We start from the raw sequence: 57671 nt of genomic DNA, 5'->3' as shown, positions 1-57671 counted from the left end.
GCTTCTCTCCCACTGAAGGATCCGACATCTCCTGCTCCAGCTTCGTCATCTGCGCTTTGCAGACCAGCAGCTCTGCGCAGCCGGAAGCCAGCACGTCGTAGACGGCGCTTTCCTCCCACGCATCAGGAATTTGGGTCAAATAGCCGACCTTCATATCCTTTCGGATCGTCAACTGCCCTTCATCCGGTTTGGACAGCTTCGCAATGAGCGACATCAGCGTCGATTTGCCGCTTCCATTGCGGCCGACCAAACCGACCCGTTCCCCTTCTTGAATTTCAAACGTAACGTCCTCCAGCACAAGCTTTGCCCCGTAATACTTCTTTATATGTTGACCATTCACGATAATCATTGTGGAATCCTCCCCGTTGTTTCGGAAGACTCTCCTCCTAGCAAGCCCCGGAACGATACAAAAAAAAGAGCCGCAGGAAAATGCCCTGCGACTCTTCGGTCTTGGCCGATCGAGGTCTAAGGTAGGCGTCTTCGCATGAATAATGGTGCCGTATCGGCAATTTTGGACAGACTTCTCCCGTTCGCGTCCAAAACATGCACGATGCCAGCCATCGCAATCGGAAGCTGGCTAACACGGTTGTTCACCATTTCTGCATTCATCCTACCTCACACCTCCTTCATAATATTTCCCTAACCTTACCACAGAACTGCTCAGATCCGCAACCTGTTGCGATGAATTTATCCATCGTAAAATAGCTGATCGACGCCGGCGCCGATTTGCATAAGCAGGATCACAAGCTTGATAACCCGTTCCTGTACGCCGGTGCGGAAGGCTATTTAGACATCGTGAAGCTTACGCTGGCAGCAGGCGCCAATACGCGCATTACGGACCGGTATGGCGGCGTAGCGCTGATCCCGGCATCGGAGCACGGCTATGTCGACGTCGTGCGCGAGCTGCTCACGAACAGCGATATTAACGTCAATCACGTCAACAATCTCGGCTGGACCGCTCTTCTGGAAGCCATCATACTAGGGACCGGAAGCGCCAATCAACTTGAAGTCGTCCGCCTGCTGCTTGAGCATGGCGCCGATGTCCATCTGCCGGATAAAGAAGGCGTCACGCCTTTGGCGAACGCCAAGCGGAGACATTTTCACGACATTGCAAACCTACTGATTCAAGAGGGCGCACTCTATTAAAACTGTGCAAAAAATGCACATATCGCCCTTCGCCCCCCCATACATATAGCTATGAAGCACAATCGCATTACAAGGGGGAAGCGAAATTGCACCAGGACGAGATCAAAGCGTTAGAGCGTGCCATTGACGAGATTACCGAAATTGCACAAGGATTTGGCCTCGATTTCTACCCGATGCGGTATGAAATATGCCCGGCCGATATTATTTATACATTCGGCGCGTACGGCATGCCGACCCGGTTCAGCCACTGGAGCTTTGGCAAGACGTTTCATAAGATGAAGATGCAGTACGATTTTGGCCTGAGCAAAATTTATGAGCTTGTTATTAACTCCAACCCCTGCTATGCATTCCTGCTGGACGGCAACTCGCTCATACAGAACAAGCTGATTGTCGCGCACGTGCTGGCCCACTGCGACTTCTTCAAGAATAATGCGCGCTTTAGCGCCTCGAACCGGAACATGGTGGAGAGCATGTCCGCCACGGCCGAGCGCGTGCGCCAATACGAGATGGAATACGGCGCCGAGGCTGTTGAGAAGTTCATCGACGCGGTTCTTGCGATTCAAGAGCATGTCGACTCCACCATCATCCGGCCATACAAGCTGGATAAATCCCAATACATCGAGCTGCTCAACAAGGTGCATCAGTCGAATAAGCCGCAGAAGCAGCAAACCAAATACGACGATTTATGGACGCTCGATGCCGATGAACAAGCTGCGCAAAACGCCGCCAAGACGAGCGCGAACGACCAGAAGCGCTTCCCGCCGCAGCCGGAGAAGGACCTCATCTGGTTCATTGAGGAATATTCCCCGGACCTGCAGGATTGGCAGCGCGATATCATGTCGATGCTTCGCGACGAGATGCTCTACTTCTGGCCGCAGATCGAGACGAAAATCATGAACGAAGGCTGGGCTTCCTACTGGCATCAACGGATTATTCGCGAGATGAACCTGACGAGCGAGGAAACGATCGAATTCGCCAAGCTGAACTCCTCCGTCGTGCAGCCATCGCGGCATTCGCTGAACCCGTACTACCTCGGACTGAAAATCTTCGAGGATATCGAAAAGCGCTGGGACAATCCGAACAAGGAAGAGCAGGAGCGCTTCGGCCGGCAGCCGGGACGCGGCCGCGAGAAAATATTCGAGGTGCGGGAGTTCGACTCCGATATCTCCTTCCTGCGCAACTATTTGACGAAGAAGCTGGTCAACGACCTGGATCTCTACGTCTTCGAGAAGAAAGGCGCGGAATGGAAAATTACCGATAAAGCATGGGAAAACGTCCGTGATCAACTCGTATTTTCCCGCGTCAACGGGGGCTTCCCGAGCCTGGTCGTCACGGACGGCGACTTTAACCGAGTCGGCGAGCTATACCTCCTCCACAAATACGAAGGCGTGGAGCTGGATTTGAAGTACGTCGAGCGGACGCTGCCTCATGTCGTCCAGCTCTGGGGCAAATCCGTCCACCTCGAGACGATCGTGGAAGACAAACGGATCGTATTCAGCTGCGACGGCAAGAAGACGAGCCGGAAGTTCATTTGAAATTCACCTCGGGCAGACAGAAAAAATAAATCGCATAAACGTAAAAAGCGCGTCGGCTAATAACCAACGCGCTTTTTATTTAAGTGTCCCGATGAGCAGCCAAACCCGTAAGAATTTTATTTACAATAAATCGGTTATTATATTATAATTCATAGTATACTAATCGGATTTAAGGAGTTTGAGCATGGCACTTTTAGATAAATTAACCCAAGAGAAATGCCCTATTTGCAGCGAAACTCTTACCACTGATAAATCAAACTCGCTTTTATCCCATATCGTGAAATCATGCCCGAATGAACATTACGAAAAGGAATTTATCCCAGCGCTAGAGGGATATATCGAGCATTACATGGTTCCAAAAAAGTAAAAATCATTAGCCCTTGTGTGCTAATGATTTTTTTCGTTTTATACTCCATGAATACCTCTAATCTAAACGTATTAACGGCTTTTGACCAACAATTCAACCGCTTGTTTGACTAATTTGCTTGTATCTCCGCCAGCTTCTTTTTCCTCAAAAATACATTGTTCCAGATTTACAGCAACAATGTAGGCGATTGCTTTATCTGCTGCGCTTCTGACGGCGGATAATTGGGCTACGACATCTTTGCAAGGCTGTTCTTCCTCCATCATTTTCAGAACTCCGCGAATCTGCCCTTCAACACGCTTTAATCTTCTTTTTACATCATCATCGTATTGCACGAAATAACCTCCGATTTCTAATACGGGTATGGGTAGATTATTGCCGGATATTTAAATAAATAAATTTACTTTTGCATCCGTGGCATCGCCCAAATAGGCAGCAACCCCGGCGTATTCAATACCGTCCAACAGTTCTTCCTTTTGCAAACCGAGCAAGTCCATTGTCATCGTGCACCCCACTAATTTGACCCCTTGCTCTTGAGCCAATTCAATGAGCTCCGGTAGAGACAAAGCGTTATGCTTTTTCATGACATGCTTGATCATTTTAGGTCCCATTCCGCCAAAATTCATTTTGGACAGCCCGAGCCTATTAGCCCCTCGCGGCATCATTTTCGCGAACATGTTTTCCAGGAATCCTTTTTTGACAGCTGCTTGTTCATCTTTGCGGAGCGCGTTTAGTCCCCAAAAGGTAAAGAAAATGGTGACATCATGGTCATAAGCTGCCGCACCGTTAGCGATAATAAATGCCGCAATAGCCTTATCTAATTCTCCACTGAACAAAACAATCGTCGTTTTTTCTTTATTTTCAGTCAATGGTTTTTCATCCTTTCTACATTTTACATATACGAGTATGGGTATTCAATCTTTTCAAAAAAAAATCATCCGGCTACGCTTTTTTAATCCAAAACTTATATACGCCATTTTCTTCTGCCGTATTTAGCAATTCATGTCCTGTACGTGTCGCCCAAGCCGAAAGATCGTTTTTAGCACCTTTATCGGTCGCATGCACTTCTAATACTTGACCCGATTTAAGTTCATCAATTGACTTTTTTGTTCTTACAACGGGCAGCGGACAGGCCAAGCCTTTAGCATCCAGCATTTTATCGCTGTTCATTGTTTAACCTCCTTATTTATCGTGAACTGCGCAGCGGTTCGGTCCAATTTCCATTTCACGCTGTTCATGTTCGCTTGGATTCATTTTCCCCATATTGGTTTGGCGAATTTCTTGGTATGAATTCGGTTGAGGCGGCAAGTTCTCGGTTACTGTTTTGCGAAATTCTCGCTCATCATGAATATTCAGTCCCGGATTTTCGTTATACAGGGTGCCTAAGCGACCGGCTACCAGTCCTCCTACGCCAAGTTCAGTTACTTTTCCGAAATGGGCAGGAAGTACGACCAGCTCTTCGGATAGTTCTTTATAGCGGCTGTAAAGCGTATCGCGAAGGTCACCTACCCAATCTTCCGCCAGTCCTGCCAAATCGGGACGACCGACCGAATCGATGAAGAGAATATCTCCAGTTAGGAGGTACTTATTGTCGATCATGAAGGATGTCGATCCGATGGTGTGTCCCGGCGTATAAATAGGCTTCACCTTAATGGTTTCGTTACCAACGTAAATGTCGTTGCCCTCTTCCAGTTTTTCGTATTCAAACGTCACTTCCGTTGCATCTTTTGGCGGCAGATGATAAGCGGCACCGTATTTCTGAGCCACTGCTCTTCCCCCAGAGATGTGATCGGCATGGAGGTGCGTGTCGATCGCGTGTATTAGCTTCACGCCTTTTTCTTGCATAAATTGCTCGTATTGCTCAATCATGCGGCTTGTATCGATAATAGCGGCTTCACCATTAGAGAGCACTATATAAGACAGGCAACCTTTGCCGATGCGTACAAATTGGTAAAGCTCTCCTCCACCGGATAGATCCGATACTTTTACAGGCTCAAGGTATTCGCTCCAAGATTTCATACCTCCTTCAAGGTAAGAAATATTGCTCCTCCCCGCTTCAGCGATTTGTTCGGCGACAAATATGGACGAGCCTTCTTTAGCGCAAACCACCAAGACATTTTTACCGTCCGGTATTTTATCCAGAGCCGGGCTAATATCATCCAATAAATCAAAGTAAGGGATATTGATGGATTCCACGTTGTTACCTTCAATTTTCCAATCGTTAAAATCAGCTTCATTCCGTACATCCAGGATAACCAGTTCTTCGTTGTTAAGGATCATTTTCGTTACTTCTTTTGAGGTCATTTTTTGTATCCCCATGGTTGACATAAAACTCCTCCTATACTAGTCCTTTTCGATTTCTCCCGTCCATTCAGTCATGCCTTGAACTGCATTTTTCACATTTTTAAAGCCTTTCTCCGCTAATGTTTGACAAGCCATGTCACTTCGGTTTCCGCTGCGGCAAACCAAATAATACTCCTGGCCTGGATCTAGCTCATGCAGCCGTTTTTCAAGCTCTCCTAATGGAATCGATTTGGCTCCGGGAATCCGACCGAAAGCATATTCGGCTGGCTCACGTACATCAAGAAGGTTTACTATTTCGCCGGCGGAAAGTTTATTATGAATTTCTTCATTGGAGATCGCATGAGGAAATTTTCTTTCTTCCTTGGTTTCAGTTGGATCCGATTTACGGATGTAGTGCCGGAAGACACCATTCTCTTCCTTCAACCCGATGTATTGATGCCCGGTACGCTTCGCCCAACTTTGAAGATCCGCAACAGAACCTCTATCGGTTGCCCGCACTTCCAACACTTCACCGGTTCTCATCTCCTCCACCGCTTTTTTGGTGCGAACCACCGGCAGCGGACATGCTAGACCCTCGCATTCCAATGTTCGGTTGACTTGCATAGCATTCATTTATTAGACCTCCTCATGTTATTTACCGTACTTCATGTCTCCGGACCATTCCGACATGCCGCCAGGCATGTTAACGACGTTATAACCTAAACTTGATAAATATTCGCATGCTCTTCCGCTCCGCTTCCCGCTGCGGCATACGACAACTGTTTCTTGCTTTGGATCAAGTACATTCAGTGCTCTGTTGATTTGACCTAAAGGTATATGTGTCGCACCTGGAATATGACCGGATTCCCATTCATCATGCTCGCGAACGTCCAGAATGTTCACCATTTCTTTTCGTTCGATGCGGTCAAGAATTTCACTCGGGAGCTGTTCTTTGTAGGTTTTTGTGCTCATTCTGATCCTCCTAAAATAAGATTGAAATCCAAATTTTTAATACGGTTGCTGTGATTAATCCAGCCAAAATCCATTGAAGAATCCTTGTGTTGATTTTTTTGCTTATTTTCGCACCGATTGGCGAAGAAATGGTACTCGCAATAACCAGTACAATGGAAGGGATCAATAACATATGTCCACCCATTAATTTACCTGTTGTTGAACCAATCGACGAAATAAAGGTAATCGCTAATGAAGATGCAATAGCAATTCTTGTTGGAATTTTAAGTACCACTAGCATGACCGGTACAGTTATAAATGCACCTGCCGCACCTACAATTCCAGATACGGCACCGATCATTAATGCTAAAGTAACGGCTAAAGTTTTATTGAATGTCACTTTGCTTATATCTTGCGCGTCATTCCCCTTTTTCGGCAGAAACATCATAACGGCTGCAATCAGAGCCAAAATGGCATATACGATATTGATCACTGAACTAGGCAGCATATTTGAAACAAAGCTCCCCAAGAAGCTCCCAATGATAATGGATACGCCCATGTTGAGAACCAGGGTCTTATTAACAAGTCCTCCTTTTCGAAAAACAAGCATCCCCATTAAGCTTGCGAAGAAAACTTGAACTGCGCTGATTGCCGATACTTCCTGCGCGGTAAAAGCCGCAAATCCAAGTGCCGGCGGAATAAAAAGCAGCATCGGATAGTTAATAACCGAACCTCCGATTCCCACCATTCCGGAAATGAACGAGCCCAAGAAACCAAGCGCGAATATGGTCATGATCCATGCCAAATCCATAGGGCTCCTGCCTCCTAAATAAAATAAAGCTTTATTCATTCGAACCAATATACCCTATGGGGTATATTTTTGGTCAAAAAAAAACTGTTTCAATTTCAATCGATGATCTTAATAACTCTCCTTTCGATACTGATACCCGTATAGGTATAATGATACTATAATAAACTTCTGCTTCCTCGTCAACACCTATTTTGGTTTAGGGATTCGGCTTTCAACCGAGCAACAATATTTAAGAATGAGTCAGATTATTAGTATTCCCACCTTTTAAATAAAAAACAAACTCCTGCCGTTTACGGCAGGAGTAATACTCCTTGAATTGTATATGCAGCCTGCTCTGAAGTGTCCCAGCTTCGCGTTGCGCCCGCCGACGAGCTCGTTATACGATACCTATTCCAAATAGTCGCTTTAACTTATATAACAGGAAATACTCCTCCTCCTTCTCTTCCGCCTCAATTCCCCCGTCCCGGATCAAATGCTTCACCTTTGCCGCATTCGTCGCCGAGACCGTAGCGTAAATTGTGCTGCCGCCAGCCTCTTCCGTTTCAAAATAGACCGTCCGGTTTGTGGGGTCATACCTCTGTACATGTTCAAGATTGACGATCGCGTTCCGATCAAGCTGCTCGAATCCGTAGAGGTGAAACACGCCGTACAGCTGCTCCATCGTCAATGGAAACCGGTACACGCCGCTCCCGGTTACGAACTCCGGCCCCTTCTTGGTCTGATTGATGAACAGTATCTCGCGAACGCCGACCGTTTCCGGCAGCCCTTTCTCATTGAGCAGCAGCATCTTCATTCCATCACGTCCTATTCAAAAATAAGAACTCATGTTTCCATTTTATCATAAAACGAACCTGCAGCGGTGACGGCTGCAGGTTCCGAATATTACTATTTTATGCAATTGCAATTCCGGCATTTCGTTGGCGGAAAGCTATTCATTGTAGTATTGCGGACCGAAAGGTATAAATGGCTTCTACGTCATCGTCACTCACACGCTTTCCGGGCTGCTGTACATAAGTGGATTTAAAGGGCTGTCAATGAGATCACCCGGCTGAAGGCCAGGCATCCATTTGACCAAATCGGCTCTCCGCGCATTCGTCTCCGGCGTCAATACCTTCGTGCCGTCGGCGACATAAATGATCGTCATGACCTCGCGCGTCCGGCCGGTCGGATTGCCGGGCGCGCTATGCAGCGTCCACCCCGCATGGAACGTAGCGTCTCCCGCCGACATCGCGCCGTAGCTGAGCGTCGGCAGCTTCTCGGCCTCAATATACTGGGCTAACGTTTTATGCGATTGATCGGAAATCGCCAGCTTGCTGATGTATCCGCGCTTATGCGAGCCGGAAGCAAACGTCATCGATCCGACCTCTTCCGGAATATCGACTAAGGGCATCCAAAGCGTAATCGTATGCTCGGTGTCGACCGGCCAATAAATTTGATCCTGGTGCCAGGGCGTATGGCCGCCGCCCGGCTCTTTAAACAGCGCCTGATCATGGTACATCCGCACGCCGGACACTCCCATAAGCTCTGCGGCAATCCGGGCGAAGCGCCGGGCGAATACGAATCGGTAAATCTCTTCGTTCTTCTCCCACAGGTTCTGAATTTGCAGAAAAGCTTTCCCGTACGTATCCCGCTCCGACAATGGGCGGTTCTCCGTGTTCAGCCGGATTACCTCCTGCCGGATCAACGGACCGAAATGATCAATGACGGCACAGCTTGCAACATCCTTCAATAAAAGATGGCCGTTCTCCCGATACGATGCCAGCTGTTCGCTGCTAAGCGGGTAGTCTCGGCTCAGCTCCGCATGCATTTGCACATTTCCACTCATCTGTACCCTTCCCTTCAGCAGGCTGCAATCATCCCATTAACTTTGATAAATCGGCTATATAATGTAATGGTATCATAACGAAGGAAGCGTATTATTTACAGAAAAGAGGGAACTTTTTGGACATTTCCGACTATAGTTTCCGGGACGCGATGCGTCCTTCCGCGAGCTGTCTCCGAGCGTGCATTGGGCTCAGCAGCATGTGGCGGCAGCCGGCCGCGCGATTACCGGAAATTATCAAGCATTTATTAGCCCCAAAAGCAAAAAAAACCGGCGCCGCTCGGGCGCCGGTTCATCATTTGAACATTATCGGTTCAACAGACTTCCGACATATCGCAGCAGCTCGTTTGCACAGACCGGGCAGTATCCGTGCTCATCGATCAGCCGCTTCGTCACTTCGTTAATCCGCTTCAACTGCTTCTCGTCCGGTGTCTTGGTCGAGGTCGTAATTTTGACGATATCTTTCAGGTCGGTAAACAGCTTCTTCTCAATCGCCTCGCGCAGGCGTTCATGGCTGTAGTAGTCGAATTTCTTCCCTTTGCGCGAGTAGGACGAAATCCGAATCAAGATCTCTTCGCGGAACGCTTTCTTCGCATTCTCGGATACGCCGATTTGCTCCTCGATGGAGCGCATCAGCCGCTCATCCGGATCCATCTCCTCGCCTGTCAGCGGGTCTTTGATTTTCGACCAGTTGCAGTACGACTCGATGTTGTCGAGATAGTTCTCGAACAGCGTTCTAGCCGACTCTTCGAAGGAATAGACGAACGCCTTCTGTATTTCCTTCTTAGCAAGGCTGTCGTATTCTTTCCGCGCCGTAGAAATAAAGTTTAAGTAACGCTCTCGCTCATCCTTCGTGATCGAAGGATGCTGATCAAGCCCTTCCTTCAGCGCCCGCAGCACATCAAGGGCATTGATGCACTGCAAATCCTGCTTAATCAGCGCACTGGATATCCGGTTGATGACATAACGCGGGTCAATACCCGACATGCCTTCTTCGATGTATTCCGATTGCATTTCCTTCAAATCCGCTTCCTTGTAGCCTTCGACCTCCTCGCCGTCGTACATGCGCATTTTTTTGACGAGGTCCATCCCCTGCTTCTTCGTCTCCTTCAGACGGGTCAGGATGGAGAAGATCGCGGCCGAGCGAAGGGAATGCGGCGCAATGTGAATATGCTTCATGTCGCTCTGTCCGATGAGCTTCTTATAGATTTTCTCTTCTTCGGACACCTTCAGGTTATACGGGATCGGCATGACGATCATCCGGGATTGCAGCGCTTCGTTCTTCTTGTTGGCGATAAACGACTTATACTCCGTTTCGTTCGTATGCGCGACGATCAACTCATCCGCGGAAATGAGCGCGAATCGGCCGGCTTTGAAGTTGCCTTCTTGGGTTAGCGACAACAGGTTCCATAGAAACTTCTCGTCGCATTTGAGCATCTCCTGGAATTCCATCAGGCCGCGGTTCGCTTTGTTCAGCTCGCCGTCGAAGCGGTAGGCCCGCGGATCGGATTCGGAGCCGAACTCCGTAATCGTCGAGAAGTCGATGCTGCCGGTCAAATCCGCGATATCCTGCGATTTCGGATCGGAAGGGCTGAACGTACCGATACCGATGCGGCTCTCTTCAGAGATCAGGACGCGTTCGACCTGGACATTCTCGATATCGCCGTTATATTCGGTTCTAAGCCTCATTTGGCAGGATGGACACAGGTTCCCTTCAATTCGGACGCCGAGCTCCCGTTCCGCTTCGGGCCGCAGCTCATGCGGGATCAGGTGCAGAGGATCCTCATGCATCGGACAGCCTTTAATGGCATAGACGGCGCCCTTCTCGGTGCGGGAAAACTGTTCAAGACCGCGTTTCAGCATGGTCACAATCGTGGATTTACCGCCGCTGACAGGACCCATCAGGAGCAGAATCCGCTTCCTCACATCAAGCCGCCGGGCTGCTGAGTGGAAGTATTCCTCGACAAGCTTCTCCACGGCTCGGTCTAAGCCGAATATTTCTTGTTCGAAAAACTTGTATTTCTTTGCACTCCCGCCGTCATCCACTACGCCATAAGACTCAATCATTTCATAGACACGAGCATGTGCAGTCATGGCCGGAGTAGGATCTCGCTTCAGCAGGTCGATGTAGTCTTTAAAAGACCCGCTCCAAGCCAGCTTTTCACTTTCCGCCTTGTACGCCGATATCCGTTTTAAAATATCCATGCCGTAACCTCCTATAAGTTTTGCGGATGCAAAACTCACTTCGTATGCATTTGCTCCGTCTAGCTTAACGCCTTCAGCACTTTCCGATTGACTACTGCATGCGGGTAATATTCATCCAGCCATCTTAAGCTGCCCGGCTTTTTTTATTGAAGTATTACAATCCTATGCACTTTCGCAAGGGAAGTTGCCCTATTTTTTAAACAAGATTCCGCCAAAATCCGCGCTATTCTGCCCGTAATCCCCCATTTGTGCGGCATTTCTTATACGAGCCACTGGCCGTCCCCGAGCGGCGGAAAGCCAAGCGTGACGGGACTTGACTGCTTTCACCCCCGGATGATGGAGGCAAGTCGAAACATGGCGATGCCGACATTATTTCGGCCCCGCCGACAGGAATAAAGTTGTAACACCCGATGTAACTTCTAAAATTATGGCTTAAGGGGACGGGAGGAATGTGCTATAATCGGGAGCAGACTACCCTCCCATGGAATCGAGGCGATCCTGCACCATTGGCTGTCAAACACGAAACGGAGCTGTATCCGCCGATCAAGGCTTATTTCGAAAAGCAGGGTTTCGAGGTGAAGGGCGAAATCATGCACTGCGATCTCGTCGCCATTCACCCGGAAACGAATGAAACCATCCTGGTGGAAATGAAAAAAACATTCAATCTCGCGCTGCTGCTGCAGGGCATCGAAAGATTGCGCCTGAACGGCTCTGTCATCCTCGCAGTCGAACGCAACCGGAAAAAAGTCGGCGCGCACAACCAGCGCTTCGGCGATCTGACCGAGCTGTGCCGGATGCTAGGGCTCGGCCTAATGACCGTAACGTTCTTCAAAACCAAAGCACCCGTTCTGGAGATGCTGTGCCAGCCGGGCGATCCGCCGCAGAGAGGGCAGCGCCGCGTCCGACAGGCACGTCTGCTCACGGAGTTTCATGAGCGCAGCGGCGACTATAATACGGGCGGCAGCAACAAGAGCAAGCTCGTTACGGCTTACCGCGAAAAGGCGCTGCGTGTGGCTTGGGCGTTAAGCGAGCACGGCGAGTTATCGCCAAGCGCGATTGCGAAGCTGACCGATATCCCGCGGGCTGGCCATTTTCTGCAGAAGGATTACTACCGCTGGTTTGAACGAGTCAAACGGGGACAATATAGCCTTAAGCCGGAAGGGGCGTCAGCCTTACAGCAATACGCACATATAATAGAAGCTTGGCAGCGGCAAAGGCAGCATAAGGACAAGCAAGACGCAGCACTTATCCATAATCACGACTAATCAAAGGGGATATGAACCGAATGAGCGAAACGATTAACTACCGCGTTATTGGCAACGTCGAGGATTACACGGAATTTCCGGCCAACGTCAAACTGAATAACCAGCCGTACTATATTGTTGAAGCCCCGCGCAAGGACGACGAGGAACAGCGCTACAATCTGATTTCGGCGATCTGTCCGCATGCCGGCGGTATCGTCAGACCGCATCTGAACGAATTGATTTGCCCGCTGCACTATTGGTGCTTCGACAAAGCGACCGGCGAGTCCACCAACGTTCCCGGCGAGGAGCTGGATTGTTACCCGCTTGAAATTCAAGACGGCAAATTCATGGCACGGATGTTATAGCCGCTAGAAATACAAGAAGCCCGGAATCCTCTACCCTTGAGGACTCCGGGCTTCTCTATTCGAAACGCGCTAGCAGCGTGCCAGAAACTCATTCAGCGCTTCGGCAAAACGCGAAATGCCTGCAGCCATTCGCTCGCCGGTCGTATACGTAAAGTTCAGCCGCGCCGTATTGCGCTGCGGTTCAGCCGCGTAGAACGAAGCCCCCGGCACGAACGCCACGTTCTTCTTCACAGCCGCGCGCAGCAGCGCCTCCGCATCAAGCCCCTCCGGCAGCTCCAGCCAGAGGAACATGCCTCCTTTCGGCTGCTCCCATTTCACGTCGCTCCAGCCTTGCGAGGCGAGCAGCTGCTGCATTTGCTGCATGCGCTCGCCGTACGCCCTTCGGATCACCTTGATATGATCGTCCAATGAGAAGTGGCGCAGCAGCTGATCGAGCGTTTGCTGGTCCAACGTGCTGGAATGCAAATCCGCCGCTTGCTTCGCTTTCGCCATCATAGAGATGACCTTGCGGCTGCCAATGGCCCAGCCCGTACGAAGCGCCGGCGCGACGGTCTTGGAGAACGTGCTTGTATAAAGAACATGCCCGCCATTCGTTCGGTCGTCTAGCGAGAACAGCGTCGAGTAATTGGCCTGCTCGTCAAATTGAATATCGCCGTATGGATCATCCTCCAGAATCGGAACGCCGTGTCGATGACTGAGCTCAAGCAAGCCCTTGCGCCGCTCCATGCTCCATACGCGTCCCGTCGGATTGCCGAATGTAGGCACGACGTAAATAAGTCTCGGCTTATGCTGCTTGATCAGCCGTTCCGCCTCGGAAATGACCATGCCATCCTTGTCGCTTTCGACAGGGACGACCCGAAGCCCGCTTAGATTGAAAACCTGCAAGCTGGCCAAATAGGTCGGATTCTCTACAAGGACGATATCGCCCGGCTCCATGAGCACGCGCGTAATCAAATCGATTGCTTGCTGCGAGCCCGTCGTCATGATCATTTCGTCAGGCTCCGCACGCATCCCCTTACGGGCCATTCGCTGGCACAGTTGCTCGCGCAGCGGCAAGAAGCCTTCGGTAAGCCCGTATTGCAGCGAGTTCTTGCCGCCGGTACGGAATACCCGTTCCGTTGCCTCCTTCACCGCATCTAGCGGAAACAGCTCTTCAGCCGGCAAGCCGCCGGCAAACGAGATGATTTCCTTTCCTTGCGTCAGCTTTAAAATATCACGAACAGCAGAAGACTGCAGCCGCTCGACATTGCTTGAAAAACGATACTCCACGTTCCATTCCTCTCCTTCCTTTATCCCACATTTTACGCCCTTTTCAAGGCGGGAGCAACAAGAAGAGCATCGAAAGAACGCAGTCGAAGCGCGGGATTCATCACTATGTAACAGCGTTCTCCAATGTAGTTCATTTTATGACGGCATTCAATCAGCCGTAACAACATGTTCACAACTTTGTTCGTTTTCTTTTCGCGTGCCGTTGGGTATAATGAAAGGGAGTGTTTCATGAAGCTTATCATGAAGGTGCTGGCAGCCTAGGAGGGAATACGAATGACCATCAATTTTCTAATCGTCCTCACTGTCTCGGCTTTGTTCCTGATCGCCATGTGTACGGCGGCTTACAACGATGACAAAACTAAAGGATTGTAAAGCAATAGGACTAACGGATCAGCAAACAAAAAAAGAAGCTTTCAGCGCTTGAATCTCAAGCCGCCGGAAGCTTCTTTTTTTGCCGCTTAGAACTTGGTGGATCATGCTGGATAACCGGTTTATCCCCGGCGCAAGCCAGCCATTTCCGTCATGCAAGAGTTGCACAGGTAGCGTTCTTTGAATTCGCGAACGCCTTCAAGCGTTCCGCAGAACACGCAGCGAGGACGGTAGCGCTCCAAAATGATATGGTCACCCTGAACCAAAATCTCAACGGGATCTCCCTCGTTCATTTGGTATCTTTTACGCAGTGATTTGGGGAGAACGATACGTCCTAATTGATCTACTTTACGCACAACACCAGCCGGTTTCACCAAATACACATCTCCTGTAGTCGCATTTTGTAACGTTTCGATTAATTGCACCCTACTTAGGTTCTATAATGGCCGGTCATTTCCTGCAAATTTTTCGAATTTCTTAATATCATGTAAAAGCATAGGATTAGTGGCTAAACATTGACCTATTCAAGTCCCGCAAATCCGGTCTGGCGCAATGCCTCAAACACGACGATCGCCGCAGAATTCGACAAATTCAGCGACCTGACCTTGTCCGTCATCGGCACGCGGATGCATGTATCCGGATGCGCATCCAATACTTCCTGAGGAAGCCCCTTCGTCTCTTTCCCGAATACAAAAAAATCGCCGTCGCGATAGTTATGCTCCGTATAAACTTTCGAGCTTCTTGTGCTCGCGCAAAAGAAACGGCCTTCCGGATACATCTCTTTCAACTCCTGAAACGAATCGTGGTAGTGGATCTCGACCGCATACCAGTAATCCAGTCCTGCCCGCTTGAGCGTCTTGTCATCGGTATTGAAGCCAAGCGGCCGAACGAGGTGAAGAACCGTGCCTGTTGCCGCGCATGTACGCGCGATATTGCCGGTATTGGCCGGAATTTCCGGCTCGACGAGTACGATATGGAATGCCATTTGTTATCAAACACCCTTCATTTTTACATAGCTTTTACGCTTGCTTAATCTATTGTGAAAAGTTAACCCTCATAATGCAAGTATAAAGGTGCATGAAAGGGGAACAACCACGTTTTGAAGAAGAAAATATTAATCGTCGATGACGAGCCATCCATCTCCACGCTGCTTGAATTCAATTTGAAGCTTGCCGGCTACGAAGTGCGCTGTGCCTCGGACGGCGAAGCCGTCTTTGACTTCTTAAAGCCGTTTCGCCCCGATCTCATCGTCCTTGATCTGATGCTTCCAAAAATGGACGGCTTGCAAGTATGCCGCGAGCTGCGCAAGCAGAATAATGCCGTACCGATCATTATGCTGACCGCGCTTCATGATGTCAGCGATAAAATTGCCGGACTCGATCACGGCGCCGATGATTACATGACAAAACCGTTCTCGCCGCAGGAGCTGCTCTCGCGCATTCAAGCGATTTTGCGGCGTACGCAAGCGCTGCCTGGCGCACAGGAACCGGTCGTGCATGAAATCGGTCCGCTTTCCGTTTTCTCCGAACAACGGGAGGTTCAGCTCGAAGGGAAGCCAGTCGATCTGACTCCGAAGGAATTCGAGCTGCTCCTCTATCTGTGCCGCCACCGGGGCAAAGTGCTCAGCCGCCAGCAGCTGCTGCACGGCGTTTGGGACTATCACTTTCTCGGCGACACGCGCATTGTCGACGTGCACATCAGTCATCTCCGCGATAAAATCGAGAAAAATGCGCGGTCGCCGGAGTATATCATGACCGTACGCAATGTCGGCTACAAATTAGCGGGTCCCGGCAGCATAGCCGGCGCAGATTCGTCTCTGGCTTAATATGCTCATCTTCGATCGTACGATCACCAAGAAGACCGCCGTCCTTCCACGAATGGAAGAGCCGGCGGTCTTCTTGCTTGTGCTATGGTTGATCCAAGGCCGATTATTAGATCCTTAGCCGTTACGCTTCTGGAAATCGGCCATAAATTCCACAAGCGCCTTGCAGCTTTCATGCGGAACCGCATTGTAGGTCGATGCGCGCAGGCCGCCGACGCTGCGGTGACCCTTCAAACCGACGAAGCCCTGCTTCTCCGATTCCTTCACGAACTGCTTCTCCAGTTCTTCCGAACCAAGACGGAACGTAATGTTCATCAGCGACCGGCTGCCGGCGTCCGCGAAGCCGCGGTAGAAGCCGCCGCTCTGATCTATTGCGTCATAAATCAGCTTCGTTTTGTCGCGGTTAAACTGCTCCATCGCCGCGACTCCGCCTTTTTCCTTCACCCATTTCAGCATGAGACCTACTAAGTAGATGGAGAAGGATGGCGGCGTATTGTAAAGGGAATTGTTCTTCGCATGCGTGTCGTAACGAAGCATAGTCGGGATGCTCTTCGGGCTCTCTGCGACCAAATCCTCACGTACGATAACGATCGTCACGCCAGACGGACCCAGGTTCTTCTGCGCTCCGGCATAAATCATGCCAAATTTGCTGACATCGACAGGACGGCAAAGAATATCGCTGGACATATCGGCGATCAGCGTTACATCGCCTGTCTCAGGATAAGCAGCGTACTGCGTCCCTTCGATCGTTTCGTTCGACGTAATGTGCAGGTAGGCTGCATGTTCCGGAAGTTGAATTTCGCTTAGGCTCGGGATACGGTTGAACTTATCCGCTTCCGAGGAGGCGACAATTGTCGTTTCGCCGATCAGCTTCGCTTCCTTGATCGCTTTATCCGCCCAGCTGCCCGTATGCACGAAAGCGGCCGACTTGCCCGCCGACAGCAAATTCATTGGAATCATGGCGAATTGCGTACTCGCGCCGCCTTGAAGGAACAATACTTTATAATGGCTTGGAATTCCGAACAATTCGCGAAGAAGCGATTGTGCGCCGTCGTTGACCTGTTCAAAAATGCTGCTGCGGTGGGACATTTCCATAATGGACATGCCTGCGCCTGCATAATCAATAAATTCCTGCTGTGCTTGCTGCAATACTTCCAGCGGCAATGCCGCCGGACCGGCATTAAAGTTAAACGCGCGATTCGTCACTGTTGCTCACTCCACTCTTCAAATTTGCTTATGAGTATGATAGCAATTTTAAAGCTTGGCATCAAGTGCAAAAAGTCGAACAAAAACTAATAATTTATGAAGAATATTCGGATTTAGCTTAATGATGCCAAATAAAAAGCGAGCCCTCCGAAGAGGGCTCGCTGAACATGATTGATAAAAGTTCGGATTAGCAGTCGAAGTATAGGCTGTACTCGTGCGGATGAACACGGATTGCAACAGCTTTTGCTTCTGCGCGCTTGAATTGTACGTAGTTGTCGATGAAGTCTTTGGAGAATACGCCGCCTTCTGTCAAGAACTCGTAGTCCGCTTCCAGAGCGTCAAGCGCTTCGTCCAGCGTACCAGGTACGGAACGGATTTCTTTCTTCTCTTCGTCGGACAGATCGTAGATGTTTTTGTCGTATGGACCGTAGCCAAGAGCAACTGGATCCAGCTTGCGCTTGATGCCGTCCAGACCTGCAAGCAGCATTGCAGCGAACGAGATGTAAGGGTTAGCCGTGGAGTCCGGCGTACGGAACTCGATCCGGCAGCCTTTAGGCGTAACCGCAGCAACCGGGATACGGATCGCAGCGGAACGGTTACCTTTCGAGAATACGAGGTTAACCGGCGCTTCGTAACCAGGAACAAGACGTTTGAACGAGTTCGTCGACGGGTTCGTCAGCGCGATCAACGCTGGCGCGTGGTGCAGAATACCGCCGATGTAGTGCATGGCCATAGGGCTCAGGTTCGCGTAAGCACCTTTCTCGTAGAACAGCGGGGAATCGCCGTTGAAGATCGATTGGTGAACGTGCATACCGCTGCCGTTGTCGCCAAACAGCGGCTTCGGCATGAATGTTGCCACTTTGCCCCATTGACGAGCAACGTTGTTGATGATGTACTTATATTTCATAAGGTTGTCGGCTGTTTTAGTCAGCGTATCGAAACGGAAGTTGATTTCAGCTTGGCCAGCTGTAGCAACTTCGTGGTGATGACGCTCAACGCGCAGGCCGGATTCTTGCATGATGCGAACCATTTCGCTGCGGATGTCTTGTTGGGAGTCAACCGGAGCAACCGGAACGTAGCCGCCTTTAACCGGAATTTTGTAGCCAAGGTTGCCGCCTTCTTCTTTACGTCCTGTGTTCCAGCCGGCTTCAGCGGAATCAACGGAATAGAAGGAAGTGTTCATTTTGCTTTCGTAGCGAACGTCGTCGAAGATGAAGAATTCGGACTCAGGCGCGAAGAAAGCAGCTGTACCAACGCCGGACGTTTGCAGATATTCTTCCGCTTTTTGAGCGATGCTGCGCGGGTCGCGCTCGTAACGCTGGCCATCCGGTGTGTGGATGTTACACATGATATTCAAAGTCGGGTGATCGGTAAAAGGATCGATGAAGCTGGACTCTGTGTCCGGAATCATAACCATGTCGGACTCTTCGATGCCGCGGAAGCCTGGGATCGAGGAACCGTCGAATGCTACGCCGTTAACAAAAGTGTCGGCATCCACTTCCGTCGATGGAAGCGTGATGTGGTGCGCGTGGCCGGAAAGATCCACGAAGCGGAAATCGACAAACATGATGTTGTTCTCTTTAATTGTGCTCAATACGTTTTGAACTGACATTAGGAATTTCCTCCATTTCCGAACATTAACGATGTGTGGGACAACTATTGTTCAACTTCTGATCTGAAACTATGATTGTTATTATAGGATCAAGGGTTGAAACCGTCAATAGTCATGTAAGGTATTTTTTAAACCACTTGTCAGCTTTCTTCACATATTTGCCAAGATGTCACTTTTCCCTTTATTTACGCGGAAAACAAGAAGCTGCAGCCGTCGGAATCCGAACGGCTGCAGCTTCATTTACTCAATATTTATACACGGTGCTGAATATTATTTAATCCAAGTGTTAAAGTATTCGGCCGGCTCTTTCGGCGTTTCAAAACGCTTCCCGACCAGCTTGCCCAGCTGCTCCAATTCTTTCAAAAGGTTCGCGAATTGGTCAGGGAACAGCGATTGTACCCCGTCGCCGGTCATGGAGTTGTCCGGGTCGGTATGCATCTCGATAATAAGTCCGTTTGCGCCCGCAGCCACCGACGCCTTCGACATCGGCTCCACCAGCTCGCGGCGGCCTGTGCCATGGCTTGGATCGGATATGACAGGCAAATGGCTCAGCTGCTGCAGCACCGGAATGGCCGCCAAATCTAACGTGTTGCGCGTGTAAGATTCGAACGTACGAATACCGCGTTCGCAAAGCATAACGTTCGGATTTCCGCCCGCAAGTATATATTCGGCCGCGTTCAAAAATTCGTCATAAGTTGCGCTGAAGCCCCGCTTGAGCAGGACCGGCGTCTTCACCGTGCCGAGCTTGCGCAGCAAATCGAAGTTCTGCATGTTGCGCGTGCCAACCTGCAAAATGTCGGCGTACTCGCTGCAGATATCGACGTACTCCGGCGTCATAACCTCCGTAATTGTCAGCAAGCCGTGCTTGCGTCCCGCTTCCGCCATCATCTTCAAGCCTTCAACGCCGATTCCTTGGAAGCTGTAAGGACCCGTACGCGGTTTAAATGCACCGCCGCGGAGCACTTGGCCGCCTGCGGCTTTGACCAGCCTTGCGATCTCATCGATCTGCTCCGGCGTTTCCACCGCGCAAGGACCTCCCATAATGACAAGATGCTCGCCGCCGATCTTAACGCCATTAATTTCGATGATCGTGTCGTCCGGATGGAAATCCCGGCTCGCAAGCTTGTAGGATTTCGAAATCTTGATGACGTTCTCGACCCCCTTCATCTGGCGGAGATGCTCGGCGAGCGTCGGCTCTGCCTTGCCGATTATCCCGATTACCGTCCGGTCCGTTCCGCGGGAAACATGCGCCTGCACGCCGGCTTTCTCGATTTGATGGACAATTTCCGCAATCCGCTCTTCAGATACGCTATTCTTCGTTATGACGATCATAAGTTCGACTCCCTCTCCTATTACGCTTAGACGCGTGTTCGCTTCGAAGCTTCGACGCTTTTATGCTTTTGGGCTTTTATGCTTTTAATCACTAAAGCAACTATACAAGAAAAAGCCGATCTCGTCAAGAGACCGGCCTATTGCCGTTTGCGATTTATTCCGTCACCGGCTTCACATCGATCGCGACGCGGCGAAGCTTTCGCTTCTCCCTGCGCTTATCCGCTACATATTTCAAAGTCAACTTAACAGGGAAATAGAATAGCGCCCCAAGCACCATACCGTCGATAATGCCGCCTACGATCAGCTTCAAATTCACAAGCAGTATATGATCAAACCATTCCGGCGCAAGCGGCACCGAAATACGGATATGATTCGGAAGCACCCAGCCGCCTACCATACTATTGATGAATGCAACCGGGATAAAAATAATTTTTCCGAAAACAAAACCGATCAACGCTCCCGCTAGGCTGGCGTTCATCAAATAGATGAGCGGAAAAATCAAGAAAAAGGCAAGCCCATAGGTCGGCAGCGTGAACATCTCCACAAATATGCCGATCGCGAAACCCAGCGCCACGAACGAAGGACCGCCAGGAGCCCGCATGAGCTGCGTATATTTTAACTTAAGCCACCGTTTCATCGAGCGCGGTTTACTTGAGGTCTTCATCTGAAGTGCGCTCCTTTCACTTAAAGCGACGATTTCACGCGTACGGTAGGAAGCAGTTTATCCATATTCACGGTCCGCTTTACTTCCCATGTTGCAGGATCTTCGTCGTTGAACTGCTCCAAGTAACTGATAACTTCCTTTGTCAGCGGCGTCGGCGTCGATGCCCCAGAGGTAACAGCTACGCGTTTCTTGCCCATTAGCCAAGCCCGGTCAATCTCCGATACATCAGAAACGCGGTATGCCGGCACGCCTGCGATTTCTTCCGAAACCTGCGCAAGCCGGTTGGAGTTATTGCTTCTCGGGTCGCCGACCACGATGCACAATTCCGCTTCCTTCGCTTGCTCGGCCACCGCTTCCTGCCGAACCTGCGTCGCCAAGCAAATTTCATTATGAATTTCGGCTGTCGGGAACTTCTCAATCAGCTTGTTGATCAAATGCTTGATGTCCCATTGCGACATGGTCGTCTGGTTCGTAATGATAATGTTCTCGCTCGTAAGCTTAAGCGAGTCGATCTCGGTTTCCCGCTCGATTAAGTGAACATGCTCCGGCGCGATCCCGATTGCGCCCTCAGGCTCAGGATGCCCTTTTTTGCCAATATAAATGACTTCATAGCCATCGGCTGCCTTCTCCCGGATCAGATCATGCGTCTTCGTCACGTCCGGACAAGTCGCGTCCACGATGGTGAGGCCTCTCCCTTTGGCGCGTTTGCGAACCTCGGGCGACACGCCATGAGCGGTGAAAATAACCGTGCCGCTCGTAATTTGCTCCAAAATTTCCAAGCGATTCTCTCCGTCGAGCGTAATAATGCCCTCATTCTTGAACGCTTCCGTCACATGGCTATTATGAACGATCATGCCCAAAATATAAATCGGCCGCGGCAAGTCTAAATCTCTTGCCGTCTGCAAGGCCAGAACCATCGCATCGACAACGCCGTAACAATAGCCCCGCGGTGAAATTTTCACAATTTCCATTTGCTTGCACCTGCTTTCCTGCTCAACCATTCTTCACGAATCATGATCTACAAGACCCATTCTTCTTATTATACTTCATTCGACTTCTCGTGGAAAGCAATCGGAAGCCATACGATAAACGTCGTTCCCGCTCCTTCGCGCGTCGAGACTTCTACGGAGCCGCCGTGCTCGTCGATGATCCATTTGGCGATCGACAGCCCTAAGCCGGTGCCGCTTGTCTCCCCGCGAGACTCGTCGGCGCGGTAGAAGCGCTCGAAAATATGCGGCACCTGATCGTGATCCATGCCGATGCCGGTATCCTTGACCACGATGCCAGCCTGGTCGCCGGATCGGATGGCCCGCAGCTCCACATAACCGCTAGGCGTGTATTTAAACGCATTTTCCACAAAGATAAAAAACAGCTGACGGAGAAAATCAGCATGCGCTAATACATTTACGTTCTCGATCGCGCTTAGGTTTCCGATTTTCCATTCGGCTTTTCTTGGAAGCAGCTGCGCCTTCCGCGCGACGTCTTCCACAAGCGGAAGCAGCGGCTGGACCGACTTCTCCATCTCGTAGCCGGCATCCGCACGCGCCAGCGCCAGCAGATCGTTTACAAGGCTGGACATCCGCTTCGCTTCTCCCGCAATATCCAGCATCGATTCGCGGGTCAGCTGAATGCGGCTGCGCTCCTGATCGCTCAAGTGCTTCAGCTCCGCATCGTCCGATTCCGGATCCGCGCCCTGCGTCAGCGACGGCAGCCACATCCGCTCCAGCAGTTCGATGTTGCCGCGAATCGTCGTAAGCGGTGTACGCAGCTCATGCGAGGCATCCGACACGAACCGCCGCTGCGCCTTGTATGCTTCGTTCAAGCCGTTATAGGTCGTTTCGATCCGCCCCAACATCCCGTTCAGCGTATCCGTCAGGCGGCCAAGCTCGTCGTTCGGTCCTTCTCTTGGAATACGCATGCTGAGATCCGAACCGTTCTGAATTTGCTTGGTCGCGAGAATGACATCCTCGATCGGACGAAGCGCCTTGCGCGCCAGGAACAAGCCGATCGTAAAGGCGATCAGCACGACGATGATGACCGATGAGATCAACGTCGTCTTCAGCTCGGTCAGGAACTTCTCTTCCCGGCCGGAATACGCCGCTACTTGCAGCAGTCCGAAAACTTCATCGTTTTGCTTCAAAATATGCCGGTAAACGAGAAACGGATAAGGCCCCGCTTTCACATTCTCGAAACCTTCGTAGCTGTCGTTAATCTCTTTCAATGACGGCTTCGGCAGCAGCAGATCGATTCTGCGCAAATTCGGCGTAGCCTTCACGACGCCGTTCTTATAGTTATCTACTTGGATGAATAGCTCCTCATCCCCGATGACAAAAGAGGGGGTTTGATAATTGCCGAACATATCCAAGGTAGATGTGATATTGATCGCATTGACTTGCTGTTCGATCTTCGTTTTCATTTCTTTGTACGTGTTATAGTTGACGAAAATATAAATCGCGACGCCGAATGCGATGAGCGTGACCGCGAGTATGATGGAATACCAGAGCGTTAGCCTCAGGCGAATCGACATGGTGTCAGCTCCCTTCTCCTCTCAACACGTATCCGGTACCCCGAACGGTTTGAATCAGGCGCGGCGCCTTGCCGTCCTCGGTCTTCTGGCGCAGCATGGCGATGTAGACCTCGAGCACATTGGATTCGCCGCTGTAGTCGATGCCCCAAATTTTGTCCATAATCGCGTCTCGGGTGAGCACTCTGCGCGGGTTTTGCATCAGCAGCTGCAGCAGGTCGAATTCCTTCGCCGTCAGATCGATCCGCCGTCCGGCGCGAATCGCTTCGCGGGAATCGAGATCGAGCGTCAAATCCTCGAATTGCAGCCTGCTTGAGCTTTCTTCGAGCTTATCGGTTTTGCGGCGCAGCAGCGCGCGCACGCGAGCAAGCAATTCCTCGAGCGCGAACGGCTTGACCAAATAATCGTCCGCGCCCAGGTCAAGTCCTCGAACGCGGTCCGTTATGTCATCTTTCGCGGTCAGCATCAGAATAGGCACCGTGCTCCCGCCTTCCCGGATCCGGCGGCATACCTCCCAGCCGTCCACCTGCGGCATCATTACATCGAGAATCAGTAAATCCGGGTCGCTTGCAAGCATTTGCTTCAAGCCCTCGATCCCGTTGTTCGCCGTCGCCACCTCGTAGCCCTCGAACGCAAGGCTTCTCCGAAGCAGCGAGGTGATTTTATCGTCATCATCTACTACTAATATATGCGGTCTCATCGCAATCCCCCATCATCAAACACTCGTTTTCCTGAACATAAATCTGCCTTCCCATTATATCGCAAGTTAATCGGGCCATGAAACAGCACGTCCACATTTTCCCATAAAAGAAGCGCAGACAGTCAAGACGACTGTATGCGCTTCGGGTAAGCGGCTTTATTGCTGCTGCTGTGCAAAATCATTTTTGTTGCCGACCGTTACTTTCAGATCCATCTTCTCGCCGTTGCGGATGATATTCAGCGTAACCGTGTCGCCGACCGCCTTCTTCTGAATCGCGGCGATCAGTTCTTCACGGGCCGCATATTTCGTCCCGTCCATGCCGGTAATGACATCGTATTGTCTCAAATCCGCCATATACGCCGGCGATTTGTACAGCACGCTCTGTACGATGGCGCCTTCTTTATCGGAAAGTCCAAGCTCCTTCGCGAGATCATCCGTAATTTCGGCCAGATTCGCCCCGATGAATGGAGCCGGCTTCTTCGGAATCTCTTTGTTCGCTTTCAGGTTCTCCAGCACTTCCGTAATCGTGCTTGTCGGAATCGCGAAGCCGATGCCTTGCGCCTGCGAGCTGACGGCCGTATTGATGCCGATAACTTCGCCTTGCAGGTTCAAGAGCGGACCGCCGGAGTTACCCGGGTTAATGGAAGCGTCCGTTTGCAGCAAGTGCTCGTACTGACGGGTGCCTTGGGAATCCGGAATGCTGATCGGGCGCTCCTTGGAGCTCAGCACGCCGACCGTTACCGTATGATCAAAGCCGTAAGGGTTACCGATCGCGACAACCCAGTCTCCGATATTGATCTTGTCGGAGCTGCCGATCGGGAGAGTCGGGAAGTCGGTTCCTTCAACCTTCAGCACCGCAAGGTCGAGGTTGTAATCGGAACCAAGCTTCTTCGCTACGAGAGGCTTATTGCGGCCCTGAACCGTGACTTGAATTTCATCGGCCTCGCCGATTACGTGCTGATTCGTTAAGATATAGCCCGTGGAATCGAAGAAGAATCCCGTACCGATACCTTCCGGCACTAATTGACCGGAGCCTTGATCGCTTGAGCCGTTATCTTGGCCCTGACCTTCAAACTCATCGCCGAAAAATTGACTGAAGAAGTCGTCCATCGTGCCGCCTTGATTGCCGCCGCTGCGCTGTGTGGAGAACGTTTCGATCTTCACGACAGCAGGGCTGGCTTTCTCGAACAGCTGTGCGATATTGTTCGGCCGTACGATGTCCGCCGCCGCGGATACCTTGCCGTCATCCCCGGCTTTGCTCACCGCCGAATTCGCTTGCTCGGACGATTGCGTCAGCGTTTGGTCCAACGTGAACCAGTTCTCCCGATCCGATACGAACATCAGCGATCCGACGACAACGACGCCGGCCAGGAACGAGGCGAACATCGCTTTGAATGGGCTGCGGCGAGTCTCCTTCATCTGCCAGCCCCCGCGCGACGCGGATTGCGACGGCGCGAACGGGCGAAGCTGCGTTGGCGGCGTTACATCAACCGGATTTTGCTTGCCTTCCGCGTCATTACCGTAAACATTGTGAGCGGATACCGCGTCATTGCCCGTTTGTCTTGGCGGCTCGGCATCGGCTGAACCGGACTTGAACGGCCCATAAGAGTAGTAATACGATCCTTTGTCGGCCTCATCCTGACGTTTCGCTTCGTTCGAAGTATGCTGATCCCGGATATCGTCGCTGCCGCCTTGGTCATCATTGCGGAAGAAATCGTCATATCCGTTCTGTTTTTTGTTGTCGCTCATTTTCGTACTCCTCCTTAATCTGATCCCATGAAGTTTATCAATTGTTTCCTTGTTTGGCTTGCCTGTTCTTCATAGTTCTATCTTGCACAATCTACCTTAAATCAAACTTAAAATTATTATAATGGAACATAAAAAAAAACCGGGGGCGGCAGTTGATGCCGACAGGCCCGGTTTTCTCCGATTCTTATAATCTCTTAATGAAGCAAGCGTTCTTCCACTTCGCCTAGCACTTGCTTCGCCTTGGCGACCCATTTTCCTTCCACTTCCGCGTCCTTATCAAGCGGCTCTTGGAACTGATCAACCAGGCTTCCGAAAGCCCTTGGGTGGGCCTCCTTATCAAGCCCCTCGTTGTAAATATGCTTCAGCACGAACGGCCGGCCCATTCTGATTTTGGCGTCCAGATCCTGCGTATCGCTGTCGATATTGCCGTTAATGACATCGAAGGGCATGCGCAGCCACACCTTATGCTCGTCGTCAAGAAAACGATCGAAGTAGCCGTGCGCATAGTCCCAATTGCCGCCAAGGGAGAACTCGTTCTCCTCCAGCATGCTTCTGACTTCCGTAAATTCCTTCTCGCTCGATTCCAGCTTGGATTCAAGGGGGATCATCGCTGTTCATTCTCCTCCTGGCCTAGTGTTACCGTTAGCTTGCCCGGAGAGTCTGCCTGCTATCCCGTCTTTACCCAACCTTTGCGATGCGCGTATACGGCCAGCTGCGTGCGGTCCTCGAGCTCGCATTTCATAAGCAAATTGCTGACATGCGTCTTGACCGTCTTGATGCTGATATGAAGCTCGTCGGCAATCTCCTTGTTGGACATCCCTTCGGCGATCAGCAGCAGCACTTCCTTCTCTCTGTCCGTCAAGCCTTCATCCGTCCCCTGCGTGCTGCGCTGACGCAGTCCTCGGGTCAGCGCCTGGGAAACGTCATGCGTCATAACCGGCATCCCTTTGGCCGCTCCGTTCAGCGCATAGATCAGTTCCTCTGCGGAAACGGTCTTAAGCACGTAGCTGACGGCACCGGCCTCAACGGCGGCCACAACCTTCTCATCCTCTAGGAAGCTCGTAAGCATGACGATTTTCAGCTCGGGAAATTCCTTCATCATATGGCGCGTCGCTTCGACTCCGTCCATGACCGGCATCATTAAATCCATCAGCACGAGCTGAGGCGGACCTCCTGCCATTCCTGTCCGGAGCATGTCAAGCGCTTCCTTGCCGTTAGCCGCTTCCGCGATGACCTCGAACTTCGGGTCCAGCATCAGATAGGTACGCAGCCCCGCGCGAACCATATCGTGATCGTCGACAATCATTATTTTCCAACTGTTATTGAGGCTCATCGGCACGGCCCTCTCCCTTGTTCATATAGTTAGGAAGCGTTACTCTTACCCGAGTACCGCTACCCGGCTTACTAATAATGGAGGCGTCTCCGCCTAGCTTGCTTGCCCGCTCCCGCATGGTCGACAGTCCGTAAGAGCCCCGCTTCACTTGATCGGCTCTAAAGCCGGCCCCATCATCCTGCAGCGTCATAACGATTTGCCGCTCCGTTTCCGCAACGGTCAAGAGCGCCGTGTGCGCGCCCGCATGCTTCACAATATTCGCCATCGCTTCCTGCACGATCAGGAACAGCTGATGCTCCTTAGCTTCCGACAGCCTTTCTCTCACGCGCCATTCCAACACGCCCTGCAGCCCGTTCTGGCGGCAGTAATCCGGGAACCACTTATCGAGCGCTTCCTGAAGCGACCTGCCCTCCAGCTCCATCGGCCTCAATTGGGCAATGAAGGCGCGCATCTGCTTCTGCGCCATCGATGACATCGAAATCAGCTGCTCCATCACGTCGCTTGCCCTAGCCGGGTTCAGCTCGAGCAGCTTCGGCAAGGACGAGGCCGACATATGAATGGCGAAGAGCTGTTGGGAGACCGTATCGTGCAGGTCGCGGGCGAGCCGCCTACGCTCCTCGAGCACCGCCGCTTCATTTGAGGCCGTCTCCCGCATGATCTGCTCTTCGCCGGAACGCTGAATCCATTGCATCTTCTCGTCCAGCGCCGTCATCATATCGTTGAATTCACGCAGCGCCGGCATAAACGCGCCTTGCTCCGGCAGCCTCGCGGAGTAATTCCCGTGAGCGGCCTGCTTCATGCCGAGCACGAGCAAATCCATTTGACGCTGAATTCGCTGAGCCGCCCAGTAGCCGAACACGGCGCTGATCAACAGGAAGATGACCGCAACGCCGATCCAGAGCATGCTGCTGAACCCTTTGACCGTCAGTTCGGTGCCGACCTGCCAAATCAACACGGAAATCGTGGAGGCGGCCAGAAACAGCAGAATCATATCCCACTTGCTGTTGCGAAACAGTCTTACCATCATGTGCGCATCAACCTACCTTCGTGACGCGCACATCGCCGATAAACGTACTGACGTGGAGCTTGATTTTTTTCTCATTCTCCTGAAAGCAAGGCGTCTCGATATCCATATTTTTAAAGATGCCGCCTTCCCGGTGCTCCAATACGGCAACATCGCCGACAAACGCGCTGGAGACGACATGCACGCCGACTTCGTAATCATTCGGGAGGTATACTTTTACATCGCCTATAAAGGAAGAGATATAAATTTTGGTCTCGCCGGGCAATATTTGCGCCTTCGTCAAATCAAGCACCGTATCTCCGATAAAATGCGAGATGTTCATCGGCTTGAGTTCCCAGTAATCCTGACCCAAGTAGATGTCGCCGATAAAGCCGGAGCGCGTCTGCGCGTTCGAATCATAGTTCCACCATTCTACGCGGTCCTTGCGATGATGATATTTCGCATGAACATGCTTGCGGTGCTGGGCATGCCGCTCGATATGCTCCCGGGCATGGGCCGCCGCTTCTTCCCATTTCCGCTTCACCTGCTGTTTCGCAAAATCTTCATAAGGATGTGCCGGCCGCTGCGGCAGCTTGCCTTCCATCGAATTCGGCGTTTGCGCATCGGCCGGATGATCTTTGGCGTCGTCATTCTGATCGGTCATCTCCGGCTCTTTTGTCGGATCCGGATGCAGCGGCGGCGCCGGCGGCACTTGCTGATCGAATGGCCCGTAGCTGGTATAGGCTTTCCATTCATCGCCCGGCAGCTCGTCCTTCTTCTTCGCCTTCGGTTTCAGAATCATGCGCAATCCGAACAAGATCAGCACCAGCGGCCCTGCAAACTGCATCAAATCGCTTATCGACCAGGCGAACCAATCCAAATTGCGGCCAAGGAACACGAAGCCGACGATCAGCAGCACCGCCGATCCGAAGAAGGAGCCGATGCCGTATACCGATCGCTGCAGCATGCCCTGCACGCCGACGAAAAGCAGAATGAGCGGCCAATAGGTCATGAAAACATGCCCGATATCGAAATCGACGACCCCGCTTTGCCTCAGCATCAAGCCTACGCCTACTACTATAATAAAGAGACCCCACATAAACCGACTGATAAAATTCCCGTTCATTGCCTCCACCAGCTCCCAATCGCTTCTCCTAAGGTTTGTACTCCAAGTATACCCGAAGCCGTAAGCGCCTTAAAAGGGTCTCACGGTTGAACCCGTTCTACGTCTGGAGACGGAGCGGATGTGCGCCTAATCCAAAAAAAAGGACAAACCCATGTCAGGTCTTATAACTTCATTCGTTGACATCATTGACGCAGCGCTTATATAATGGGGTTCGGATTGGAATGAGAGACAAAACCTAACATGACGACCTAGAGGAGATGAACGCATGGATGTAGCCACGCTGTCCGCCGGGCTCGATACGATCTGGGTCGTATTGACAGCCGCAATGATCCTGCTTATGGAAGGCGGCTTCGCGCTTCTTGAGGCAGGCTTTGTCAGACAAAAAAATGCAGTCAGCATCATCATGAAAGTATTTGTAGACATCGCCTTCGGCGCACTTATCTTTTATTTTATAGGCTTCGGGCTGATGTACGGAAAAGATGCGGGCGGCTTAATCGGTACGACAGGCTTCCTGCTGAACGGGGATCTCTCCCATATCGCTATCAACATCTCGCATGAGACCTATTGGCTGTTCCAATGCGCTTTCGTCATCGCCGTCATTTCCATCGTTTCCGGCGCAGTGGCGGAACGGATTCACTTCAGGGCTTACATCCTGTACGCCATCGCGATGACCGGACTTATCTATCCTGTAGCCGGCCACTGGGTGTGGGCGGTCGGCGGCTGGCTCGGCAAGCTCGGCATGATCGATTTCGCCGGCTCCGCGGTCATCCACGCGCTCGGCGGCTTCGCAGCGCTTGCCGCAGCAATCTTCATCGGCCCGCGAATCGGCAAATTCACGCCGGACGGCAAGAGCAACATCGTGCCTCCGTCCAACCTGCCGCTGGCCTCTGTCGGCGCGTTCATCTTGTGGTTCGGCTGGTTCGGCTTCAACTCCGGAAGTACGCTTAGCGCAACGAACGGCTCGATCGGCCATATCGCCATCACGACCATGCTCTCCGCGGCAGCGGGCGGAGCAACGTGCATCTTGTTTACGATGCTGCGGTATAAGAAAGCCGATCCGCCAATGGTCATCAACGGATCGCTGGCCGGTCTGGTCGGCATTACGGCAGGCTGCTCTTTCGTTTCGGACGGCGCCGCGATTCTAATCGGCGTCGTGTGCGGCATCTCCATGGTGCTTGCAACGGAATGGCTCGAGCGCAAAGGCATCGACGATCCGGTCGGCGCATTCGCGGTCCACGGCATCAGCGGCAGCCTGGGAACGCTAGCCGTCGGGCTGTTCGCTCTGCCGGAGATGACGAAAGGAATCGGACAAGAATACTATGGTTTGTTCTACGGCGGCGGATGGAACCTTCTCGGCGTACAAGCCCTTGGCCTTGCAATCGTCAGCATTTGGGGCTTTGCGATAACCTGGATCGTGCTTCTGGTTATTAAGCGCTTTGTTCCAGTGCGCGTATCAAGAGACGAAGAGCTCATCGGACTTGATGTCGGCATCCACGGAGTACCGGCCTATAATCAAGATCACGACTTTCTCGACCTGGATCAGCTTAAAGCCCGCAGATAAATCGAACAAAGGCGCCTCCATTGTTGTTGGAACGATGACTCGTTCCGAGAATGGAGGCGCCTTTGCTTTAGGCGGGATCAAATAAAAAAACCGCTCGCAATCGGACGGTCACTACATTAATTCATCTCATCTTCCATCTCGCTTGAAATCGCGATCGTAGCAGAAACGTTATCGTTGCTGCTATGTAAAATCGCGCGCGCTTGCTCCACTTCAAGACGGAGCGCGCGAACCCGTTCCATCGGCCGCTTCACGTAATGAATATATTCTACCGCAAGATGATGGTCAGGCTTCTTGCCCGTTAACAATCGTCGCATCTTCGACATCGATTGGTACGTACGCTCTTCATGAAGACGGCGCTTCTCATAACGCTCGACCATCTGTTCAATCTCCGCAATCTCCTGTTCACGCTTAGCGATATATGTGTTAAGGAAAGGAATAACTTCTGCTGCTTTACGGTGCCTTAAATGTGAAGCCGGCGCGTAAGTAATAGGTTCCATCATGACAACTCCCCTGCCCTCACATGTTATCATTTGTTACACTACTTATCTTACACGATCATTTCCCGTTTGGAAACACCTTTTTCGCTATAAAAAATGTAAATAATTTGACGCAGATGTCAGCTCCGACAACACTGCTCACTGCTCACTGCTCACTGCTCACTGCTCACTGCTCACTGCTCACTGCTCACTGCTCACTTCTACGCTTCCACGTATAGAACGCATCTCCTATATGACAAAGCGGGGAGAGTTCCTCCTGGAACCCTCCCCGCTTTACTTGATTATTGTCCGGCTGCCGCTTTCGCTTCCTCAATGGCCACGTTAGCGTCTTTGGTCATACCTTTGATGGCTTCGTCCAAATTCGATTTGCCAAAGTACAGCGGTTGCACGTATTTATCGAAAATCGACCAGCCTCCGCCTGCAAGGTACGGATTGACTTTCAGGTATTGGCTCGTGTAGTTCAGCTCGTCTTGAAGAACTGCATTGACCTGTTTGTCGAATTCAGTTTCTTCCGGCAGCAGATCCATTTTGCTCTTGAAGATCGGCAGACCCCAGCCTGTCTTCGCACGATCGTCGGCAGGCTTGCCGCCGAAGAACCATTCGAAGAACGTCCATGCTTCGTCAGGATGCTTCGAAGCCGCGTTAATGATTGCGCCGGTCGCGCTGCCCGTAGGCGCTACGCGCGTGCCGTTCGGAGCGATTGGCGTTGGCAGCATGCCGTAGTCGGCCAAATGCGTCTTGGAGCTTTCATTGCTGCGGATTGCGCCGCTATACCAGTAACCGTCGATGATCATTGCGACTTGATCCTTGAAGAACAGGTCGCCGCCGGACGTTTGGTCGTTGTTGACGGAGTTCGGACCGACGTTGCTCTTCACGCCGTCAACCCACATGTTGATGTAGTCTTTAACGGCTTGGTTGTCAAAATTGACCGATCCGTTATCTGCCGCGTTGACGTCCGCGCCCGCGCTGAGCAGGTATTGAAGCAGGTTGTTGAAGTTCGGCTCCGTTTTGCCCCACTCGTTGGCAGCCAGACCGTACTGCTTGACTTTGTCGCCTTCCTTGATCGTCAGCTTCTTAGCCAAGTCGAATACTTCCGGCCAAGTCAGCGGCTTCGTAGGATCCGGCACCTGAACGCCTGCGGCATCGAATGCCTTCTTGTTATAGTAAATGGCATAGTCGTTGGACCAGTCTTTCGGCAACCCGTAGATCGGCCCCGCGCCGACCGTCTTGCCGTCGAAGCGGAACACGTTCGTGATCGGCAGCAGATCGTCGGCCTTGAACACCGAGCTCTGCTCGATGCGGTCCGTAAGATCAAGCGCAATGCCTTTTATGACATAGTTCGGAAGATCGAATACGCCGGAAAGCCGGATAACGTCGGGCGCATCGCCCGTTGCCAGCTCTGCCGCCAATTTCGTCGCGTCGAGCGCTTCGATTTCAATTTTGATGTTCGGATGCTCTTTCTCGAATTCCGCGATTTGGTCCTTGGACAGCTCGCCTTCCGAAACGCTCGTGCGAATCGTGACGACTTCGCCGGAGCTGCCGGAATCGCCCGTCGCTGCCGCATTGCCGGAATTGTCCCCGCCGCTGTTGTTTGTCGCCGCAGTGTTGCCGCCATTGCTGCTAGTGTTCGTGCTGCCACTGTTATTGCTGTTGCCGCAGCCCGATAATACGATGACCGCAGCCGTGACTGCAGTAAGCATGATCGTCCACTTTCTCAATTTCATATCCCCCTTGAAAACGTATGAGTAATTCTTGCTGACTCAAGGATATCACGGTAAATGAAAGCGTTTGTATATGATAATCCTCCAATTTTACCGGGTAATCGTATGGTGTTCGCAAGCGGTATTTTATAGGTCTATTCGCATCCGCAGCGGTGCTTTGTGCAAGTCGTGACGGTGCGCGTTGTCCGTCAACTCTTGTCTCTGCGGATATCGACGAGAGCATCAGCGCGGTGGAACAAGCGCCTCCCCGTTAATGATAACACCGTTTCCGGCGATTCGCTCATGCTCATTTCCGCCACGCACATAAACAGCGATAGGCGCATACCGTTTTCCCCGGTACACGCCTATCGCGGTTGACAGTTCTAATCACCCTTTGACGCCTGTCGTAACAATCCCCTCAACGATGTATCGCTGTCCGAGGAAGAACGTGACCAATACCGGAACGATGAGCAAGATCGCAGCCGCCGTCGATACGGAGGTCAGTATCATGTCTTCCTGTCCCTCGAATTTATAGCTGATCATACTCAGCGCGGTCGCAAGCGGATAATGATCCTGCTTCAGGAACATGAACGGCCCCATGAAGTCGCCCCACGAGCCTTGGAACGTCATGATCGACACCGTCGCTATGACCGGGAACGACATCGGCAGGAAGATGTTCCAGTACGTCCGGAAGATCGAGCAGCCGTCGATCCGCGCCGCTTCTTCCAGCTCTTTCGGAATCGCGGAGAAGAATTGGCGGTACATGAAGATGAAGAACGCATTGCCGCCGAGGCCCCAGAATAGCCATGGCCAGAACGTATCCAGCAAGCCGTAGTTATGGAACAAGATATATTGCGGAATTTGGGTTACGATCCCCGGCAGCATCATCGTCGACAGCACGATCATGAACAGCACGTTGCGTCCCGGCACTGCGATACGCGCGAATGCATAACCGACCAGACCGCTCGTCAAGGTCGAGGTGATGAGCGTGATCGCGCAAATAATGATGGAGTTCTTCGTATAGTGCCAGAAATTGATCAGCGTCGTCGCGTACTTGAAATTTTCCGGATGGAAGCCCACTGGCACCAGGCCAGGCGTCGTATTCCATGCGCTCAGCGCCAACACGAAAGCCAGGTACAACGGGAAGATGAACAGCGCGGAGAAGAAGATTAGCGCCGCGTAATGCGGAATGCTTCCTTTGGTAGTCGTCTCTGTCTTCACGTCGTTTATCCCTCCTGATCCGTTTCATAGTGAACCCAATATTTACTCGTCGTGAAGACGACAACAGACAGCGCCAGAATCGCCAGGAACAATACCCATAGCAGCGCCATGCCGTACGCGAACCGCTGGAATGCGAAAATCTGCTGGAATGCATGCACGAAGTACAGATAGTTCGGCTGAATCGGACGCGCGAGCAATTCCGCGCCGTTCAGCAAAATCGGCTGCATGTAAATTTGCAGCGAGCCGATGATGCCCATAATGACGTTAAAGAAAATAACCGGCGTCATGAGCGGCACTGTAATATGAAAAGTCCGCTTGAACGGTGACGCACCGTCGATAGATGCCGCTTCATATAAATCCCGCGGGATACCCTTCAGTCCCGCCAGATTGATTAACACGCCGCCTCCTGCGCCCCATAACAGCATGATGAGCAGGGATGTCGTGGCATAGTCGTATCCAAGCCAATTCACGGAATCAATGCCAAAAAGGTTCAAAATGCCATTTAACACGCCGTTGTTGCTGGAGAAAATAAACTTCCACATCAGGACGCTGGCCAGCGCCGGCACGATGGAAGGCAAGTAGAAGATCGTCCGGTAAACCCCAACCCCGCGCACCGGTCTGTTCAGCAGCATGGCCAAGCCAAGGCCGATCGCCACGCCGAGCGGAACGTTGATGAGGGTTACGTATAGCGTTCTCCCCAAGGAGTACATTGCATCGGAGTCCGTAAAAACCTTGTGATAATTTTGCAATCCCATCCATTTCAGTTTCTTAATGTTGAAGCCATAGTAGTTGGTGAAGCTCAGATAGAGGCCGTACATCATCGGATAGAGGCCGAATACCAGGAACACGATGAACCATGGCGAGATCATCGAGTAGAACGCAATGATTCGTTTTGTCTTCTCTTTCATACTTTCACTCCTTTATGACAAGCGGGGAGAGTTCTGACCGGAACCCTCCCCGCTAGACTTGGCTTACTGTCCGGCTGCGGCTTTCGCTTCCTCGATGGCATTGTTAGCGTCTTTGGTCATGCCTTTAATGGCCTCGTCTAAACTCGATTTGCCAAAGAGCAGCGGCTGAACGTATTTGTTAAAGATCGACCCGCCTCCGCCTGCAAGGTAAGGGTTCATTTTCATATATTGGTTCGAGTATTCCATCTCGTCCTTGAGAACCTCGTTTACTTGCTTGTCGAATACGGTTTCGTTAGGCAGAAGATCCATTTTGCTCTTGAAGATCGGAAGACCCCAGCCTGTCTTCGCGCGATCGTCGGCCGGTTTGCCGCCGAAGTACCATTCGAAGAACGTCCAAGCTTCTTCAGGATGCTTAGAAGCCGCGTTAATGATTCCGCCGGTTGCGCTGCCCGTAGGCGCTACGCGCGTGCCGTTCGGAGCGACCGGCGTAGGCAGCATGCCGAAATCCTCCAAATGAGATTTCGCGCGTTCGTCATTGCGGATTACGCCGCTGTACCAATAACCAAAGATCATCATTGCGGCTTGGTTCTTGAAGAACAGGTCGCCGTTGTTCGTCTGGTCGTTGTTGACGGAGTTCGGACCAATGTTGTTCTTCACGCCATCAAGCCAGGAATTGATGTAATCTTTAACCGCTTGGTTATCAAAGTTGATCGATCCGAAGTCCTCTCCGTTGATGTCCACGCCGGCGCTGAGGAGGTATTCGATCAGGCTGTCGTAAGTCGGTTCCGTCTTGGCCCCGCTGTTCGTAGCCAGACCGTATTGCTTGACTTTTTTGCCGTCCATGATCGTCAGCTTCTTCGAAAGCTCCATCAATTCAGGCAAAGTAAGCGGCTGCTTTGGATCCGGAAGCGGTACGCCTGCGGCATCGAACGCTTTCTTGTTATAGAAGATGGCATAGTCGTTGGACCAGTCTTTCGGCAAGCCGTAGATCGGCCCCTCGCCGACCGTCTTGCCGTCGAAGCGGTACACGTCCGTGATCGGCAGCAGATCGTCGGCCTTGAACACCGAACTCTGCTCGATTCGATCCGACAGATCCATCGCAATGCCTTTGATGACATAGTTAGGAAGATCTTGCACGCCAAGAATTCGAATAACGTCAGGCGCATCGCCCGTTGCCAGCTGTGCCGCCAATTTCGTGGCATCGACCGTTTCGATTTTAATCTTGATGTTCGGATGTTCTTTCTCGAATTCGGCGATTTGTTCCTTGGACAGCTCGCCTTCCGTAATGCTCGTGCGGATCGTCACCACTTCACCGCTCTTGCCGGAATTATTCGTCGAGGTTTCGTTGGATGCATTTTCGCTGCTGCTGTTCGTGCCGTTGGAAGCGTTTCCACCATTGTTGCTGCTGCCGCAGCCTGACAGCGCAACTGCTGCTGCCGTAAGGGTCGTAAGCATGATCGTCCATTTTCTCAACTTCTTGTCCCCCTTGAAGAAATATGTAAAATCACTACTTCAAAAGGATAGCACGAATTTTGAAAGCGCTTAATATGGGAATCCTCCAATTTTACCGGGTAATCATATGATGTTCGTCCGGTAATCCTATGATTCTCGCCGGGTAATCAATAGAAACAGGCTGCCCGCAGTATTCGCGGACAGCCCGTACGTTATTGCCGATAAACCCTAACGTAATCTTTTTACGAATTTTGCAGCGGAACGGTCAGCGTGATGACCGTTCCCTTCATCTCGCGGCTCTCGATGGTCATGGACATGCCTTCCTTGTAGATCAGCTTGAGCCGCTGGTAGACGTTGCGCAGTCCGATGCCGTTCTCCTCGCTCTGCGCTTTCCCGTATTCCCGCTCGATGTCGGCTCTCACCAGAGCCAGCGTTTCCTGATCCATGCCGATGCCGTTATCGGCGATACGCACCTGCAAATAGCCGCCCTCCGCGGCTGCCGATATCACGATGCGGCCTCCCTCTTCCCAGCCGAGGAAGGCGTGCTTGATCGCGTTTTCGATGATCGGCTGCAGCACGAACCGCATGATCCGCTTGCTCCGCAGCTCGTCCGGCACCTCGTACTCCACCTCGAAGCTGTTGCCGCTGCCGATCTGCTGGATCGTAACGTAATTGGCGACATGCGCCAGCTCCCTGTCGAGCTCCACAATGTTCGAGCCTTTGGCGATGCTGTAGCGGAACATGTCGGCCAGCGCGCCGACGATGGCGCTTACTTCGAGATTGCCGGTCTTCATGCTCCGCATATTGATGACTTCCAGCGTATTGTACAGAAAATGCGGATTGATCTGCGCCTGCAGCATGTCAAGCTCCGCCCTGGTCTTCAAGCCGATCAGCTCGTTTTCTTCGCGCATGACGCGGTCGAGCTGGTCGATCATCCGGTTGTAGCTGCGCACGATGCCGCCGAGTTCCGAATATTCGAGCTCTTCGAGCCGGAGGGACAAATCGCCTTCACCGACCCGAAGCATCGTCTCCTTCAGCCGGTGAACGGGCTTCACCAATTGAATGGCGATCGCGACCGCCGCCACGATGGAGAGCAGCAGGATGATGGACGTAAACAGCAGGAACTGCTGCTGATACTCCCGGTTCTTCTCCAACACGTCGTTGAAGACGAAGCTGATCGTGAGCTTCCAGTCCGTGTTCGGAATGCCGCTCGTGTAGAAATGCTGCCCAGGCACGTCGCCAATGGCGCGCGCGCGCGACTCGTAAATCGTATGGCCCTTGGCGTCGGTAATGGCGTAGGACGTATTGATCATCCCCGAATCGATATTCTCGAACGTGGACTGCTTCGGAACCATCAGGAGGTACGTGGCTCCCCCGGTGACCGCCGGCCCCTCGATCCGCTTCACGATCGCCGTTGACAGCGGATTGAAAACGTTGTTGTAATTCGCGATCCAGTACGGGGCGTCGCGATCCTTCAAATACTCCTTATCGGTATTGAACGCGCTTTTGTTATTGGAGAAGATGGATGAATAAATACAGTTGCCTTTCTCGTCCAGCAGCACGAAATAGGAAATGTCGTTCAACCCCGGAAACATGTACAGATTGGTCGTTAGCCCGCCCAACAAGAGCGGGGTCGTATAATTGTTGGTGACGTATTCCTGCAGCTGCCGACTGGCGGAAATCTCATTCAGAATCGTTTCCGTAAAACGCAGCCGGTTATGAATGCTGAGCGCCGAGAAGCGGCCCGTCACGTTGATGGACGTTTGCATTTCGCGCTGGATGTCGTGCTTAGACAGCCAGCTGTACAGAACGCCGTCAGAAACGGCGGGTAGACCGACCGCGACGATGAGCACGATAATGATTTTGTTGCGCATGGAAACGGCGTGAAAGCCTTTCTTGATCAAATCCTCCGGCAGCGAACGCAGCAGCAAGTCGCTGCTCAGCGAGAAGTTCTTGATTTGCCTGGAAACCATGCGGAACGGTTTGAAGACTTGCTTCAAATAGAAATAACTGATCAGCACCGTAAGGAACACCGTGATCAGCGACAATACCGCCATTAACTGGATACGTTCACTGCGGAGCGCGCTCGCTCCGCCCCCCTTGTCGGTATATGCGATGCTGAGCTTAAACGGGAGCAGCTGCTTAATTTCGTTCTGGTACGATGACTGGCCTTTGGAATCGCCTGCTTGCTCCGACTCGCCGCCTTCAGGCGCTTTCAACGGATTCGTGCGCGCGTTCGTCCACAGCAGACGATTGTCCTTGCCGAGGATGGAGAAGTACGCTCCTTCCGGCAGGTTATCCGGAATTGCCTGCTGGAAGAATCGGTCGTTCAGCACGATCATCGTCAGTACGCCATTCTCGTTGCCATTCGAGTACACGAGCCGGCCTTGGATTTCCGCCATGAACGCTTTTAGCTGCCTGATATCCGCTTTCTCCAACATCGGATTGTCCGTGGTGAAATATTTCGCGAAGTCCGCCTGCGAATACATTGTGAACTGGTCACGGTCCGGGAGGATCAGCTTGTCAAGCTTCGAATAGTGAAGCCTGTCCATGTCGAGCCGCGGCAGGTCCGTGAACGTGCCGGATTCGATCTTCTGCACCATCGAGCGCTGATTGAAGCTTTGCGACAGAAAATAGACCGCCTGCACGGAGGCCGGGGAGAGATTCAGCGTGCTGAATTTCCGCTGCAGCTCCTGCATGCCCAGAGTAGCGATGTAGTCATTGCGCAGGCGCATAAGGTTTTTATAGTAATCGCTGAATTCCGGCGTTTGGAGCAGCAGCATCAAATTGTCGATATCCTTCAACTGCACGAGAACGTTTTGCTGAAATTGATAGAGCATATCCTGTGAACGATTCTCGCGCAGCGATTTATCGATGACGTCCATGTAGGTGAGGCCGATGTAGGCAAGCGCGATTTGCGTGATCATGGTTAGCACCGCAGTAAGAATGACGATCCGCCTCAGCGTAGGTCCGAACCGTTTCAACATGTTGTGTCCCTCCGCGTTTACCTCGATTTACTGCGATATTCGTTCGGCGTTTTGCCGGTGTACTTCTTGAAGACTTCCGTGAAGTAGGCGGGATCGGAATAGCCGACCTGTTCCACGATCTCATAAATTTTGAGATTCGAGCCGCTAAGCAGCTCCATTGCACGCTGCAGCCGAATGGACGTGAGGAAGCTCAAAAATGTTTGCCCGGAATTCTTAAATAGAGCAAACAGATGGCTGCCGGAAATGTGAACCTGTTCCGCTACCTCCTTAAGCGTCAAGCTGCGGTTGAAATGTTCCCTGATATATTGCTTTGCCTGTACGAGCATTAGGCTGGCAGGCTCCGCATCCGATTCGCGGCTGTCTTCGGCTTCCGTTTGCCCCTTGCTTCCGAGGACGGCCGGAATGGTCCGGTTTGCCGCCGTCGTCTCGGACGATCCTGCCGCCAGCGTGCCTTCTTCCATGTTCGCGGCCAGCGCCGCCGAAGCCGCCTGCGCGCTCAAATAAATTTCAGCAGGCGAAACGACGGGATGGCCCACGCCGCCGGAGAACGACGATTTGAACAAGCCCCGGTATTTGCGCCACAGCGGCAGAAGCTCGGCGAAATGGGCTTTTGCCACCGCTTCCGGCTTCATGGACAGCACGTACGCCTCTCCCGTCTGTTCATTCACCCAGTGGTAGCCAAGCTCTTTGCCTTCCCATAAATCCGTCAAAATATTGTCCAGTGAAAAGACGAGCAGCTTCTTCTCCTTGTCCCGTATGACCGCACCCGGCTCTACGAGGCGATCCGGCCGGAAAACCGCGACGGTATAACGTTCTGCCTCCAGAAGCACTTCGCCGTCGGAGAGCCCCTGCTCCAGCTCGACCTCGGAGAGCGGCTCCCGGAACAAGCGGCGCAGGAAATCGACGCGCAGCACGCGAGCCAGCAGCTCCGCCTTGCGCTTCAGCACGGACACGCGGAATTCCGCCTGCTTCTCTTCGCGCAGCCGATCAACGGTCCGGGCGAATGTATCGTGCATCATTTGAAATTGCACCGGCTTAAGCAAATAGTCGATCGCGCCTAGCTGCAGCGCCTTCTGAGCATATTCAAAATCGCTATAGGCGGAAAGAACGACGACGCGGATGAACGGATACCGCGCGTTCAGCGCGGTCATCAGCTCGATGCCGTCCATGAAGGGCATGCGAATATCCGTAAGGACGAGGTCGACAGGCCGCTCCTCCACGAATTGAAGCGCTTCCAATCCATGCGAGCAAATTCCCGCTACTTCTATTCCGACCAGATCCCACGTCCATGAAGCGAGGCCCTCACGAATTTCTTTCGCGTCATCTACGATTAGCAATTTATACATTTTGCGATTCCTCCCGCTCGTTTACGTTTACAGCAAGCATCGGTAAAAGCGTTCGTTTAGTACTTAAAAATTTTATTAAGTTCCAGTGTAACGCTGTCGGGGCCATTCGACAAGGGCTATGCGACGTCCGAAGTGTGCCGGATGACGACGATAAGCGCCGATGAAGCCGGCGATTTGGGCAGCATAGACAAAAGAAAAGAGGGACCTCGTAAGGTCCCTCTTTCTAAGCTGCATGGCAGCTGCGGTAAAAACGTTTATTTTTCCGCTTTCTGTGACGCGGCTTTAGTCGTAGCATTTGCCTGGTTTGCTGCATTCTCAGCCGCAAATTCCGCGTTGTACTTGTTTTGGGCTGCATTAAATTTATTGTTTTTGTTTTTAGCCATCCTGCTCACCTCCCCGTACAACCATTAGTATGGCAAGGCCGGGAATCGTTTATGTAAGCAAGCGACCAATATTTGTTCAGCTCATTTTCTCCCGCAAATACTTCTTTGTCCGATGCAGCCGAGCTTTGATGGTGCCGACGGGCACCTGCATGACAGCGGCGATTTCCGCATCTTTAAACCCATAATAAAATTTGTAAAGCAGCATCGTCCGCGACAGCGGATCGAGCATTTCGAGCAGCTCGGAGATCTCGAGCATGACGGCTGCTTCATCCCGGAGTACGCCGCGGTCAGTGCTGTCCAGTATGTACGTGTCGTCGGTCGGCCGGGTCCGTGCCGCCCTCTTATTCAGGTTTGAGGCAATATTGCCCGTGATCGCCTTCGCCCATGCAGCCAGCTTTGAGCGCTCCCTTAGTGCCGATTGCTTCATAAGCATGCGCACCCACGCTTCTTGAACGGCATCCTGCGCATCGGACTTATTGTACACTTTCGCGTTGGCGACTTGAATCATCTCGTTATAAAGCGCAATCAGCTTGTCCTCATAGACCTCCGACTGGAATAATGCAATAGACTGAGCATCGGATGATTCTTTGTTCATGTCTCTCCATCCTTAGCGTTATATGATAGCGCTGTCGACGTGTATTTTAACATACCTTTTTTGCAAAAAAAAGAGAATATTCAGCAATTAGCTCTGAATATTCTCTCCTATGTCGACTAGGACTCAAGCAGTTCGCGCGGAATCGTTTTCTCGGCCGTGACCGCTTCGTTCAACTCATTCAGCCAGGCTTCCGTTAACTTCCCGTTGCCCCGCCTCAGAACGCGAACCGTCACCTTACGTTTCCCCCACTGCTTAAATACTTGCTTCCTTGTTTCAAAATAAAGATCGATCTTCTTCCCTTTGATCTTGGAACCGGTGTCCGCTACGATGCCATACCCGTATCCCGGTACATAGAGCAAGGTTCCGATCGGAAACACTTTTGGATCCGCGGCGATGGTCGAAACCAAGCCTCTGCGCACCCGGACGCCCGAATAAGTAATGCCGTATTGAGGATGTCCCGGACGTTTGCCGGTTGATTCGACGCCCGCCGTGTAGCCGGTGGCGACAACTTGAATGGGCTTATAGGCTTTGGTTGCTTGCTTCGGGGGAGAGTCCGGCTTGGCTGTCCCAGCCTGATTACTGTAGCGCTCCATCCCCACACTGCCTGCTGCCGTGCAATCCGCAGCCAAGAGGCAAATCACCATCGATATGACGGCCGTGCTAATTGTTAGTATGCGTTGAAACGACAAAAAGCTTGTCATCATTTGGGTTGTTATCCTCCTTAGTTCGAAGGATACCCAAGTGCGACAAGCTTTATGCGGAATCTGGCAGCATACGCCAGCGCTGGGTGAAGTTAGATTTGCTTCTGTGCGATTTCCGATTGCAAACGCGCAATCAGTTCAGCAACCGGCATAGAGCCGAGATCGCCTTCGCCGCGCTTGCGGACGGAGACGGATTCGGAGTTCGCTTCATTCTCGCCCACGACGAGCATGTACGGCGCCTTTTCCAGTTGAGCCTCGCGGATTTTGTAGCCCAGCTTCTCGTTGCGCAGGTCGGACTCTACGCGAATACCGGCAAGCTGAAGCTTCGCTTCCAGCTCGCGTGCGTAGCCTTCATACGCCACGGATACCGGGATGATTTTCGCTTGGACCGGCGACAGCCACAGCGGCAGCGCGCCAGCGAAATTCTCAAGCAGGAACGCCGTCATGCGCTCCATTGTCGAAATGATCCCGCGGTGGATAACGACTGGACGGTGCTTCTTGCCGTCATCGCCGACATACTCGAGCTCGAAGCGCTCAGGCAGCAGGAAGTCCAGCTGCGCAGTCGAAAGCGTCTCTTCCTTGCCGAGCGCCGTCTTGATTTGAACGTCCAGCTTCGGTCCGTAGAACGCCGCTTCGCCTTCCGCTTCGAAGAAAGGCAAGCCTAGTTCTTCGACAACCTCGCGGAGCATGCGCTGCGACATTTCCCACATCTCGTCGTTCTGGAAATATTTCTCCGTATCCTGCGGATCGCGGTAGGACAAGCGGAAACGGTAATCCTTGATGCCGAAATCCTCATACACTTGGCGAATAAGCGTTACGACGCGCGCGAACTCTTCCTTGATCTGATCCGGACGGCAGAAGATGTGGGCATCGTTCAGCGTCATCGCGCGTACGCGGTGCAGACCCGTCAACGCGCCGGACATCTCATAGCGGTGCATGGTGCCGAGCTCGGCGATCCGGATCGGCAGGTCGCGGTACGAGCGCATGTCGCTCTTGAACACCATCATATGATGCGGGCAGTTCATCGGTCGAAGGACAAGCTCCTCGTTGTCCAGAGCCATTTTCGGGAACATGTCTTCGCTGTAGTGCTCCCAGTGGCCGCTTGTTTTGTACAGCTCAACATTCGCCAGTACCGGCGTATAGACGTGCTGGTAGCCCAGGCTCTCTTCCAGGTCGACGATGTAGCGCTCCATCGTTCTGCGCAGACGTGCGCCGTTCGGCAGCCAGAGCGGCAGGCCTTGACCCACTTCGCGCGAGAACGTGAACATTTTCAGTTCACGGCCCAGCTTGCGGTGATCGCGTTTCTTCGCTTCTTCCAGGAAGTGAAGGTGCTCATCCAGCTGCGCTTTCTTCGGGAAAGCCGTGCCGTAGATGCGCTGCAGCATCTTGTTCTTGGAATCGCCGCGCCAGTATGCGCCTGCAACGCTAAGCAGTTTGAATGCTTTAATGCGGCCGGTCGAAGGCAAGTGCGGACCGCGGCACAAGTCGAAAAATTCGCCTTGATCGTAAATGGTTAGCTGCACATCCTCAGGCAGGTCGCGAATCAGCTCCAACTTCAGCGGATCGTTGATCTCGGAGAAGATCGCGACCGCTTCCTCGCGGCTTACGACGCGGCGGCGGATCGGCAGGTCCTCTTGGACGATGCGCTCCATTTCCTTCTCGATTTTGACCAAGTCTTCCGGCGTGAGCGACTGCTCCATGTCAATATCGTAGTAAAAGCCGTCTTCGATGACCGGGCCGATGCCGAGCTTCACTTCGTTGTTCTTGCCGAACAAGCGCTTGATTGCCTGCGCCATCAGATGCGCCGTGCTGTGACGGTAGACTTCCAGTCCGTCCGCAGTTTCCACGGTCACGATTTCAAGGGCAGCGTCGCCTTCAAGCGGCGTATAAACGTCGACGACTTTGCCGTCCACTTTGCCGGCGATCGCGTTTTTGCGAAGACCGCTGCTGATGGAGCCTGCCACTGCTTCGATTGTTGTTCCTTGCTCGTATTCCCGAACCGCACCGTCCGGAAGCTTTACTTGAATTGCCATACCCTTCGTTCCTCCCACAATGGTTGTTGTCAATGCCATGCGGTTTGCAGCCAATAAAAAAAGCACGCATCCCGCGAAGGGACGAGTGCTTGTCATAGACCCGTGGTTCCACCCTAGTTCAATCAGAGCCGAATAACCGTTGCCGCTTATACGGACTGCTGATCCTTGTAGACGTTCTGTAACGGGAACGGCCCGGTACAGCTTACTTCCATGCCTGCATCGCAAGAAGGGTTCAACCGCACAGCTACAAAGGGGTATATCGCCACTGCAACGCGAGGAAATTTCAGCCGGGTTTCCTCTCTCTGGATCGTGCACGAGCTGGTGATACATATCTTTGTCATTGCTTTTACATGTCAACTATTATAAACGGAGGCCGACTGGCAGGTCAAGCCCGTCAGCTCCATTTTACGTTCACGTTCACGGGATCACGTTACGAACGCGCTTCTCGGCAACCGGATCGGCCGCTTGCGCCGCGGGCTGCCCTTGTTCTTCAAAGAAGAAATTGCAATGGCCGCATGTGCAGCAAAGGCGTACGCGATGTTCAAAAATCGTTTCAAGCGTGCGCATCACGGGCAGGTCAGGCTGGCGCGTATGGATGACGATCTGCTGCGGCGAAACCGTAATCAGCGTGCTGACGATCATATCCTCCATGTTCATTTCCGATTCCAGCATTTCCGCCACGATGCGGTCTGCCTGCACCGTCTCAAGCATTTGAAAATCTTGGTCATACAGCACGAACTCGCTGCCGCCTTTATGCAGCACATGCACAATCGGGAGCTTCACTTCCTGCATGCGCACGAAATATTTGAGCAGCGAGATGAACTCCTGGTATTGCTTATCCATCACATATTCATCGACCGCATAGGCGACGACTTCCTTCAGCTCCAGCCAGTAGGCGGCAAGCCTGAACGTGACGAAGCCATCAAGGTTCAGGCGTGTATGGCTGCCAAGAAATTGCTCGATTTCATCGGCGACTTTGCCCATCCGGCGCTCTCTGTCCGTATGCATCATGGCCGTGTCGGTATCATCGACCTGAAGGGCAGGAACCGAGGTACCGTACAAGATGTTATGGCAGTAGCGCTCAAGCACTTCGATTTCTTTGCTTTCTTCATAGCGGAACTGCTTGCGGATAATCGCTTTCAGCAGCATCGGCTCAAGCTCGGACATAATGTAACTGGCAAAAGCTTTCGCGGCTTTGCGGTATATGACCGGACCATCGGCAGCGAGCGAGAAGCCGGCGAGATCCACGAGGCATGAAATTTCCATCGTTTCATAAAATGGCCTAGTGAAGCTTACATACGGAACGGCGGCAGCTAAGTTGTCACTATGTAATTCGACGAATTCTTCGCTCAAGCAGAGGTGCAGACGATCAATCGCTTCACGGGAAGCCGAAAGCAAAGAAACAGTGAAGAGTTCCATAGGCTCACTCCTAAAAGTTTTTCGGACATAGGTGCCGGGAAACCGGCAGGACTGGGAGAAAAACTTACATCGGAAGCATTCGCTTAGTTGCTGCGAATACGGTTTACATTGAAATGGAAGCCGTCAAGCCGGCATATTGGGCGTTATACGAACGCAATTCGTGCATGTAACACGAAATCGAAGCGGCTGAAAAGGCATCTTGCGCTTCCCTAACAGTATATGGTTCCTCAAAAGCATATATACGATGTAGGCGTTGGTACGGCTAGTGAGGGATTGGGCCTGGAGGGGAATCATGGAATAACGAAAAAAGCTTCCATCAGTGATGGAAGCTTCTTTCTATTGTATCGATTAATTTTGCATGATAAAGTCGTTCTGCGCCTTCTCGGATTCGTTATACATTTTCAGAATTTCATAGCGGGTATTCCGCTGCGCAGGTGTTTTGCCGGCCTCGCGGATAAGGCGAAGAATCGTATCGATATTCACCTTATGCGTTGTGCCTGCCGCGGAAACGACATTTTCCTCGATCATCGTGCTGCCGAAGTCATTGCAGCCGTAGGAGAGAGACAGCTTGCCGATTTCCGGCCCCATCGTCACCCAGGAGGATTGGAAGTTGTCGATATTATCAAGCGTAATCCGGCTGATCGCGAGCGTCTTCAGATATTCCTCCGGCGTCGCTTTCTCGCGCTTCATGTTCGTATTTTCGGGCTGGAACGTCCATGGAATAAAGGCCAGGAAGCCCTTGGAGCTGTAACCGTTCGCTATGCACTCATCCTGAGCGTCACGTACGCGAAGCAAGTGAAGCGCACGCTCTTCCATTTCCTCGCCGAAGCCGATAACCATCGTTGCGGTCGTGTTCATGCCGATGCGGTGCGCCGTCTTCATGACGTCCATCCAGTCGGTCCAGGAACCCTTCAAACGGCTGATTTTGCGTCTGGTGCGGTCGTCAAGAATTTCTCCGCCGCCGCCTGGCAGCGAGTCAAGACCGGCTTTATTCAGCTCGCGCAGTACTTCCTCAAGCGACAAGCCGCCGGAAACGGCGACCATTTTATGAATTTCGGCCGGGGAGAAGGAATGCATCGTAATGCCTGGGTAATGCATTTTGATTTTACGCAATAAGTCCAAATAATACGTAAAGGGCAAATCCGGATTAACGCCGCCTTGCATGAGAATCTCGGTGCCGCCGACATCCATCGTTTCTTGGATCTTCTGCAAAATCACTTCATCCGGCAGCACGTAGCCTTCCTTCGAGCCAGGCGCACGGTAGAACGCGCAGAAGCGGCAGTACACGTCGCACACGTTCGTGTAGTTAATATTTCGTCCGACGACGAATGTCGTCACCGGATCGGGATGGCGGCGCAGCATCAGCTGGTTGGCCACATGACCCATCTTCTCAATTTCATCGGATTCGAACAGCGTAACGCACTCCTCGAGTCCGATCCGTTCTCCTTGCAGTGCTTTATCTAAAATGCGATCGACCTGCTGCATCGCGGAGACCTCCTTCTATCTGCATATCCGTCACTTGAATTACATTCAACTTATACTACCACAACCAACAAACAGCGTCATGTACCGAGAGTGGCCGTAAGAGCTTGCCTTAACGCCGAAAAACGCGGCTAGTCCGTCAGGACTGCCGCGTATCGCTCTATTTGCGCCTTATTACCCTTTCAGTGCCTGATCCAAGTCCGCGATCAGATCGTCGATGTCCTCCAGACCGACCGAATAACGGAGCAAACCGTCCGTAATGCCGCGTTCATGGCGTACTTCGCGAGGCATCGCGGCATGTGACATCATCGCCGGATAAGACAAAATACTTTCAACGGCACCAAGACTTACCGCTACGAGCGGAAGCTTCACACGGCTAAGAACGGCCTTGGCGCGCTCGCCATCGCCGACGTCGAAGGAAACAACTGCGCCGTAGCCCTTCGACTGCTTCTCATGAATGTCGCGGCGGGGATGATCCTCAAGACCCGGGTAGTAAACCTTCGTTACTTCCGGGTTGCTGTTCAGCCATTCCGCAAGTTTGCGGGCGCTGCGTTCGCTGTGCTCCATCCGTGCTTGCAGCGTCTTCATGCCGCGTATCAGCAGCCAGGATTCTTGCGTACCAAGTACGGTACCAAGTCCGTTCTGCAGCTGTTTCAGTCTCCGGCCCAGGCTATCATTAGCTACGACAGCCAGTCCGGCCAGCACGTCGCTGTGGCCGCCGAGGAACTTCGTCGCGCTATGGAGCACAATATCAACGCCAAGCTCTATCGGACGCTGGTGGTACGGCGTCATGAACGTATTGTCGAGCAGCGTAATCAGCTCATTCTCCTTCGCCCAAGCGGCGATTTCGCCGATATCGGTAATTTTGAGCGTCGGGTTAGAAGGCGTCTCCATGAACACTGCCTTCGTATTCGGCTTTAGCGCCGCCTTCACCGCTTCGAAATCGGTCATGTCCACGAAGGTCGATTCGATGCCTAGACGGTTCAAAACAGTCGTCAGCAGACGGTAGGTGCCGCCATATACATCCTCGGTTACGATCACGTGATCGCCCGTCGAGAACAGCAGGAACGCCGTCGAAATCGCCGCCATCCCCGACGCGAAAGCGAAGCCGCGAACGCCGCCTTCAAGCAAAGTAATATAATCTTCCAAAGCCTGGCGCGTCGGATTGCCGGAACGGCTGTAATCGTGCGTCGGCGGATTGAAAATATCATGATGATGGAATGTCGATGCCTGATAGATCGGCACGCTCGACGCGCCGGTATGGCTGTCGATTTCGGAGCCGAAATGAATCAGCTTCGTCGCGAATTGGGCATTCTGCTTGTCTTGGTTCTTCTCTGCCATGTTCGTTCTTATGCCTCCCCAAGCTCACGTTTCGCCGCATCAAAGGCTTGCGCCAAATCCGCGATCAGATCATCCGCATGCTCAATGCCGACGGAGAAGCGCAGCAGACGGTCGTCAACGCCGATCTTCTGGCGAATTTCAGCCGGAATATCCGCATGGGTTTGAACAGCCGGATAGGTCATCAGCGATTCCACGCCGCCAAGGCTCTCCGCGAATGCGATCAGCTTAATATGACGGAGAATCGGCTCCACATACGCGGCATTTTTCAGCCGGAACGAGAAGATGCCGGTATTGCCGGAGGATTGGCGGTTTTGCACATCATGGCCAGGATGATGAGGCAGTGCCGGATAGTACACGTCTTCAATAGCGTCGTGGGTCAGCAGCCAGTTCGCGATAGCCGTCGCATTCGCCTGATGGCGCTCCATTCGCAGCGCCAGCGTCTTCATGCCGCGCATCAGCAGCCAGGAGTCCTGCGGCCCGAGCACCGCGCCGAGCGAGTTGTGCAGGAACGCCATCTGCTGGGACAGCTCTTGGCCTTTCGTCACGATGAGGCCGGCAAGCACGTCGTTATGGCCGCCAAGGTACTTGGTCGCGCTGTGAACGATAATGTCGGCGCCGAGCTCGATCGGACGCTGGAAGAACGGCGTAAGCAGCGTATTGTCCACGATCGACAGCATGCCTTTGGACTTCGCCCACGAACAAACCCGCTCCAAGTCGGTAATCATCATAAGCGGATTGGTCGGCGTTTCGATCAGAATCGCTTTCGTCGCCGGCGTGACCAGCTGGTTCATCGCATCGATATCGTTCGTGTCCACATACGATGCGGTCACGCCGAACTTCGTCATGATGCGCTCCAGCAAGCGGTATGTACCGCCGTACAGATCCAGGGATACAAGCAGATGATCGCCATGCTCGAACAGCGAGAATACGGTCGTCAGCGCGGCCATGCCGCTGCTGCAGGCAAACCCGGCATCGCCGGACTCCAGCTGAGCGGCCGCCTCTTCAAGCACGCTCCGCGTCGGGCTCTTCGTGCGGGCATAGTCAAAACCCGTGCTCTCGCCAAGCTTCGGGTGGCGGAAGGCCGTCGCTTGATAGACCGGGAAGCTGACCGCTCCGGTAACGGGCTCTTTGATGGATCCAATTTGTGCTAAACGGCTTTCAATTTTCATTCGAAGTGTCTTCCTCTCGCGATTAGTTTGACCTCTTATTAAATGCCAGCGCCTAAATCATAAGGGGTTTGCTGATAAACGTAATAATTCAGCCAGTTCGAGAAGAGCAGGTTGGCATGCGCTCTCCAGCTCGACAGCGGGATCTTCGATGGGTCGTTGTTAGGATAATAATTCTTCGGCAGCGCAATGTCCATTCCTTTCGCCGCATCGCGGTCATATTCCGCCTTCAGCGAAAGCGGATCGTATTCGGAGTGACCCGTTACGAAGACCTGCTTGCCGTTCTTGGAAGCAACGATATAAACGCCGGCATCTGGTGAAACGGATAAAATATCAAGATCCCGCACCGCTTCGATATCCTCCCGGCGCACTTCCGTATGCCGGGATTGCGGAACAAGGAACAGCTCGTCGAAGCCGCGGACAAGCGGTACGTTGCGCTTCTCGACCAAATGCGGGAAGACGCCGAACATCTTCTCCGATAGATCGTATTTGGGAATGCCGTAATGGTGGTATAGGCCGGCTTGTGCGCCCCAACAAATATGGAAGGTCGAGGTGACTCTGCGCGCGGACCAATCCATGATATCCTTCAGCTCTTCCCAGTAGTTCACGTCCTCGAAAGCCAGCGTTTCCACCGGCGCGCCGGTAATCACCATGCCGTCGTAATATTCGTGCTTGATATCGTCGAAAGTTTTATAGAAGGCCTCCAGATGCTCGGCCGACGTATTCTTCGAGACGTGCGTCCGCGGATGCAAGAGCACGACTTCCACCTGCAGCGGCGTGTTCCCGATCAGGCGAAGCAGCTGCGTCTCCGTCGTTTCCTTCGTCGGCATTAAATTCAAAATCGCGATCCGCAGCGGGCGGATATCTTGATGGTAGGCTACGCTCTCATCCATTAGAAAGATGTTCTCGTCAGTCAGAACGTCTTTTGCAGGCAATTGGTCGGGTACTTTAATCGGCATGTTAATCTCTCCTGTCTGCTGGAATTGGATTCAAGAAGGAGCGCAATGAAAACAGCCCCTCTCTAACGAGAGGGGCACAAATGTATCGTTCATGCGCCTCTCATCTCTCAGAAACATACGTTTCCGCAAGAATTAGCACCGTACGTCTACACGCCGGTTGCCGGGCTTCATCGGGCTAGTCCCTCCGCCTGCTCTTGATAAGAAAGCTTGCTTATTTAATTAGTGAAAATCCTTAGCTCCTACTTTAAATCATTCCGTTATTTCCGTCAAGAAGGAGCCTAGGCCCAATCGACAAAAACCGCGTAACCTTGGGCTCTTCCCGGCATATGGTAATACGTAGTGCAGGCGCTACTTTCTTCTTGAATGGAAAGACATTGTCGGAGTATACTAGACAAGGATTACGCTAAATTTTTGCACAATTGACCAAATAAAGGGGTGTTTACGACTATGGAAGGCGACCCGAGGCCTGCGGACAACCGCGCTGATAACCGGTATGTACGGAAGATAGCAGGAAGGCTTACGTCATCCATCCATATTCGCATACGCGCCGCTTCATGATAACGAATTAAGCAAGCAGCGCAGCATAGCGAATACTGGCTTGCTTTGATGCTTTCTTGTTCTCCTCTCCGCTGCCGGCATCCGGGAATGGTTTCAACAACATGAGAGGAGGAACGCGGATGAAAATTCGTCATGTCAATCAAGGCGTGTTCACAGCCGTTGAAGATATTCATGCAACTGTGGTGCCGCCCGCCCAGGGCTTCTACTGGATCGATGCCGATGTGGATGACCTAAGCGTGTTACAGCCGATCTTCTCGATTCACGAGCTGGCGGTCGAGGACTGCCTAAGCGAAGAAGAGCAGCGGCCGAAGATCGAAATTTATGAAAGCCATTATTTTATCGTTATTAACAGCATCCGATTTGACGATGAAGAGATTTTTCTGCGCGCCTTGAACATTTTTCTAGGACGCCATTATATTATTACGGTAACCAAACAGAAGATTAACGAGCTGCGTACGCTGAAGCCGATTTTGCTGGAGGATCAAGTCAGCCGGCCCGACCGCTTCCTGTACCACCTGGTCGATATCGTCGTCGATAATTACTTCCTCGTCGGCGACCGGATCGAAGCTCGCATCGAGAGCTTGGAAGAAGACATTTTGGTCCATACCAAGAAATCGCATCTGAACGAAATCATCGGTCTTCGAAGCGAGATACTGTGGTTGAAGAAAGTGCTCGGTCCGCAGAAAGAGCTTATCGCAACGCTCAATAAGAAGGACTTGAAGCTGATTGACGATCAGTTGCAGAAGTACTTCAGCGATATTTACGAGAATGCAGTCAAAATCGCCGAGACGTTCGAGACGTACCGCGATCTGATGGGCAACTTACGAGAAGCATACCAATCGTCGCTTGCCAACCGAGCGAACGAAATCATGCGCGTCTTTACCGCGCTGACGACGATCTTCATGCCGCTCACCTTCATTACGGGCATCTATGGCATGAATTTCGACTTTATTCCTGGCCTGCATCTGCACGGCGGCTCCTATATTTTACTCACGTTTATGCTGCTGCTGGGGTTCGGGATGTTTTTTATTTTCCGCAAGAAAGAATGGCTTTGAGTTTACAGCCTTGCTAAATCATAAGGCTCTCCCGGGTCGCTCGCGGCTCTGGAGGGCCTTTATATTTTTATTCATACCGGAGGACAAGCAGCAACATGGTACTTTCACTCGCATTTATGAAAGGCTTCCTCTTCTCGCTGTCGCTTTGCTTCGACCTTGGCATTGTCAACGTCGCGATGATCAAAACCGGCCTGGAGAAGGGCTTTAAGCGTTCCTTCATGCTCGGCTTCGGCTCCTGCTTCGGTGATCTGACTTATCTGATTCTGGCGCTTGCCGGCGTAACGATTATTTTTCAAATCCCGGCTGTCCGCTGGGTTCTGTGGATCGGCGGCACGATCGTGCTGACTTGCTTGACCGTGCAGATGATCCGCAAAACGATCAAGCCCGATCCGATCCGAATCGACGAGGGCGAAGTCAAAGGAAACAAGAAAGAATTCGTCTGGGGCCTGGGACTCGCTCTGTCATCGCCTACGGTCATTCTTTGGTTCGCCGTTGCAGCCGGTCCGATTCTCGCGACCTTGAACGTACACTCCGCCGCGCCGCTGACGGCCTTTATAATCGGCTTCTTCGTTGCCGGAATGGCTTGGTCAGCCTTTATCGCGATCGTATCCGGCATCTCCCATAAACGGGCAAGCACCGGATTCGTCCGCGCCGTGTCGTTCCTCTCCGCGCTTATCTTCTTGCTGCTCGCCGTGAAAGTATTCACGGACGGATTTCACTCGCTGCTCTCCTAGCCCCGCTTAGCCGAAGGGCAGCTTGAACGTTCTCTTGGACAGCGGGTACAGCCATTTGACGCCGCTCGGCGTTAATGTATCCGCTACAAGATGGGATACATAGCCGCAAATGGCCGTGGTCATGATCCCATCGATGCCAAGCTCCCGCTCCAGCCCCCATCCTATTGCTCCCCAGGCGATGACCGCCCAGACGGTATGCGTCAAGCCGCGATGATTAAGCCATGGCACCCAAGCCACAAACAAGCCCAGTCCCATCAACCAGCCCTGTCCGATTGCATAACCTGCATAGAGCAGCACGGCACCGATAAGGCTTACAAGCCCGTTGCGGATCGCGCCGTTCGATGAAATAAGGCCAAGCAGCAATAACACAGCCGCCGCGATGGACAAATACGGATAAAAGATTGCTTTTGCCGCGTACAAATAAGCCGTTGCGCCTGCCGCGAATACACCGCCCCAAAGCATCAGGACCCGAATCAGCCTGGCCGCCTTGCTGAGCTTTCCGCTCAATAGATTCGTGCCGTCCAAATCCGCGCTTAAAGCTGAAAATGCGGCAACAAGAATAAAAGCTGCCGCGTTCGTGACCGTTATTGGATGCGTTGCCGCCGCAACGACGCCAATGGCAGCACCTATTGCTAAATGCGTGGTACCTTTCATTCCTGCACCTCCAGAAGACTGACTAAGCAGTTATCATCGGATTCCGAACACCAGTTCGGAATTATTGGTTTATTATACCTTCTTTAAATAAATTGTTCAATGGCTGACATTGTACACCTTCCTCTTTCGCTCAATTCGAAGCTTTTCGCGCGATGAGGTGCTCCCACAGCACCTCTTTCTCTCCATTCGCCGCTTTTTGCGCGATGAAGTGCTCCCACAGCACCTCTTTCGCTCAATTCGAAGCTTTTCGCGCGATGAGGTGCTCCCGGAGCACCTCTTTCTCTCCATTCGCCGCTTTTTGCGCGATGAGGTTCTCCCGGAGCACCTCTTTCTCTCCATTCGCCGCTTTTTGCGCGATGAGGTTCTCCCGGAGCACCTCTTTCGCTTAATTCGAAGCTTTTCGCGCGATGAAGCGCTCCTAGAGCACCTCTTTCGCTCAATTCGAAGCTTTTCGCGCGATGAGGTGCTCCCACAGCACCTCTTTCTCTCCATTCGCCGCTTTTTGCGCGATGAAGTGCTCCCGGAGAACCTCTTTCGAAGCTTTTCGCACGATGAGGTGCTCCCACAGCACCTCTTTCGCTTAATTCGAAGCTTTTCGCGCGATGAGGTGCTCCCACAGCACCTCTTTCGCTTAATTCGAAGCTTTTCGCGCGATGAAGCGCTCCCGGAGCACCTCTTTCGCTCAATTCGAAGCTTTTCGCGCGATGAAGCGCTCCTAGAGCACCTCTTTCGCTCAATTCGAAGCTTTTTGCGCGATGAGGTGCTCCCGGAGCACTTCTGCTCCTCAAACAAAAAAACACCGCTCGAATTCACATTCAAGCGGTGTTTCCTGCCATTCCTTTATTACTGCGCCGGCTACACGGCTTCGCTCGCCAATGCTTCCTTCCGGCCTTTGTCAAAATTCACATAGAACAACAGTGCGATGCCGATGATAAAGAACGCCAGCAGCGCCAATATGCCAAGCCGGCTAGAGCCGGTTATCGTGCCGACGACGGAGAACACGAACGGTCCCGCCACCGCGGCGAACTTGCTCGACAAGCTCAGGAAGCCGAAAAATTCGGCTGTCCGGGACGGAGGAACCAGCGTTGCGTAAAGCGACCTCGCCGTCGCCTGGCTGCCGCCCTGCACGAATCCGACCATGATCGCCAGCGCATAGAAATGCAGCGCACTCGTCATAAAGTAGCCGAGCAGCACGATAATAACGTATACGGTCAGCGAGCAGTAAAGCGAGTTCTTCATCCCGATCCGGTTCGCGAACTTAATGAACAGCAGCGTGCTCGGGTAGCCGACAAATTGCGTAATGAGCAGCGCGGCAATCAAGTCCATCGTCTCGATTCCGATACCGCTGCCGTAAATGGTCGCCATTACGATGACGGTGCTGATGCCGTCATTGAAGAACCAGAAAGACGCCATATATTTTAACAGCTCCGGATAGTGCTTAAGCGTTCTCATCGTATTGCCGATGCGCTGCAAGCCGCGCTGCATCATGTCGCCGAAGCCGGCGGCCGTCCCTCTGGCCGTCTCCCTGACGTTGCGCATGATCGGAATCGAGAACAGAATCCACCAGATGCCCACAGTGACGAACACGGTCTGCGTAGCGAACGTTTTGTCCGGAAAACCGAACAACTTCCATTTCTCGATCATGACCAGGTTGACTAGCAGCAGCAGCCCGCCGCCCAAGTAGCCCATGGCATAACCTTTATTGCTGACGGCATTTAGCGTCTCCGGCGTAGACACCTCCGTAATCAACCCGTCGTAAAACGTATTCGAAGCGGCATAACCGATTGTGCCGATAACGACAAGAATGGACGCGAGCAGCCAGTCGTTATTCCCGACCAAGGCCATCGCAATCGTCGCAAACGCGCCGATAAACATAAACACCGACAAGAAACGAACCTTGGAGCCGGAGTAGTCTGCAATCGCCCCCATAACCGGGCATAGCAGCGCAACGAAGATCATCGCGATGGTTTGCGTATACCCCCAATAGTTCTCCGCCGTATTTCCAGCCAAATCAGCCCCTGCGACCGTCTTGTAGTAAATCGGCATCACCGCGGCCATGATGGTCGTAACGAACGCGGAATTGGCCCAATCGTACATCATCCAACTGCGCACTGCCTTCGGATTCATTCTATTCGCTCCTTTATGGCGATTAAACTTTCAGTCACACCATCATTCGACAATGCATCAGTTGAATCCTGCTCCTGATCGTAACGGGATTTTCCTAGAACTATGCAATTTTTTGCCGAACAGCCGTTTTTCCTTTATACTAACAAATAGGTGTGATAAAAATCTTTGATCGCTGAAGGAGGGATTCCGTGAACATCAACCAGCTTGAAACGTTGCTGACCATTTCACGCACGATGAGCTTTCGTAAAGCGGGTGAGCTGCTCAATCTGACGCAGCCGGCTGTTTCCGCCCAAATCAAAAGCCTTGAGGATGAGTTTAAGACGGTTCTAGTCGACCGGAATCAACCCGTCACGTTAACGGACCGCGGCCAAGTGTTCCTTGATCACGCCGAGCGAATATTGACTATCGTAGAAGAACTGAAACAGAAGCTCTCTGACCTGAGTCAGACGCCGCAAGGCCATATCGTGCTGGGCACTACCTCTTCCATCGCGATTCAGATTTTGCCGCGGGTGCTGTCTTACTTTCAAGACCAATTTCCGCTCATCAAAACGACCATTCATTCCATGCCGTCATCCGGCGTCATGGCAAGCGTCGAGAACGGTACCGTCGATATCGGCATCACCTACCTGTCGGAGCGTAATCCGAACGTGGAAACTTCGATCCTGTATTATGACACGTATGAACTCGTCGTTGCGCCCGAGCATCCAATGGCCCATTTGAAGCATACTACCGTAGAGTCGCTCAAGGACATACCCATGATTATGCTCTCTCCGGATACATTAGGACGACGGTTCTTGGATCAAATTTTCCGCAGATTCAATCTGCAGCCGAACATCGTGATGGAGCTCTCGAGCAGCGAGGAAGTGAAGCGGATGGTCGAAATCAATCTAGGCGCGGCGGTCGTCTCCAAGCTATCCATCGCAAATGAGGTGCGCCTCGGCACGCTGAATCGGATAAAAGTCAACGAGCTGGACATGAGCCATCCGGTCGGTCTCGTCTATAAGTCGGGCAGGTACATCAACTCGGCAATGCAGCAGTTTTTGAGCGATTTGAAGGGCATGCCTGAAGATCAATTCATAAGCAGCGAGTAGGAGGAGATTCACGTGAAGTTTGACTTACATACGCACCATTTCCGATGCGGCCATGCGGACGATGATATCGAAGCGTATATTCAAGCAGGCATTAATGCCGGCCTGAACGTCATCGGGATTTCGGATCATTCCCCGTACTTCGCGAGCAGCGAGGATCAGCCGAGCCCCGGCATCGCGATGGCAAAGAGCGATTTCGTCAACTATATCAAGGAAGTGCTTCGGCTGAAAGCCAAGTATGAAGGCCAAATCGACGTGCTTCTCGGCGT

The 57671-nt window shown here is 52.3% G+C and carries 55 protein-coding genes, 1 pseudogene and 1 riboswitch (2 of these 57 cut by a window edge); of the genes and pseudogenes, 11 read left to right on the top strand and 45 right to left on the bottom strand.

Going from position 1 to position 57671, the window contains the following annotated elements; translation table 11 throughout:
- Both abc-f and DL346_RS29145 read right to left on the bottom strand, forming a co-directional pair.
- A protein-coding gene (abc-f, locus tag DL346_RS19115) for a ribosomal protection-like ABC-F family protein (RefSeq protein WP_112883767.1) crosses the window boundary here: on the bottom strand, nt 1-349 show its start. The gene continues 1544 nt to the left of window position 1, outside the view; 349 of the gene's 1893 nt are visible here — the first part of the coding sequence; its start codon is at nt 347-349; the stop codon falls past the left edge of the window.
- A gap of 116 nt (nt 350-465) precedes the next feature.
- Nucleotides 466-609 (bottom strand): hypothetical protein, encoded by a 144-nt coding sequence (locus DL346_RS29145; protein ID WP_165822577.1) that lies wholly within the window; start codon nt 607-609, stop codon nt 466-468.
- Between the two features lie 96 nt (nt 610-705).
- Between DL346_RS29145 and DL346_RS19110 the strand changes: the two are divergent.
- The 3 genes and pseudogenes from DL346_RS19110 to DL346_RS19100 all read left to right on the top strand — a co-directional run.
- A pseudogene (locus DL346_RS19110) lies at nt 706-1146 on the top strand (ankyrin repeat domain-containing protein); the annotation flags it as partial.
- A gap of 86 nt (nt 1147-1232) precedes the next feature.
- A complete protein-coding gene (locus DL346_RS19105; protein WP_112883765.1) occupies nt 1233-2681 on the top strand; it encodes a SpoVR family protein in 1449 nt (482 codons plus the stop codon).
- Between the two features lie 184 nt (nt 2682-2865).
- A complete protein-coding gene (locus DL346_RS19100) occupies nt 2866-3048 on the top strand; it encodes a hypothetical protein (RefSeq protein WP_112883763.1) in 183 nt (60 codons plus the stop codon).
- 71 nt (nt 3049-3119) lie between these two features.
- Here the strand turns inward: DL346_RS19100 and DL346_RS19095 are convergent, their stop codons facing one another.
- From DL346_RS19095 to DL346_RS19050, 10 genes are all read right to left on the bottom strand, one after another.
- Entirely contained in the window at nt 3120-3380 is a 261-nt protein-coding gene (locus DL346_RS19095) for a metal-sensitive transcriptional regulator (RefSeq protein ID WP_112883761.1), read from the bottom strand.
- A gap of 51 nt (nt 3381-3431) precedes the next feature.
- Entirely contained in the window at nt 3432-3914 is a 483-nt protein-coding gene (locus DL346_RS19090; RefSeq protein ID WP_112883759.1) for a DsrE/DsrF/DrsH-like family protein, read from the bottom strand.
- 73 nt (nt 3915-3987) lie between these two features.
- Entirely contained in the window at nt 3988-4215 is a 228-nt protein-coding gene (locus DL346_RS19085) for a sulfurtransferase TusA family protein (RefSeq protein ID WP_112883757.1), read from the bottom strand.
- 12 nt (nt 4216-4227) lie between these two features.
- On the bottom strand, nt 4228-5364 hold the full coding sequence (locus DL346_RS19080; RefSeq protein WP_112884083.1) for an MBL fold metallo-hydrolase: 1137 nt from the start codon (nt 5362-5364) through the stop codon (nt 4228-4230).
- 24 nt (nt 5365-5388) lie between these two features.
- Nucleotides 5389-5961, bottom strand: a complete 573-nt coding sequence (locus tag DL346_RS19075) for a sulfurtransferase TusA family protein (protein WP_112883755.1) — start codon at nt 5959-5961, stop codon at nt 5389-5391.
- Between the two features lie 18 nt (nt 5962-5979).
- Nucleotides 5980-6300: a rhodanese-like domain-containing protein gene (locus DL346_RS19070; protein ID WP_112883753.1), complete on the bottom strand. Its 321-nt coding sequence runs from the start codon at nt 6298-6300 to the stop codon at nt 5980-5982.
- Nucleotides 6301-6310: 10 nt separating this feature from the next.
- Nucleotides 6311-7090, bottom strand: a complete 780-nt coding sequence (locus DL346_RS19065) for a sulfite exporter TauE/SafE family protein (protein ID WP_112883751.1) — start codon at nt 7088-7090, stop codon at nt 6311-6313.
- 376 nt (nt 7091-7466) lie between these two features.
- Nucleotides 7467-7883 (bottom strand): LytTR family transcriptional regulator DNA-binding domain-containing protein, encoded by a 417-nt coding sequence (locus DL346_RS19060; RefSeq protein WP_112883749.1) that lies wholly within the window; start codon nt 7881-7883, stop codon nt 7467-7469.
- A 192-nt stretch (nt 7884-8075) separates the two neighbouring features.
- Nucleotides 8076-8915 (bottom strand): phytanoyl-CoA dioxygenase family protein, encoded by an 840-nt coding sequence (locus DL346_RS19055; RefSeq protein ID WP_112883747.1) that lies wholly within the window; start codon nt 8913-8915, stop codon nt 8076-8078.
- Nucleotides 8916-9218: 303 nt separating this feature from the next.
- Entirely contained in the window at nt 9219-11117 is a 1899-nt protein-coding gene (locus DL346_RS19050; protein WP_112883745.1) for a PrkA family serine protein kinase, read from the bottom strand.
- A gap of 506 nt (nt 11118-11623) precedes the next feature.
- On the opposite strand from DL346_RS19050, the gene DL346_RS19045 reads away from it, so the two are divergent.
- Both DL346_RS19045 and DL346_RS19040 read left to right on the top strand, forming a co-directional pair.
- Nucleotides 11624-12382 (top strand): DUF2161 domain-containing phosphodiesterase, encoded by a 759-nt coding sequence (locus DL346_RS19045; protein ID WP_112883743.1) that lies wholly within the window; start codon nt 11624-11626, stop codon nt 12380-12382.
- Between the two features lie 20 nt (nt 12383-12402).
- Nucleotides 12403-12726, top strand: a complete 324-nt coding sequence (locus tag DL346_RS19040; protein ID WP_112883741.1) for a Rieske (2Fe-2S) protein — start codon at nt 12403-12405, stop codon at nt 12724-12726.
- A 69-nt stretch (nt 12727-12795) separates the two neighbouring features.
- On the opposite strand, the gene DL346_RS19035 is transcribed toward DL346_RS19040, so the two are convergent.
- From DL346_RS19035 to trmL, 3 genes are all read right to left on the bottom strand, one after another.
- Nucleotides 12796-13995 carry an aminotransferase-like domain-containing protein gene (locus DL346_RS19035; protein WP_112883739.1) on the bottom strand — a complete coding sequence of 400 codons (1200 nt, stop codon included), beginning with the start codon at nt 13993-13995 and terminating at the stop codon, nt 12796-12798.
- Nucleotides 13996-14486: 491 nt separating this feature from the next.
- Nucleotides 14487-14738, bottom strand: a complete 252-nt coding sequence (locus DL346_RS19030; protein WP_112884081.1) for an AbrB/MazE/SpoVT family DNA-binding domain-containing protein — start codon at nt 14736-14738, stop codon at nt 14487-14489.
- A 146-nt stretch (nt 14739-14884) separates the two neighbouring features.
- Nucleotides 14885-15349 carry a tRNA (uridine(34)/cytosine(34)/5-carboxymethylaminomethyluridine(34)-2'-O)-methyltransferase TrmL gene (trmL, locus tag DL346_RS19025; protein WP_112883737.1) on the bottom strand — a complete coding sequence of 155 codons (465 nt, stop codon included), beginning with the start codon at nt 15347-15349 and terminating at the stop codon, nt 14885-14887.
- Nucleotides 15350-15463: 114 nt separating this feature from the next.
- Between trmL and DL346_RS19020 the strand changes: the two genes are divergently transcribed.
- Entirely contained in the window at nt 15464-16189 is a 726-nt protein-coding gene (locus DL346_RS19020) for a response regulator transcription factor (protein ID WP_112883735.1), read from the top strand.
- A 114-nt stretch (nt 16190-16303) separates the two neighbouring features.
- Here the strand turns inward: DL346_RS19020 and serC are convergent, their stop codons facing one another.
- The 12 genes from serC to liaF form a co-directional block, all read right to left on the bottom strand.
- Complete coding sequence (gene serC / locus DL346_RS19015; RefSeq protein ID WP_112883733.1) at nt 16304-17392, bottom strand: 3-phosphoserine/phosphohydroxythreonine transaminase; 1089 nt, start codon at nt 17390-17392, stop codon at nt 16304-16306.
- A 187-nt stretch (nt 17393-17579) separates the two neighbouring features.
- A complete protein-coding gene (gene glnA, locus DL346_RS19010; RefSeq protein WP_112883731.1) occupies nt 17580-19004 on the bottom strand; it encodes a type I glutamate--ammonia ligase in 1425 nt (474 codons plus the stop codon).
- Between the two features lie 270 nt (nt 19005-19274).
- Nucleotides 19275-20336 carry a 3-deoxy-7-phosphoheptulonate synthase gene (gene aroF / locus DL346_RS19005; protein WP_112883729.1) on the bottom strand — a complete coding sequence of 354 codons (1062 nt, stop codon included), beginning with the start codon at nt 20334-20336 and terminating at the stop codon, nt 19275-19277.
- A gap of 154 nt (nt 20337-20490) precedes the next feature.
- Complete coding sequence (locus tag DL346_RS19000) at nt 20491-21000, bottom strand: DUF2062 domain-containing protein (RefSeq protein ID WP_112883727.1); 510 nt, start codon at nt 20998-21000, stop codon at nt 20491-20493.
- Nucleotides 21001-21020: 20 nt separating this feature from the next.
- Nucleotides 21021-21971 carry a 4-hydroxy-3-methylbut-2-enyl diphosphate reductase gene (locus tag DL346_RS18995; protein ID WP_112883725.1) on the bottom strand — a complete coding sequence of 317 codons (951 nt, stop codon included), beginning with the start codon at nt 21969-21971 and terminating at the stop codon, nt 21021-21023.
- Between the two features lie 68 nt (nt 21972-22039).
- Nucleotides 22040-23527: a sensor histidine kinase gene (locus DL346_RS18990; protein ID WP_112883723.1), complete on the bottom strand. Its 1488-nt coding sequence runs from the start codon at nt 23525-23527 to the stop codon at nt 22040-22042.
- Nucleotides 23528-23531: 4 nt separating this feature from the next.
- Nucleotides 23532-24224, bottom strand: a complete 693-nt coding sequence (locus tag DL346_RS18985; protein ID WP_112883721.1) for a response regulator transcription factor — start codon at nt 24222-24224, stop codon at nt 23532-23534.
- Between the two features lie 156 nt (nt 24225-24380).
- Nucleotides 24381-25973, bottom strand: coding sequence for a S1C family serine protease (locus DL346_RS18980; RefSeq protein WP_112883719.1), 1593 nt, complete (start codon nt 25971-25973; stop codon nt 24381-24383).
- A 194-nt stretch (nt 25974-26167) separates the two neighbouring features.
- Entirely contained in the window at nt 26168-26581 is a 414-nt protein-coding gene (locus DL346_RS18975) for a YugN family protein (protein ID WP_112883717.1), read from the bottom strand.
- 59 nt (nt 26582-26640) lie between these two features.
- Nucleotides 26641-27306, bottom strand: a complete 666-nt coding sequence (locus DL346_RS18970; protein ID WP_112883715.1) for a response regulator transcription factor — start codon at nt 27304-27306, stop codon at nt 26641-26643.
- The gene (locus DL346_RS18965; protein WP_206098549.1) at nt 27293-28333 is read right to left on the bottom strand and encodes a sensor histidine kinase; all 1041 of its coding nucleotides are present in this window, start codon (nt 28331-28333) and stop codon (nt 27293-27295) included. Before DL346_RS18965 ends, DL346_RS18970 begins: the two co-directional genes overlap by 14 nt.
- Before the next feature lie 7 nt (nt 28334-28340).
- Nucleotides 28341-29435, bottom strand: a complete 1095-nt coding sequence (gene liaF, locus DL346_RS18960; RefSeq protein WP_240633290.1) for a cell wall-active antibiotics response protein LiaF — start codon at nt 29433-29435, stop codon at nt 28341-28343.
- Between the two features lie 265 nt (nt 29436-29700).
- Between liaF and DL346_RS18955 the strand changes: the two genes are divergently transcribed.
- Complete coding sequence (locus DL346_RS18955) at nt 29701-30996, top strand: ammonium transporter (RefSeq protein ID WP_112883713.1); 1296 nt, start codon at nt 29701-29703, stop codon at nt 30994-30996.
- Between the two features lie 116 nt (nt 30997-31112).
- Here DL346_RS18955 and DL346_RS18950 read toward each other — a convergent pair whose 3' ends face one another.
- From DL346_RS18950 to metA, 16 genes are all read right to left on the bottom strand, one after another.
- Nucleotides 31113-31496 (bottom strand): hypothetical protein, encoded by a 384-nt coding sequence (locus DL346_RS18950; RefSeq protein WP_206098548.1) that lies wholly within the window; start codon nt 31494-31496, stop codon nt 31113-31115.
- Nucleotides 31497-31774: 278 nt separating this feature from the next.
- On the bottom strand, nt 31775-33211 hold the full coding sequence (locus DL346_RS18945) for an extracellular solute-binding protein (protein WP_165822576.1): 1437 nt from the start codon (nt 33209-33211) through the stop codon (nt 31775-31777).
- 369 nt (nt 33212-33580) lie between these two features.
- A complete protein-coding gene (locus DL346_RS18940; RefSeq protein ID WP_165822575.1) occupies nt 33581-34414 on the bottom strand; it encodes a carbohydrate ABC transporter permease in 834 nt (277 codons plus the stop codon).
- 5 nt (nt 34415-34419) lie between these two features.
- On the bottom strand, nt 34420-35322 hold the full coding sequence (locus DL346_RS18935; RefSeq protein ID WP_112883706.1) for a carbohydrate ABC transporter permease: 903 nt from the start codon (nt 35320-35322) through the stop codon (nt 34420-34422).
- Nucleotides 35323-35385: 63 nt separating this feature from the next.
- A complete protein-coding gene (locus DL346_RS18930) occupies nt 35386-36795 on the bottom strand; it encodes an ABC transporter substrate-binding protein (protein WP_112883704.1) in 1410 nt (469 codons plus the stop codon).
- 221 nt (nt 36796-37016) lie between these two features.
- Nucleotides 37017-39761 carry a sensor histidine kinase gene (locus DL346_RS18925; RefSeq protein WP_112883702.1) on the bottom strand — a complete coding sequence of 915 codons (2745 nt, stop codon included), beginning with the start codon at nt 39759-39761 and terminating at the stop codon, nt 37017-37019.
- Nucleotides 39762-39778: 17 nt separating this feature from the next.
- Nucleotides 39779-41107, bottom strand: coding sequence for a response regulator transcription factor (locus tag DL346_RS18920; RefSeq protein ID WP_112883700.1), 1329 nt, complete (start codon nt 41105-41107; stop codon nt 39779-39781).
- A gap of 254 nt (nt 41108-41361) precedes the next feature.
- Nucleotides 41362-41490, bottom strand: a complete 129-nt coding sequence (locus tag DL346_RS29780) for a hypothetical protein (protein ID WP_276311567.1) — start codon at nt 41488-41490, stop codon at nt 41362-41364.
- A gap of 76 nt (nt 41491-41566) precedes the next feature.
- Nucleotides 41567-42085 (bottom strand): RNA polymerase sigma factor, encoded by a 519-nt coding sequence (locus tag DL346_RS18915; protein WP_112883699.1) that lies wholly within the window; start codon nt 42083-42085, stop codon nt 41567-41569.
- 116 nt (nt 42086-42201) lie between these two features.
- Nucleotides 42202-42786, bottom strand: a complete 585-nt coding sequence (locus DL346_RS18910; protein WP_112884075.1) for a 3D domain-containing protein — start codon at nt 42784-42786, stop codon at nt 42202-42204.
- A 92-nt stretch (nt 42787-42878) separates the two neighbouring features.
- Entirely contained in the window at nt 42879-44819 is a 1941-nt protein-coding gene (gene thrS / locus DL346_RS18905) for a threonine--tRNA ligase (protein WP_112883697.1), read from the bottom strand.
- 417 nt (nt 44820-45236) lie between these two features.
- Nucleotides 45237-46238: a putative sporulation protein YtxC gene (locus tag DL346_RS18900; protein WP_112883695.1), complete on the bottom strand. Its 1002-nt coding sequence runs from the start codon at nt 46236-46238 to the stop codon at nt 45237-45239.
- A 348-nt stretch (nt 46239-46586) separates the two neighbouring features.
- Nucleotides 46587-47723, bottom strand: a complete 1137-nt coding sequence (gene mqnC, locus DL346_RS18895) for a cyclic dehypoxanthinyl futalosine synthase (protein WP_112883693.1) — start codon at nt 47721-47723, stop codon at nt 46587-46589.
- 171 nt (nt 47724-47894) lie between these two features.
- Nucleotides 47895-49061 carry an aminotransferase class I/II-fold pyridoxal phosphate-dependent enzyme gene (locus DL346_RS18890; RefSeq protein WP_112883692.1) on the bottom strand — a complete coding sequence of 389 codons (1167 nt, stop codon included), beginning with the start codon at nt 49059-49061 and terminating at the stop codon, nt 47895-47897.
- Nucleotides 49062-49069: 8 nt separating this feature from the next.
- Complete coding sequence (locus tag DL346_RS18885; protein WP_112883690.1) at nt 49070-50230, bottom strand: PLP-dependent transferase; 1161 nt, start codon at nt 50228-50230, stop codon at nt 49070-49072.
- 38 nt (nt 50231-50268) lie between these two features.
- A complete protein-coding gene (gene metA / locus DL346_RS18880) occupies nt 50269-51186 on the bottom strand; it encodes a homoserine O-acetyltransferase MetA (protein ID WP_112883688.1) in 918 nt (305 codons plus the stop codon).
- 97 nt (nt 51187-51283) lie between these two features.
- Nucleotides 51284-51390: riboswitch (SAM riboswitch) on the bottom strand.
- A 473-nt stretch (nt 51391-51863) separates the two neighbouring features.
- On the opposite strand from metA, the gene corA reads away from it, so the two are divergent.
- Nucleotides 51864-52799: a magnesium/cobalt transporter CorA gene (corA, locus tag DL346_RS18875; protein WP_112883686.1), complete on the top strand. Its 936-nt coding sequence runs from the start codon at nt 51864-51866 to the stop codon at nt 52797-52799.
- Nucleotides 52800-52894: 95 nt separating this feature from the next.
- Nucleotides 52895-53533, top strand: coding sequence for a LysE family translocator (locus DL346_RS18870; protein ID WP_112883684.1), 639 nt, complete (start codon nt 52895-52897; stop codon nt 53531-53533).
- 6 nt (nt 53534-53539) lie between these two features.
- Here DL346_RS18870 and DL346_RS18865 read toward each other — a convergent pair whose 3' ends face one another.
- Nucleotides 53540-54187, bottom strand: a complete 648-nt coding sequence (locus DL346_RS18865; RefSeq protein WP_112883682.1) for a metal-dependent hydrolase — start codon at nt 54185-54187, stop codon at nt 53540-53542.
- Between the two features lie 855 nt (nt 54188-55042).
- On the bottom strand, nt 55043-56314 hold the full coding sequence (locus DL346_RS18860; RefSeq protein WP_112883680.1) for an MFS transporter: 1272 nt from the start codon (nt 56312-56314) through the stop codon (nt 55043-55045).
- 188 nt (nt 56315-56502) lie between these two features.
- On the opposite strand from DL346_RS18860, the gene DL346_RS18855 reads away from it, so the two are divergent.
- Nucleotides 56503-57405, top strand: coding sequence for a LysR family transcriptional regulator (locus DL346_RS18855; protein WP_112883678.1), 903 nt, complete (start codon nt 56503-56505; stop codon nt 57403-57405).
- 12 nt (nt 57406-57417) lie between these two features.
- Nucleotides 57418-57671, top strand: partial view of a histidinol-phosphatase gene (locus DL346_RS18850; RefSeq protein ID WP_112883676.1) — the 5' end (the start) only. Its footprint extends 556 nt past the window's final position; only the first 254 of its 810 coding nucleotides appear in the window; it begins with the start codon at nt 57418-57420; its stop codon lies off the right edge, out of view.

Source organism: Paenibacillus montanisoli (assembly GCF_003268025.1).
GTDB lineage: Bacteria > Bacillota > Bacilli > Paenibacillales > Paenibacillaceae > Paenibacillus_Z > Paenibacillus_Z montanisoli.
The sequence above is the reverse complement of the archived record's forward strand: the minus strand, read 5'-3'. Positions and strand labels throughout refer to the sequence as shown.

Coding starts and splice junctions, on each gene's coding strand:
- DL346_RS18920 (WP_112883700.1), bottom strand. CDS start 41,107: ATGTATAAATTGCTAATCGTAGATGACGCGAAAGAAATTCGTGAGGGC.
- DL346_RS19075 (WP_112883755.1), bottom strand. CDS start 5,961: ATGAATGCTATGCAAGTCAACCGAACATTGGAATGCGAGGGTCTAGCA.
- DL346_RS18990 (WP_112883723.1), bottom strand. CDS start 23,527: ATGTCGATTCGCCTGAGGCTAACGCTCTGGTATTCCATCATACTCGCG.
- DL346_RS19100 (WP_112883763.1), top strand. CDS start 2,866: ATGGCACTTTTAGATAAATTAACCCAAGAGAAATGCCCTATTTGCAGC.
- DL346_RS18985 (WP_112883721.1), bottom strand. CDS start 24,224: ATGAGACCGCATATATTAGTAGTAGATGATGACGATAAAATCACCTCG.
- metA (WP_112883688.1), bottom strand. CDS start 51,186: ATGCCGATTAAAGTACCCGACCAATTGCCTGCAAAAGACGTTCTGACT.
- DL346_RS18965 (WP_206098549.1), bottom strand. CDS start 28,333: ATGATGGTAAGACTGTTTCGCAACAGCAAGTGGGATATGATTCTGCTG.
- DL346_RS29145 (WP_165822577.1), bottom strand. CDS start 609: ATGAATGCAGAAATGGTGAACAACCGTGTTAGCCAGCTTCCGATTGCG.
- trmL (WP_112883737.1), bottom strand. CDS start 15,349: ATGGCATTCCATATCGTACTCGTCGAGCCGGAAATTCCGGCCAATACC.
- DL346_RS29780 (WP_276311567.1), bottom strand. CDS start 41,490: ATGGCTAAAAACAAAAACAATAAATTTAATGCAGCCCAAAACAAGTAC.
- DL346_RS18890 (WP_112883692.1), bottom strand. CDS start 49,061: ATGGCAGAGAAGAACCAAGACAAGCAGAATGCCCAATTCGCGACGAAG.
- DL346_RS19080 (WP_112884083.1), bottom strand. CDS start 5,364: ATGGGGATACAAAAAATGACCTCAAAAGAAGTAACGAAAATGATCCTT.
- DL346_RS18955 (WP_112883713.1), top strand. CDS start 29,701: ATGGATGTAGCCACGCTGTCCGCCGGGCTCGATACGATCTGGGTCGTA.
- DL346_RS18925 (WP_112883702.1), bottom strand. CDS start 39,761: ATGTTGAAACGGTTCGGACCTACGCTGAGGCGGATCGTCATTCTTACT.
- DL346_RS18910 (WP_112884075.1), bottom strand. CDS start 42,786: ATGACAAGCTTTTTGTCGTTTCAACGCATACTAACAATTAGCACGGCC.
- aroF (WP_112883729.1), bottom strand. CDS start 20,336: ATGATCGTCATAACGAAGAATAGCGTATCTGAAGAGCGGATTGCGGAA.
- DL346_RS18975 (WP_112883717.1), bottom strand. CDS start 26,581: ATGATCCCCCTTGAATCCAAGCTGGAATCGAGCGAGAAGGAATTTACG.
- DL346_RS18865 (WP_112883682.1), bottom strand. CDS start 54,187: ATGAAAGGTACCACGCATTTAGCAATAGGTGCTGCCATTGGCGTCGTT.
- thrS (WP_112883697.1), bottom strand. CDS start 44,819: ATGGCAATTCAAGTAAAGCTTCCGGACGGTGCGGTTCGGGAATACGAG.
- DL346_RS18860 (WP_112883680.1), bottom strand. CDS start 56,314: ATGAATCCGAAGGCAGTGCGCAGTTGGATGATGTACGATTGGGCCAAT.
- corA (WP_112883686.1), top strand. CDS start 51,864: ATGAAAATTCGTCATGTCAATCAAGGCGTGTTCACAGCCGTTGAAGAT.
- DL346_RS19050 (WP_112883745.1), bottom strand. CDS start 11,117: ATGGATATTTTAAAACGGATATCGGCGTACAAGGCGGAAAGTGAAAAG.
- DL346_RS19055 (WP_112883747.1), bottom strand. CDS start 8,915: ATGAGTGGAAATGTGCAAATGCATGCGGAGCTGAGCCGAGACTACCCG.
- glnA (WP_112883731.1), bottom strand. CDS start 19,004: ATGTCAGTTCAAAACGTATTGAGCACAATTAAAGAGAACAACATCATG.
- DL346_RS18885 (WP_112883690.1), bottom strand. CDS start 50,230: ATGAAAATTGAAAGCCGTTTAGCACAAATTGGATCCATCAAAGAGCCC.
- DL346_RS18950 (WP_206098548.1), bottom strand. CDS start 31,496: ATGATGGAACCTATTACTTACGCGCCGGCTTCACATTTAAGGCACCGT.
- liaF (WP_240633290.1), bottom strand. CDS start 29,435: ATGAACGGGAATTTTATCAGTCGGTTTATGTGGGGTCTCTTTATTATA.
- DL346_RS18915 (WP_112883699.1), bottom strand. CDS start 42,085: ATGAACAAAGAATCATCCGATGCTCAGTCTATTGCATTATTCCAGTCG.
- DL346_RS19065 (WP_112883751.1), bottom strand. CDS start 7,090: ATGGATTTGGCATGGATCATGACCATATTCGCGCTTGGTTTCTTGGGC.
- DL346_RS18970 (WP_112883715.1), bottom strand. CDS start 27,306: ATGAGCCTCAATAACAGTTGGAAAATAATGATTGTCGACGATCACGAT.
- DL346_RS19060 (WP_112883749.1), bottom strand. CDS start 7,883: ATGAAGATGCTGCTGCTCAATGAGAAAGGGCTGCCGGAAACGGTCGGC.
- DL346_RS19040 (WP_112883741.1), top strand. CDS start 12,403: ATGAGCGAAACGATTAACTACCGCGTTATTGGCAACGTCGAGGATTAC.
- DL346_RS19000 (WP_112883727.1), bottom strand. CDS start 21,000: ATGAAGACCTCAAGTAAACCGCGCTCGATGAAACGGTGGCTTAAGTTA.
- mqnC (WP_112883693.1), bottom strand. CDS start 47,723: ATGCAGCAGGTCGATCGCATTTTAGATAAAGCACTGCAAGGAGAACGG.
- DL346_RS18980 (WP_112883719.1), bottom strand. CDS start 25,973: ATGAGCGACAACAAAAAACAGAACGGATATGACGATTTCTTCCGCAAT.
- DL346_RS18900 (WP_112883695.1), bottom strand. CDS start 46,238: ATGGAACTCTTCACTGTTTCTTTGCTTTCGGCTTCCCGTGAAGCGATT.
- DL346_RS18995 (WP_112883725.1), bottom strand. CDS start 21,971: ATGGAAATTGTGAAAATTTCACCGCGGGGCTATTGTTACGGCGTTGTC.
- DL346_RS19070 (WP_112883753.1), bottom strand. CDS start 6,300: ATGAGCACAAAAACCTACAAAGAACAGCTCCCGAGTGAAATTCTTGAC.
- DL346_RS18935 (WP_112883706.1), bottom strand. CDS start 35,322: ATGAAAGAGAAGACAAAACGAATCATTGCGTTCTACTCGATGATCTCG.
- DL346_RS19085 (WP_112883757.1), bottom strand. CDS start 4,215: ATGAACAGCGATAAAATGCTGGATGCTAAAGGCTTGGCCTGTCCGCTG.
- DL346_RS18870 (WP_112883684.1), top strand. CDS start 52,895: ATGGTACTTTCACTCGCATTTATGAAAGGCTTCCTCTTCTCGCTGTCG.